General features: G+C 71.8%; 49 protein-coding genes (2 of these 49 only partly in view). 21 read left to right on the top strand and 28 right to left on the bottom strand.

Going from position 1 to position 57,233, the window contains the following annotated elements; genetic code table 11:
- On the bottom strand, positions 1-1,042 hold the 5' portion of the coding sequence (locus tag AB0877_RS12685; protein ID WP_366608736.1) for an ABC transporter ATP-binding protein. Its footprint begins 680 nt before the window's first position; 1,042 of the gene's 1,722 nt are visible here — the first part of the coding sequence; its start codon is at positions 1,040-1,042; its stop codon lies off the left edge, out of view.
- A 120-nt stretch (positions 1,043-1,162) separates the two neighbouring features.
- Here AB0877_RS12685 and AB0877_RS12680 point away from each other — a divergent pair, with 120 nt between their 5' ends.
- Together AB0877_RS12680 and AB0877_RS12675 are read left to right on the top strand one after the other, a co-directional pair.
- A complete protein-coding gene (locus tag AB0877_RS12680) occupies positions 1,163-2,872 on the top strand; it encodes a bifunctional 3'-5' exonuclease/DNA polymerase (RefSeq protein WP_366608735.1) in 1,710 nt (569 codons plus the stop codon).
- Positions 2,873-3,136: 264 nt separating this feature from the next.
- Positions 3,137-3,730: a nucleotidyltransferase family protein gene (locus tag AB0877_RS12675; protein ID WP_366608697.1), complete on the top strand. Its 594-nt coding sequence runs from the start codon at positions 3,137-3,139 to the stop codon at positions 3,728-3,730.
- On the opposite strand, the gene AB0877_RS12670 is transcribed toward AB0877_RS12675, so the two are convergent.
- The 14 genes from AB0877_RS12670 to AB0877_RS12605 form a co-directional block, all read right to left on the bottom strand.
- Positions 3,727-4,563: a helix-turn-helix domain-containing protein gene (locus tag AB0877_RS12670; protein ID WP_366608696.1), complete on the bottom strand. Its 837-nt coding sequence runs from the start codon at positions 4,561-4,563 to the stop codon at positions 3,727-3,729. The genes AB0877_RS12675 and AB0877_RS12670 overlap by 4 nt on opposite strands.
- Positions 4,564-4,572: 9 nt before the next feature.
- Positions 4,573-5,409: an alpha/beta hydrolase gene (locus tag AB0877_RS12665; protein WP_366608695.1), complete on the bottom strand. Its 837-nt coding sequence runs from the start codon at positions 5,407-5,409 to the stop codon at positions 4,573-4,575.
- Between the two features lie 137 nt (positions 5,410-5,546).
- Positions 5,547-6,956: a GH1 family beta-glucosidase gene (locus tag AB0877_RS12660; protein ID WP_366608694.1), complete on the bottom strand. Its 1,410-nt coding sequence runs from the start codon at positions 6,954-6,956 to the stop codon at positions 5,547-5,549.
- Entirely contained in the window at positions 6,953-9,184 is a 2,232-nt protein-coding gene (yicI, locus tag AB0877_RS12655; RefSeq protein WP_366608693.1) for an alpha-xylosidase, read from the bottom strand. The genes AB0877_RS12660 and yicI overlap by 4 nt, the downstream gene beginning before the upstream one ends.
- On the bottom strand, positions 9,181-10,068 hold the full coding sequence (locus AB0877_RS12650) for a carbohydrate ABC transporter permease (RefSeq protein WP_366608692.1): 888 nt from the start codon (positions 10,066-10,068) through the stop codon (positions 9,181-9,183). Before AB0877_RS12650 ends, yicI begins: the two co-directional genes overlap by 4 nt.
- 1 nt (position 10,069) lies before the next feature.
- Positions 10,070-11,038 carry a sugar ABC transporter permease gene (locus AB0877_RS12645; protein WP_357260446.1) on the bottom strand — a complete coding sequence of 323 codons (969 nt, stop codon included), beginning with the start codon at positions 11,036-11,038 and terminating at the stop codon, positions 10,070-10,072.
- Between the two features lie 69 nt (positions 11,039-11,107).
- The gene (locus AB0877_RS12640) at positions 11,108-12,412 is read right to left on the bottom strand and encodes an extracellular solute-binding protein (protein ID WP_366608691.1); all 1,305 of its coding nucleotides are present in this window, start codon (positions 12,410-12,412) and stop codon (positions 11,108-11,110) included.
- Positions 12,413-12,488: 76 nt separating this feature from the next.
- On the bottom strand, positions 12,489-13,520 hold the full coding sequence (locus tag AB0877_RS12635; RefSeq protein ID WP_366608734.1) for a LacI family DNA-binding transcriptional regulator: 1,032 nt from the start codon (positions 13,518-13,520) through the stop codon (positions 12,489-12,491).
- Between the two features lie 879 nt (positions 13,521-14,399).
- Positions 14,400-15,389, bottom strand: a complete 990-nt coding sequence (locus AB0877_RS12630; RefSeq protein ID WP_366608690.1) for an amidohydrolase family protein — start codon at positions 15,387-15,389, stop codon at positions 14,400-14,402.
- Positions 15,386-16,195, bottom strand: a complete 810-nt coding sequence (locus AB0877_RS12625; protein ID WP_366608689.1) for a metal-dependent hydrolase — start codon at positions 16,193-16,195, stop codon at positions 15,386-15,388. Before AB0877_RS12625 ends, AB0877_RS12630 begins: the two co-directional genes overlap by 4 nt.
- Positions 16,196-16,298: 103 nt before the next feature.
- Positions 16,299-17,951 carry a serine/threonine-protein kinase gene (locus AB0877_RS12620; RefSeq protein ID WP_366608688.1) on the bottom strand — a complete coding sequence of 551 codons (1,653 nt, stop codon included), beginning with the start codon at positions 17,949-17,951 and terminating at the stop codon, positions 16,299-16,301.
- Between the two features lie 119 nt (positions 17,952-18,070).
- Complete coding sequence (locus AB0877_RS12615) at positions 18,071-19,807, bottom strand: protein kinase (protein WP_366608687.1); 1,737 nt, start codon at positions 19,805-19,807, stop codon at positions 18,071-18,073.
- Positions 19,808-19,890: 83 nt separating this feature from the next.
- Complete coding sequence (locus AB0877_RS12610; protein ID WP_366608686.1) at positions 19,891-21,225, bottom strand: glycosyltransferase family 4 protein; 1,335 nt, start codon at positions 21,223-21,225, stop codon at positions 19,891-19,893.
- Positions 21,226-21,361: 136 nt separating this feature from the next.
- Positions 21,362-23,305: an amylo-alpha-1,6-glucosidase gene (locus AB0877_RS12605; RefSeq protein ID WP_366608685.1), complete on the bottom strand. Its 1,944-nt coding sequence runs from the start codon at positions 23,303-23,305 to the stop codon at positions 21,362-21,364.
- Between the two features lie 42 nt (positions 23,306-23,347).
- On the opposite strand from AB0877_RS12605, the gene AB0877_RS12600 reads away from it, so the two are divergent.
- Complete coding sequence (locus tag AB0877_RS12600; protein ID WP_366608684.1) at positions 23,348-26,053, top strand: glucosidase; 2,706 nt, start codon at positions 23,348-23,350, stop codon at positions 26,051-26,053.
- A gap of 740 nt (positions 26,054-26,793) precedes the next feature.
- Here the strand turns inward: AB0877_RS12600 and AB0877_RS12595 are convergent.
- Complete coding sequence (locus AB0877_RS12595) at positions 26,794-27,951, bottom strand: FAD-dependent oxidoreductase (protein ID WP_366608683.1); 1,158 nt, start codon at positions 27,949-27,951, stop codon at positions 26,794-26,796.
- Between the two features lie 99 nt (positions 27,952-28,050).
- Between AB0877_RS12595 and AB0877_RS12590 the strand changes: the two genes are divergently transcribed.
- Positions 28,051-28,650 carry a TetR/AcrR family transcriptional regulator gene (locus tag AB0877_RS12590; protein ID WP_366608682.1) on the top strand — a complete coding sequence of 200 codons (600 nt, stop codon included), beginning with the start codon at positions 28,051-28,053 and terminating at the stop codon, positions 28,648-28,650.
- 103 nt (positions 28,651-28,753) lie between these two features.
- Here AB0877_RS12590 and AB0877_RS12585 read toward each other — a convergent pair whose 3' ends face one another.
- A complete protein-coding gene (locus AB0877_RS12585; protein WP_366608681.1) occupies positions 28,754-29,137 on the bottom strand; it encodes a DoxX family protein in 384 nt (127 codons plus the stop codon).
- A 154-nt stretch (positions 29,138-29,291) separates the two neighbouring features.
- Here AB0877_RS12585 and AB0877_RS12580 point away from each other — a divergent pair, with 154 nt between their 5' ends.
- Entirely contained in the window at positions 29,292-30,206 is a 915-nt protein-coding gene (locus AB0877_RS12580) for an RNA polymerase sigma-70 factor (RefSeq protein WP_366608680.1), read from the top strand.
- Between the two features lie 6 nt (positions 30,207-30,212).
- On the opposite strand, the gene AB0877_RS12575 is transcribed toward AB0877_RS12580, so the two are convergent.
- A complete protein-coding gene (locus AB0877_RS12575; protein WP_366608679.1) occupies positions 30,213-31,412 on the bottom strand; it encodes a low temperature requirement protein A in 1,200 nt (399 codons plus the stop codon).
- 177 nt (positions 31,413-31,589) lie between these two features.
- Between AB0877_RS12575 and AB0877_RS12570 the strand changes: the two genes are divergently transcribed.
- The 3 genes from AB0877_RS12570 (at position 31,590) to AB0877_RS12560 (ending at position 34,193) form a co-directional block, all read left to right on the top strand.
- Positions 31,590-32,168, top strand: a complete 579-nt coding sequence (locus AB0877_RS12570; protein WP_366608678.1) for a TetR/AcrR family transcriptional regulator — start codon at positions 31,590-31,592, stop codon at positions 32,166-32,168.
- Between the two features lie 127 nt (positions 32,169-32,295).
- Positions 32,296-33,006 carry an HAD family hydrolase gene (locus tag AB0877_RS12565; protein ID WP_366608677.1) on the top strand — a complete coding sequence of 237 codons (711 nt, stop codon included), beginning with the start codon at positions 32,296-32,298 and terminating at the stop codon, positions 33,004-33,006.
- Positions 33,007-33,407: 401 nt separating this feature from the next.
- Positions 33,408-34,193 (top strand): L,D-transpeptidase family protein, encoded by a 786-nt coding sequence (locus AB0877_RS12560; protein WP_366608676.1) that lies wholly within the window; start codon positions 33,408-33,410, stop codon positions 34,191-34,193.
- A gap of 23 nt (positions 34,194-34,216) precedes the next feature.
- Here the strand turns inward: AB0877_RS12560 and AB0877_RS12555 are convergent, their stop codons facing one another.
- The 5 genes from AB0877_RS12555 to AB0877_RS12535 all read right to left on the bottom strand — a co-directional run bounded on the left by AB0877_RS12555 (position 34,217) and on the right by AB0877_RS12535 (position 37,053).
- Positions 34,217-34,492 carry a hypothetical protein gene (locus AB0877_RS12555; protein WP_357230032.1) on the bottom strand — a complete coding sequence of 92 codons (276 nt, stop codon included), beginning with the start codon at positions 34,490-34,492 and terminating at the stop codon, positions 34,217-34,219.
- A 47-nt stretch (positions 34,493-34,539) separates the two neighbouring features.
- Positions 34,540-34,971, bottom strand: coding sequence for a hypothetical protein (locus AB0877_RS12550; RefSeq protein ID WP_366608675.1), 432 nt, complete (start codon positions 34,969-34,971; stop codon positions 34,540-34,542).
- 185 nt (positions 34,972-35,156) lie between these two features.
- On the bottom strand, positions 35,157-35,858 hold the full coding sequence (locus AB0877_RS12545) for a VOC family protein (RefSeq protein ID WP_366608674.1): 702 nt from the start codon (positions 35,856-35,858) through the stop codon (positions 35,157-35,159).
- A 218-nt stretch (positions 35,859-36,076) separates the two neighbouring features.
- Positions 36,077-36,259 carry a DUF397 domain-containing protein gene (locus tag AB0877_RS12540; protein ID WP_366608733.1) on the bottom strand — a complete coding sequence of 61 codons (183 nt, stop codon included), beginning with the start codon at positions 36,257-36,259 and terminating at the stop codon, positions 36,077-36,079.
- Positions 36,253-37,053, bottom strand: a complete 801-nt coding sequence (locus tag AB0877_RS12535; RefSeq protein ID WP_366608673.1) for a helix-turn-helix transcriptional regulator — start codon at positions 37,051-37,053, stop codon at positions 36,253-36,255. Before AB0877_RS12535 ends, AB0877_RS12540 begins: the two co-directional genes overlap by 7 nt.
- 264 nt (positions 37,054-37,317) lie before the next feature.
- Here AB0877_RS12535 and AB0877_RS12530 point away from each other — a divergent pair, with 264 nt between their 5' ends.
- On the top strand, positions 37,318-37,575 hold the full coding sequence (locus AB0877_RS12530; protein WP_366608672.1) for a flavin reductase: 258 nt from the start codon (positions 37,318-37,320) through the stop codon (positions 37,573-37,575).
- Between the two features lie 171 nt (positions 37,576-37,746).
- Here AB0877_RS12530 and AB0877_RS12525 read toward each other — a convergent pair whose 3' ends face one another.
- Positions 37,747-38,442, bottom strand: a complete 696-nt coding sequence (locus AB0877_RS12525) for a hypothetical protein (protein WP_366608671.1) — start codon at positions 38,440-38,442, stop codon at positions 37,747-37,749.
- A 3-nt stretch (positions 38,443-38,445) separates the two neighbouring features.
- Positions 38,446-38,826 carry a PadR family transcriptional regulator gene (locus AB0877_RS12520; RefSeq protein ID WP_366608670.1) on the bottom strand — a complete coding sequence of 127 codons (381 nt, stop codon included), beginning with the start codon at positions 38,824-38,826 and terminating at the stop codon, positions 38,446-38,448.
- Between the two features lie 213 nt (positions 38,827-39,039).
- Here AB0877_RS12520 and AB0877_RS12515 point away from each other — a divergent pair, with 213 nt between their 5' ends.
- The 5 genes from AB0877_RS12515 to malQ all read left to right on the top strand — a co-directional run bounded on the left by AB0877_RS12515 (position 39,040) and on the right by malQ (position 45,703).
- Positions 39,040-40,326, top strand: a complete 1,287-nt coding sequence (locus tag AB0877_RS12515) for an ABC transporter substrate-binding protein (protein ID WP_366608669.1) — start codon at positions 39,040-39,042, stop codon at positions 40,324-40,326.
- Positions 40,323-41,306, top strand: a complete 984-nt coding sequence (locus AB0877_RS12510; RefSeq protein ID WP_366608668.1) for a sugar ABC transporter permease — start codon at positions 40,323-40,325, stop codon at positions 41,304-41,306. Before AB0877_RS12515 ends, AB0877_RS12510 begins: the two co-directional genes overlap by 4 nt.
- Before the next feature lies 1 nt (position 41,307).
- Entirely contained in the window at positions 41,308-42,144 is an 837-nt protein-coding gene (locus tag AB0877_RS12505) for a carbohydrate ABC transporter permease (RefSeq protein WP_366608667.1), read from the top strand.
- A gap of 10 nt (positions 42,145-42,154) precedes the next feature.
- Positions 42,155-43,363 carry a sn-glycerol-3-phosphate ABC transporter ATP-binding protein UgpC gene (ugpC, locus tag AB0877_RS12500; RefSeq protein WP_366608666.1) on the top strand — a complete coding sequence of 403 codons (1,209 nt, stop codon included), beginning with the start codon at positions 42,155-42,157 and terminating at the stop codon, positions 43,361-43,363.
- A gap of 285 nt (positions 43,364-43,648) precedes the next feature.
- Positions 43,649-45,703, top strand: coding sequence for a 4-alpha-glucanotransferase (gene malQ, locus AB0877_RS12495; protein WP_366608665.1), 2,055 nt, complete (start codon positions 43,649-43,651; stop codon positions 45,701-45,703).
- Between the two features lie 10 nt (positions 45,704-45,713).
- On the opposite strand, the gene AB0877_RS12490 is transcribed toward malQ, so the two are convergent.
- Positions 45,714-46,823 (bottom strand): winged helix DNA-binding domain-containing protein, encoded by a 1,110-nt coding sequence (locus tag AB0877_RS12490; protein WP_366608664.1) that lies wholly within the window; start codon positions 46,821-46,823, stop codon positions 45,714-45,716.
- A 138-nt stretch (positions 46,824-46,961) separates the two neighbouring features.
- Here AB0877_RS12490 and AB0877_RS12485 point away from each other — a divergent pair, with 138 nt between their 5' ends.
- The 4 genes from AB0877_RS12485 to wrbA all read left to right on the top strand — a co-directional run bounded on the left by AB0877_RS12485 (position 46,962) and on the right by wrbA (position 49,448).
- Positions 46,962-47,354, top strand: a complete 393-nt coding sequence (locus AB0877_RS12485) for a hypothetical protein (RefSeq protein WP_357201651.1) — start codon at positions 46,962-46,964, stop codon at positions 47,352-47,354.
- Positions 47,355-47,418: 64 nt separating this feature from the next.
- The gene (locus AB0877_RS12480) at positions 47,419-48,177 is read left to right on the top strand and encodes a HipA family kinase (RefSeq protein WP_366608663.1); all 759 of its coding nucleotides are present in this window, start codon (positions 47,419-47,421) and stop codon (positions 48,175-48,177) included.
- Positions 48,174-48,542, top strand: coding sequence for a DUF3037 domain-containing protein (locus AB0877_RS12475; RefSeq protein ID WP_366608662.1), 369 nt, complete (start codon positions 48,174-48,176; stop codon positions 48,540-48,542). The genes AB0877_RS12480 and AB0877_RS12475 overlap by 4 nt, the downstream gene beginning before the upstream one ends.
- A 288-nt stretch (positions 48,543-48,830) precedes the next feature.
- On the top strand, positions 48,831-49,448 hold the full coding sequence (wrbA, locus tag AB0877_RS12470) for an NAD(P)H:quinone oxidoreductase (protein ID WP_366608661.1): 618 nt from the start codon (positions 48,831-48,833) through the stop codon (positions 49,446-49,448).
- An 88-nt stretch (positions 49,449-49,536) separates the two neighbouring features.
- Here wrbA and AB0877_RS12465 read toward each other — a convergent pair whose 3' ends face one another.
- Positions 49,537-51,459, bottom strand: coding sequence for an anthranilate synthase family protein (locus AB0877_RS12465; RefSeq protein ID WP_366608660.1), 1,923 nt, complete (start codon positions 51,457-51,459; stop codon positions 49,537-49,539).
- A 204-nt stretch (positions 51,460-51,663) separates the two neighbouring features.
- Between AB0877_RS12465 and AB0877_RS12460 the strand changes: the two genes are divergently transcribed.
- The 3 genes from AB0877_RS12460 (at position 51,664) to AB0877_RS12450 (ending at position 56,129) form a co-directional block, all read left to right on the top strand.
- Complete coding sequence (locus AB0877_RS12460) at positions 51,664-53,076, top strand: FGGY family carbohydrate kinase (RefSeq protein WP_366608659.1); 1,413 nt, start codon at positions 51,664-51,666, stop codon at positions 53,074-53,076.
- Positions 53,077-53,175: 99 nt separating this feature from the next.
- Positions 53,176-55,710 (top strand): nitrate- and nitrite sensing domain-containing protein, encoded by a 2,535-nt coding sequence (locus AB0877_RS12455; RefSeq protein ID WP_366608658.1) that lies wholly within the window; start codon positions 53,176-53,178, stop codon positions 55,708-55,710.
- A gap of 5 nt (positions 55,711-55,715) precedes the next feature.
- On the top strand, positions 55,716-56,129 hold the full coding sequence (locus AB0877_RS12450) for a roadblock/LC7 domain-containing protein (protein WP_196925059.1): 414 nt from the start codon (positions 55,716-55,718) through the stop codon (positions 56,127-56,129).
- 79 nt (positions 56,130-56,208) lie between these two features.
- On the opposite strand, the gene AB0877_RS12445 is transcribed toward AB0877_RS12450, so the two are convergent.
- Positions 56,209-57,233 carry the 3' portion of a GH1 family beta-glucosidase gene (locus AB0877_RS12445; RefSeq protein WP_366608657.1) on the bottom strand. It continues 319 nt past the right edge of the window, so only the last 1,025 of its 1,344 coding nucleotides appear in the window; its start codon lies off the right edge, out of view; its stop codon occupies positions 56,209-56,211.

The following is a 57,233-nucleotide window of genomic DNA, read 5'->3' as shown; positions in this document are numbered from 1 at the left end:
GGTCGTGCAGGTCGGCCGGGTCGGCCGGCCCGGTCAGGTCGTCCGGCCGGCGTGCCTCGGGCACGGCGCCCGGCCACCGGCGGCCCGGGCCGCCGACGTCGTCCGGTGTCACGTTGAGCAGGTCGGCGATCCGTCGGGCGGCCACCCGGCCGCGAATGAGCTGGTGGCTGCCCTCCAGCAGAAACCAGACCGGCACGATCAGGGTCGCCACGTAGCCGTAGACGGCGACCAACTCGCCGATCGTGACGTCGCCGGTCACCGCCATCCGGGCCGTCAGCCACACCACCGCCGCCAGGAACAGCCCGGGGATGGCGACGGTCGCCGCGTCGATCCAGCTGTTGACCGCGCCGACCCGGTAGCCCTCGGCGCGCAGCTCCTGGGACCGGGCCGCGTACCGCCGGGCGAACAGGTCCCGGCCGCCCACCCCGGCGAGCACCCGCAGCCCGGCCACGATGTCACCGGATCGGGCGGTGAGCGCGCCCTGTTGCCGACGGTAGACCGATTCGACCTGTTCCAGGCGGCGCAACAGCGGCCCCACGATCAGACCGACCACCGGCACCCCCACCAGCACGCAGAGCGCGAGCATCGGGGAGACCGACCAGAGCACCACGGCGATCACCGCGTACGCGATGACAGCGCCGACGCCGGGCCCGGTCAGCGTCAGCACCTGTGCCGTCCAGTCGATGTCGGAGCCGCCGATGGTGGACACCTCACCCGCCCCGACCCGCCGGGGCAGCACCGCGCCGATGCGGGACAGGTGGCGCAGCAGAACCTCCGCCGAGCGGGCCTTGGCGTCCTCCCGGATGAAGGTCATCGTGCGGTGCCGCATGATGCCCAGGTAGGACAGGGCCACGCCCGCGACGACGATGGCCGCTACCCAGAGCGCCAGGGCCCGGGTGTCGCGTTCGCGCAGCCCGTCGTCGACGGCGCGGGCGATCAGATAGGGCCGGGCCGAGAGCCCGATCATCCAGGCCGTGCCGATCAGGCTGCCGCGCAGCACCCGCCAGGGTTGGCAGCGGACGAGCCACCACAGGTAGCGCATCGGACCGCGGGCGTCGGGGGTGCCGGGATCGGGATGCGGGATCTGGACAGGCACCCGATCACGCTACCGACCGGCCCCGACAGCCCACCGGCCCGACGACGGTGAGGTGCGCCTCCGTTCCTGTCGGACGGGAGAGGCAGAATCACGTTCGTGCTGGTGGCGGTGGTGTCCGACGAGCGGGGTGGGGGAGTGCTGTGCCCGCTGGACGCCACCGGCCGGCCGAGCGGCGCGCCCGAGGTCGTCACCGATCTGGTCGCCGCGATCGCCGCCCGCGAGGCCGCCGAGCACCCGCGCTGGGTCTGGTCGACCGCCACCGCGATCTACCCGACGCTGCTGCGCGCCGGCGTCCGGGTCGATCGGTGTCATGACGTGGAGTTGACCGAGGCGTTGCTGCTCGGGCACGTGGGCCGGTGGGGTGAGCCCCGCTCGCTGGCCGCCGCCTGGGCCCGGCTGACCGGCGCGGCGGTGCCGCCCGACCCGCCGCCGCGCGTCGCGGCGCCTCCCGGGCACGGGCAGGGCGCGCTCTTCGACACCCTGCCCGGTCCGCCGGGGCCGGGCATCGAGGCACTGATCCAGGTGTACGCCGACCAGCTCACCCGCGTCGCCGCGACCGAGCACCCCGGCCGGTTCCGGTTGCTGGTGGCCGCGGAGTCGGCCGGCGCGCTGGTCGCGGCGGAGATGGGTGTCGCCGGGCTGCCCTGGCGGGCCGACGTGCACAACGAGATCCTGCACGAGCTGCTCGGCGAGGCGTCCCCGGTCGGTGGTCCGCCCCGCCGACTCGCCGAGCTGGCCGCCCGGATCGCCGACGCGCTCGGCGTACGCGGTCTGCACGCCGACTCCCCGGCGGAGCTGCTGAAGGCGTTCGCCCGGGCCGGGGTGGAGCTGCCCAACACGCGGGCCTGGGTGCTGCGCGGGGTGGACCATCCGGCGGTGCCGCTGGTGCTGGAATACAAGGAGCTGTACCGGATCTGGACGGCGCACGGCTGGTCCTGGCTCGATCAGTGGGCACGGGGCGGCCGGTTCCAACCGGAGTACGTGCCGGCTGGTGTCGTCTCCGGCCGGTGGGCCACCCGGGGTGGTGGCGCGTTGCAGATTCCCAAGGTGATCCGACGGGCGGTGGTGGCCGATCCGGGCTGGCGGTTGGTGGTCGCCGACGCCGGCCAGTTGGAGCCCCGGGTGCTGGCCGCGGTCTCCGGCGACGAGCGGTTGGCGGCGGCGGGTGGTGCCGGCGACCTCTACGCGGCCCTGGCCCGGGATGCGTTCGGCGGTGACCGGGCCAAGGCAAAGGTGGCCCTGCTCGGCGCGATGTACGGGCAGACCGGCGGGGCCGCGGTGCCCGCGTTGGCGGTGCTGAAGCGCAGCTATCCGACGGCGTTCGGTTACGTCGAGGCGGCGGCGCGTACCGGTGAGACGGGTGGGTTGGTGCGGTCGTGGCTGGGGCGGACGTGCCCGCCCGGCTCGGTCGGGTTCGGTGATTCCGACGAGGAGCCCGCCGATCCGGAGGCGGCGGGTGATCCGCACAGTCCGCGGGCGCGTGCCGCCCGGTCCCGGGGGCGCTTCACCCGCAACTTCGTCATCCAGGCCACGGCGGCGGAGTGGGCCTCCACGTTGCTGGCCACGCTGCGCACGGAGCTGTCCGGCAGCGACGCCGAGCTGGTCTTCTTCCAGCACGACGAGGTGGTCGTGCACGCGCCGGCCGATCAGGCGGACGCGGTCGCCGAGGCCGTCAACCGGTCGGGTGAGCGCGCCTCCGCGTTGCTCTTCGGCGCGACGCCGGTCCGGTTCCCACTGGACCTGTCCATCGTCGACTGTTACGCCGACGCGGCCTGACCGCCACTCCCGCCATGATCCAGTGGCCGGAAGTAGGCTCCCGGAGCCCTCCCGACCTCTTTCTCATCTCTTGATCAACGGCTCGCCACGGGAGCGGAAGCGGGGCGGATCGGCTGCGGGTCCGGTGTATAACGGTTGTGCTATTTCTCCTTTTCGCCCCGCCACCCCTGGCTGGCGCTCCTCGTTGCAGTGTCCGTAGGAGGGGGCGGATCGGTCGCGGTCGCTCCCATGCTTGAGGGGGCGCAGCTGAACGGGATCGCAGGAATGATCATCGCCGCAGGCGGGGGACGACGGATCGGTGGTCCCGAGGCGCTGCTGCACCAGGGCGACAAGCCCCTGGTGAATCAGATGATCGACACGATGACCGAGGCGGGCTGCGAGCGGATCGTGGTCGTCCTGGGCGCTGCCGCCGAGCAGGTCCAGGAGACCGCCGACCTGGCCAAGGCGACCGTTGTGATCAACAAGGCGTGGGGCACCGGGGTCGGCTCGTCCATCCGGGCCGGCCTGGCCGCGATGGACGACGAGGGGATCGAGGCGGTGGTGGTGGTGCCGGTCGACATGCCGGGCCTGACCGCCGCGGCGGTCAGCCGGGTGGCCGCGCTGCCGTACCCGGACGTGCTGGTCTGCGCCACCTACGATGGGCTGCGCGGCTACCCGATGTTGTTCGGCCGCCGGCACTGGCCCGGCATCGCCACCCTGGCCAGCGCCGACGTCGGCGCCCGGCCGTACCTGTTGGCGCACAAGGACCAGATCGTCGACATCGCCTGCGACTCGGTGGCCGACGGCAGCCGGGTCGACACCCCGGAGCTGATGGAGATGTACGGGCTCACCGTCCCGCCGCAGCGCGTCGGGGTCTAGCGGGCGGGCCACGCCACGTCGTCGATGGCGAGCCACGGCGCGGCGGCCACCGCTGTGGGCGTCTGCCCGGCGAACTCCACCACGTCGCGGTGCAGGTGTGACTGGTCGACGAAGCCACTCTCGGTGGCGACCGTCGCGGCGCAGTGGCCGGCGGCCAGCAGGTGCACGGCGTGGTCGAACCGCACCAGGCGGGCGGCGCGTTTGGGTGTGATGCCCACCTGGGAGCGGAAGCGGGACAGCAGGCGTTTGCGGCTCCAGCCGACCTCGTCGGCCAGGCTGTCGACCCGTACCCGGCCCCGGCTGGTGCGGGTCCGCCGCCAGGCGTGGGTGACCTCCGGATCGGCCGGTCGGCGAGCGTCCAGCCGCCGGGCGAGGATCTCGGTGGCGATGGCGAACCGTTTGTCCCAGGACGCGGTGGCACGTAGCCGGGCCTCCGTGCGTTCGGCGTCGCGGCCCCAGACGTCGTCGAGGGAGACCACCGCCCCGCAGATCTCCCTGGACGCGCCGAGCACGGCGGCAGCGACGACCGGCTCCAACCGGATCTGGAGGCACTCGCCGAACCCCCGGCCGGTTGCCCGGAGGTCGCCGGGAAGCAGGCCGACGACGGCGCTGCCATGTCTGGGCTGGCCGTCCACGGCGTAGGTGAGGCCCGTCTCCTGACAGAGGTCGACGATCAGGGTGATCGACGGGTGCGCGACCATGGCGATGTCCACCGGTGCGCGGGCGCGGTGCCGGAACCCGGCCATGCGAACCCCCGGCAACCGGGTCGACGGGCGCGGGACCACCACGTCCACCAACGACCAGTCGAGCGGGGTCGTCCCCATCGGCCGCATCTGCCGAGTCTAGGCGGTCGGGGTCGTCGGTGGGGTGTCCGCGGGCGTTGCCGTGAAGCCCAGCAGCAGCCGGCCGGTCGCCTCGGGCTCTTCCAGCATGGGTACGTGTCCGACGCCGGGCAGCAGTTCGACCCGCGCCTTCGGCACCGTCTCGTACCGGTGCGCCGACGACGGCTCCCAGCGGGGGTCGGCGCCGCCGAAGACCACCAGCACCGGGACGTCGAGAGGGGCAAGGCGCTCGGGCACGCTGCGCTGCGCGATGTATGTGTCGTAGGCGCGCAGCACCGACCTCAGCGTGCGGTAGGTGAGGTGTCGCAGGTCGCCGACCAGCTCGTCCGGAACGTCGACCGGACGGGCGCAGGTGACGCTGATCCCCCTGCGGATCATGGCGTCCGTTCGCCGCGCCCAGAGCAGCGGTCCGAGCGGTGGAGCCAGCAGGGCCCGGAGCAGTGCCGGCTGTGGAAGCAGCGCGTCCGGACTCGGGCCGGTGCTGACCAGTGCGAGCGAGCGCACCAGGTCGGGGCGTCGTTCGGCGAGCGCGGTGGCGATGTAACCGCCGCTGGAGTGCCCGAGTGCGACGACGGGCCGGACGCCGAGGTCGTCGAGCACCGCGGCCACCCGGTCCGCCTGGTCGGGCACCGCGTACGACGGCGGGGCCGGCGACCGGCCGCAGCCCGGGAGGTCCACCCGGATGACGTGGTGGTGGCCGGCGAGCGCCGGCACCACCGGATTCCAGGAGGCGCCCGACATTCCCGATCCGTGGATCAGCAACAGCGGCGGCGCCCCCGGCGGACCGTCGTGAACCACGTGCATTGCCGGCGACCGCGCGACGTCGTACTCGCTCATGGCGACGACGATGCCCGGCCGTCGCTCGGATGTCTTGGACAAATGTCCGCGCGGAGTTCCGCCGGGCATGGCGCTGAAACGGCGTCGCCGCCCCCGGCCCTCGACGGGCGGGGACGGCGACGCGCCACCGGTCGGTGTCAGTCCTGCGCCTGGTCCAGCTCACCGGTGGCGGCGAGTCGCTGGTACCAGTGGGCGCTGTCCTTCCAGGTGCGTACCTGGGTGTCGTAGTCGACCCGGATGATGCCGAAGCGGCGGTCGTATCCGTAGCCCCACTCGAAGTTGTCCAGCAACGACCAGACGAAGTAGCCGCGCACGTCCGCACCCTGCGCACGGGCGTCGGCCATCGCGCCGATGTGCCGACGCAGGTAGTCGATGCGCCGGTCGTCGTGGATCCGGCCGTCGGCCGACACCACATCGTCGAACGCCGCGCCGTTCTCGGTGATCATCATGGGCTGGTTGGGGTATTCGCGCCGCAGCCGCAGCAGCAGCTCGGTCAGCGCCGGCGGGTCGATGTTCCACCCCATCGCCGTGTACGGGCCGGGCTGCGGCAGGAAGTCGACGTTCTCCGCGGCGACCCACGGCGTGGAGGTCGACGCGCCGTGCCCGTCGGCGTCGGAGCGGGCCGACGCCCCGTCCCACGCCCGGACCAGGGTGCTGGAGTAGTAGTTGACCCCGAGCACGTCCAGCGGCACCGCGATCAGCTTCTCGTCGCCCTCGCGGACGAACGACCAGTCGGTGACGGAGGCGGTGTCGGCCAGCAGGTCGGCCGGGTACTCCCCGTCCAGCATCGGACCGAGGAACGCCCGGTTCGCCAACGCGTCGATCCGCCGGACCGCGTCCTGGTCGGCGGCCGAGTCGGACGCGCCCCGGATGACGTGCAGGTTCAGCGTCACCGACAGCTCGGCGGACGGGGCCAGCTCCCGGACCACCCGACCGGCCAGACCGTGCGCGAGGTTGAGGTGGTGCACCGCGGCCAGCGCCGCCGCCGGTTCGGTCCGACCCGGCGCGTGCACACCGGAGGCGTAGCCCAGGTACGCGGAGCACCACGGCTCGTTGAGCGTCGTCCAGGTGTGCACCCGGTCGCCCAGCGCGCCGACGATGCCCGCCGCGTACTCCTGGAAGCGCAACGCGGTCTCCCGCGCCGCCCACCCGCCGGCGTCCTCCAACTCCTGCGGCAGGTCCCAGTGGTACATGGTGGCGACCGGGCGGACGCCCCGCTCCAGCAGCCCGTCCACCAGCCGGGAGTAGAAGTCGATGCCGGCCTGGTTGAAGGCGCCCGAGCCGCCCGGCTGCACCCGCGGCCAGGCGATGGAGAACCGGTACGCGTCCAGCCCGAGGTCGGCGATGTGCCCGAGGTCGTCGGCCCACCGGTGGTAGTGGTCGGCGGCCACGTCACCGGTGTCACCGTTGAGGGTCCGACCCGGTGTGTGGCTGTAGGTGTCCCAGATGGACGGTCCGCGCCCGTCCTCGGTCGCCGCGCCCTCGATCTGGTACGCGGCCGTCGCCGAGCCCCAGACGAAGCTCTCCGGGAAGTGGTGTTGCGTCATCGTTGCGTCCCCTGGATCTCGCAGATGTAGCCCGTCGAGGTGCCGGCCACCAGTTCGGCGCTCGCCGTCCCACCCTCGTAGCGCACGTCGAACTCGGCGCCCGGCCCGTTGCCGGGTGACGGTACCCGTGCCCGGGTCCGTTGCCCCTCGGCCGGTGCGTACACCCGCAGCCGCAGATCGTCGGCCCACTCGTAGTCCGGTCGGTCGGTGCGCGAGCCGAACGGGATGACCGCACCCGGCCGGGCCAGCACCGGCAGGCTGTCGAAGCAGTGCTTCTCGGTCAGCCAGGCCGGGCCGGTGACCTGAGCGCCGGTGACCAGGTGCGTCCAGGTGCCGGCGGGCACGTAGTAGGTGACGTCGCCGTCGGCGCTGAGCACCGGGGCGACCAGCACGTCCGGGCCGAGCATGTACTGCCGGTCCAGGTGCGCCGTGGCCGGGTCGTCCGGGAACTCCAGGAACATCGGGCGCATCACCGGCGTCCCGTCGCGGTGCGCCTCCTGGGCGGCGGCCGCCAGGTACGGCATCAGGCTGAGCTTGAGGTGGGTGAAGTGCCGCAGCACGTCCACGGCCTCCTCGTCGTACGCCCACGGCACCCGGTACGAGCCGGAGCCGTGCAGCCGCGAATGAGAGGAGAGCAGCCCGAAGGCGACCCAGCGTTTGAACACCGCCGGGTCGGGAGTGCCCTCGAAGCCGCCGATGTCGTGGCTCCAGTAGCCGAAGCCGGAGGCCGACAGGGACAACCCACCGCGCAGCGACTCGGCCATCGCGACGAACGTCGACTCGCAGTCGCCACCCCAGTGCACCGGGAACTGCTGCCCGCCGGCGGTGGCCGAGCGGGCGAACAGCACCGCCTCGCCCTCGCCGCGCTCGGTCTCCAGCAGCTCGAAGACCGCCTTGTTGTAGAGGTACGAGTAGTAGTTGTGCATCCGCTGCGGATCCGAGCCGTCGTGCCACACCACGTCGGTCGGGATGCGCTCACCGAAGTCGGTCTTGAAGCAGTCGACGCCCATGTCCAGCAGGGCCTTGAGTTTGCCGGTGAACCAGCGGACCGCGTCCGGGTTGGTGAAGTCGACGAGCGCCATGCCGGCCTGCCACTTGTCCCACTGCCAGACCGAACCGTCCGGGTTGCGGACCAGGTAACCGGCCGCGCGGCCCTCCTCGAAGAGGTACGAGCGCTGCGCGATGTACGGGTTGATCCAGACGCACACCTTCAGGTCGCGCTCGTGCAGCCGGCGCAGCATCCCCTCGGGATCGGGGAAGGTCGCCGGGTCCCAGATGAAGTCGACCCAGTGGAACTGGCGCATCCAGAAACAGTCGAAGTGGAACACCGACAGCGGCAGCCCCCGCTCGGCCATCCCGTCGACGAACTCGGTCACCGTCTTCTCGTCGTACGAGGTGGTGAACGAGGTGGACAACCAGAGCCCGTACGACCAGGCGGGGACCCGGGCCGGGCGGCCGGTGAGGGCGGTGTAGCGGCGCAGCACGTCCTTCGGAGTGGGCCCGTCGATGACGTAGTAGGTGAGCGACTGGCCCTCGACGCTGAACTGGGTCTGGGCCACGACCTCGGAGCCGACCTCGAACGACACGTGCTCCGGGTGGTCGACGAAGACCCCGTAGCCGGCGCTGCTCAGGTAGAACGGCACGTTCTTGTACGCCTGCTCGCTGGCGGTGCCGCCGTCGGCGTTCCAGATGTCGACGGTCTGCCCGTTCTTCACGAACGGGCCGAAGCGCTCGCCCAACCCGTACACCGTCTCGCCGACGCCGAGGGCGAGCCGTTCGTGTACGTGCCGGCGGCCATCGGCGTCGGTGACGACGCCGATGCTGCGGGCGGTCGACGCGGTGACCAGCCGGTCGCCGTGCAGGAAGTCGACCCGCCACCCGTCGATGAGCGCGACCCGCGCGGTCAGCTCGCCGGTGGTCAGCGTCGCGCTGAGCCCGGTGACGTCGACGGTGACCGGGTGCGTGTCGTCGGTGCTCAACCCGAAGTGCGGCTCGCGGGGCAGCCCGCCGGTGTGGTGGGCGATGGTCACGCCGATGACACCGGGGGCGGGGGAGAAGAACCGGACGGTGACCAGGGGGCGGTTCAGGGTGTCGCCGCGGCCGGTGATCTGACCGGTCGGTGCGAAGACGGTGAAGCCGCGCGCGTCCGGCTCGACCGACTCCACGGTGCCGGGGCGCAGGACGCTGACGCCGGGGCGCAGCTGCCAGTACCCGTCGGTGAACTTCACTTCTCGGCTCCTGCCGTGATGCCGCGCGCCAGAGTGCGCTGGAAGATGAGGAAGAAGAGGATGGCCGGCACCAGGCTGATCAGCGCGCCGGCGTTGGTGGTCGGAGCGTCCATCAGCCGGTCGCCCTGCAAGGACGCCAGCGCGACCGGAATGGTCTGCGTCTGGTTGTCGATCAGCATGACCAGCGGGATGAGGAACTCGTTCCACGTCCAGATGAAGAAGAAGATGAGCAGCACCGCGAGGGTGGGCCGCAGGTTCGGGAAGACCACCCGCCACAGCACCGTCCACTTGCCGGCGCCGTCGAGCGCGGCGGCCTCCAGCAGCGAACGCGGGAAGGTGCCCATCACCGAGGCCAGCAGGTACGTGCCGAACGCGCTCTGGATCACGGCGAAGATGATGATCACCGAGAGTTGGGTGTTGTAGAGGCCGACCTGCTTCGCCACGTAGTACAGCGGGTAGATCAGCGCCTCCTGCGGCAGCATGTTGGCCAGCAGGAAGAGACCCACGATCCACAGCCGGCCCCGGACCCGGCCGATGCCCAGCGCGTACGCGTTGAGCAGTGACACGGCGACGCCGAGCACCGCCACGGAGCCGGCGATGACCGCCGAGTTCCAGAACTTCAGCGGGAAGTTGACCTCGGTCCAGTACGTGCGCAGACCCTTGGTGTAGAACTCCGTCGGCCAGCTCAGCGGGCCGCCCGACGAGTAGTCGCCGGGCGACTTGAACGCGTTGAGCAGCATGAACGCGAACGGCACCAGCATGACGAGCGCGCCGAGGGTGACCAGGGCGAGCACCACCCAGCGGCTGACGCCACTGTGGTGTCGATCGCGTACGGGCCGGGCCGGTAGCACCGGCGCGGGGCTCGGTGTGAGCGTGACGGCCATGTCAGAACCCCCGGTCCCGGCGCTCGCTGCGGGCCTGCATCCAGATGAAGACCCCGGCCACCACCACGATGATCAGTGTCAGGACCGTGGAGATCGCGGAGCCGTAGCCGACCTGCAGCTTCTTGAAGAACGTGTAGTAGGCGAAGTAGCTCGGCACGTTCGTCGCGTTGTCCGGGCCACCCCGGGTCAGCGCGAAGATCGGCCCGAACACCTTCAACGCGGCGATGGTGCAGGTCAGGGCCACCACGAAGGTCTCCGGCCGGATCTGCGGAAGGGTGATCGCCCGGAACCGGTGCAGCCAGTTCGCGCCGTCGACCTCGGCCGCCTCGTACAACTCGGGGTCGACGCGCTGCAACGCCGCCATGAAGACGACCACCGGGTAGCCGATCTGCACCCAGATCATCACGGCCATCACGGCCGGCAGTGCGGTGCCCGGGTCGCCGAGCCAGTCATGGCGTAACGCGCCGAGACCGACCACGTCGAGAAGGCTGTTGAACGCGCCGTCGGGGCGCAGGATCCAGCCCCAGACGATGCCGGCCACCACGACCGGCAGCACCTGCGGGAGGTAGAACGCGGCCCGCAGCGCGGCGGCGGTGCGGGGCTTGAACCGGCGGCCGACGACGTCGAAGAGCACCGCGGCGAGCAGCAGCCCTAGCACCGTGGGCACCACCACCATCGCGACGAGCATCCAGACGGTGTTGCGGAACGACGCCCAGAACACGTCGTCCTGCAGCAACTGCCGGTAGTTGTCCAGGCCGACCCACCGGGGGTCGCCGATGCCGGACCACTTGGTCAGCGACAGGTAGAGGGTGCCGACCAGCGGCGCGCCGATGACCAGGAGAAAGAGCACCGCTCCGGGGAGCAGGTAGAGCCAGTACGCCGCGTTGCGGCCGCGGCGTCTGCGGCTGGGCGCGGGCGGGGTGGGGGTCGCGGCCGGCGGTGTGGCGGCGACCGTCTCGGAGACAGCCATGGAAGATCCTTCCCGGCGGGGCGGGCGGGCGCGCGCCGGTCGTGCCGGTCGCGCCCGCCGCTCGCCGTGTCACTTGCCGGTGATCTCCTTGACGCCATCGGCGTACGGCTTGGCGATCGTGTCCAGAACCTGGTCGGGCGACTTCGAGCCGTTGATCAGACCCTGGAAGCCGGAGACCAGCACGTCGTAGTAGCCGGGGACCGGCCAGTCCGGGTAGAAGGCGAGACCGTCGGACTTGCTGACCGTGTTGAAGTCCTCGATCAGCTTGCGGTCCTTCGGGTCGCTGATCTTCGATGCGTCAGCGGCGACCGGAACACCACCGTTGTTGCCGATCAGGTCCTGGATCTCCGGACGCAGGGTGATGTCGATGAAGTCGTACGCCAGGCTCTTGGCCTTGCTGTTCTCCGGGACGACCCAGAGGTTGCCGGAGGAGCCGGCCTGCAGGGTGTTGCCGGGGAACAGGAAGGTGTCCCAGTTGGCCTTCATCTCGGTCTTGAACCGGCCGTACCACCAGCTACCCGAGACGATCATCGGAACCTTGCCGCCGATGAAGGCGGTGCCCATGTCCTCGGCCTTGAGGCTGGCCGAGTTCTTCGCGACGTAGCCCTTCTGCACCCACTGGGCGAAGGTGTCCGCGCCGTACTTGAGCGGGTCGGCCTTGAAGTCGACCGGGTTCTTGTAGAGCTGGTAGTTGTCGACGAACTGCCGGTCGCCCTTGGAGAGGGCGAGTTGGTAGAAGAGCTGCCCGGCCGGGTACTCGGCACCGGCCATGCCCAGCGGGGTGATGCCCTTGCCGACGAAGGTGTCCATCGCGGCGGTCATCTCGGCCATCGAGGTCGGGACCGTGACGCCGTTGCTCTGGAACAGGTCCTTGTTGTAGTAGACGGTGACGTACTCGCCGTAGTTGGGCACACCGAACCACTTGCCGGAGCCCATCACGCCCTTGTCGCTGTACCGGGCGGTGGTCTGCAGGCTGGGGCTGAGCTTGCCGGCCCAGCCGCGCTTGTCGGCCTCGCTGCTCAGGTCGGCCAGCAGGCCCTGGGAGGAGAGCAGCCCGGCGGTCGCGTTGCCCTTGTTGTACTCCATGATGTCCGGGCCCTCGGACGAGTTGATGATCATGCCGGCGTTCTGCTGGATCTGCTCGAAAGCCTTGCGCTCGAAGCGCACCTCCACGCCCGGGTGCTCGGACTTGAAGATCTCGATCGCCCGGTCCCAGCCGACCCCCATGGCGCTGTTCTCGCTCTCGTAGTGCCAGAGCTTCAGGACCTTGGCGTCACTGTCGTCCCCGCTGTCACCACCGCCGCACGCGGCCACGGTGGTCGTCGCCATCGCCGCCAGGGCGATCGCGGCGACGAGCCGGTGGAATCGCTGCATTAGCATCCTCCTCGTTGAGTATCTAGCCGGTACTTCACGGGGCCCGTCGTCGCGTTGCAGCGCGGCGACGGGCCATTTACCGATCGGCCCCCATCAGCTGGTGGCTTCGGGGCACGGCGGTCGACCCACGGACCTCCAACGCGCACGGCAGCAGTTGCTGGTGACGAAGGTCAGCGGGGCCATCCAACTGGCGCGTCAGCGCCTCGATCGCCATCCGGCCGAGCGCCGAACCGGGTGACGTCATCGCCGTCAGCGCCGGGGTGGCCAGCTCGGCGACCTGCGGCGAGGTGACCATCGAGACGACGGAGACGTCGTCGGGCACGGACAACCCGCGGCCGGTCAGCTCGCCGAGGATGCCGAAGATCGCCGTCTCGTTCATCGCCAACACCGCAGTCAGCTCCGGGGCCTGCGCGAACGCGGCGGCCAGGGCCGCCCGCCCGCCGGCCGCGCTGTCCTCGGCCGCGATCATCACCGGCTCCAGGCCGTGCCCGGTCATCGCCGCGGTGAAGGCGTCACGGGTACGCAACGCCGGCCCGTAACCGCTGGCCAACGTGGCAGCCGAGTGGTTGACGTAGACGATGCGCCGATGCCCGAGGCCGACCAGGTGCGCGACAGCCTCCCGGACAGTCTGATCGAAGTCGATGTCGACGTAGGAGAGCTGGCTGGTGTCGCCGGTGCGACCGATCAGCACCAGCGGCACCCCCGCCTCCTGGAGCACCGTCACCCGCTCGTCGGCCAGCTGGACCTCCATCAGCACGACCCCGTCGAGCATCCGCTGACTGGCCAGCCGACGCAGGTCGTCGAGGTTGCCCCCGCCGACCGGCGAGAGCACCAGGTGATAGCCGGCGACGCTGGCCGCGGCGGCCGCACCGGTGACGAACGCGGTCTCGGTGGCACCGAGGCCACGCTCGTCCATCGGCATCAGCAGGCCGAGGATCCGGCTGCGGCGACTGGCCAGCCCACGGGCCATCGCGTTGGGCTGGTAGTCGAGCTGCGCCATCGCGGCGAGCACCTTGTTGCGGGTGGCCTGCGAGATCGGGCGGGTGCCCGTGAGCACGTACGACACGGTGCTGACCGAGACCTGTGCGAGGCGGGCGACGTCGTGCATGGTGGCCACCGCGCACCTCCTCCGGCCTGGGGTGGGATCGCTCCCGAACTTCGTCGAAGCGTTTCGACGAAGCGGTTCGACAGGACGCTAGGCCACCTGTTACGGCGACGTCAATAGCCGATGTCGAAAAGACTTCACCGGCGTGCGAGCCCCTGCGCCGGTCCCGCCCGAGCGCCCTGCGCGCGGCCAGGCTGGAAGGGTGCCGGGCCCCTCACCAGCCCACGCCGCGCGCTGCTCCTGGTCGGTCCGCGGTGCCGCTTCCGGTCGGTCCGCGCGGCCCCGCGCCGCGCGCTGCTCCCGCTCGGTCCGCGTCGTGCCGCGCTGCTCCCGGCCCGTGCCGCCCCGGTCGGTCAGTCGCGCAGGACGGTCACGGCCAAGATCTGCGCAAGGTCGGGGATGTTGCTGCCTCCCATTCGCCGGAGGCAGCAACTTCCGGGTAGTTGCGCGGATCTTGGCCGCGGGTCAAGGGGGGAGCGGGCCGGGCGGCGGCAAGATCGTGCTCGATCCTGGATGTAGTCCCTTGGATAGTCGTGGAGGCCACTACACCCAGGATCGAGCACGATCTTGGGTGCGGGGTGCGGGGTGCGGGGTGCGGGGTGCGGGGTGCGGGGTGCGGGGTGCGGTGCGGGGCGGCCGGGGCGGCGAGGGCGCGCAGCGGCGTGGTGGGGCGTGGCGTGGTGGGGCGCGGCGGGGCGTGCGGGGCGGGATGCGGCGCGGTCCGGTGGGGCGAGGGCGCGGGGGCGCGGTCCGGCGGGGCGAGGGCGTGAGGATGCGGCCCGGTAGAGCGAGGGCGAGGGCGAGGGGGAAGGCGCGTGACGGCGTGGTGGGGCGAGGGGCAAGGCGAGGGGGCGGGGCCCGTGGGGCGTGGCGGTCGAGGGGTCAGGTCAGGTTGAACAGGGTGGCGGCGCTGTTCCAGCAGACCGCGCGGAGCCAGTCGTCGCCCAGGTCCAGTCGGGTCAGCCCGGTGATCTGGTCGGCGTACGGGTACGGGATGTTCGGAAAGTCGCTTCCCAGCAGCACCTTGCCGGCCAGCCCCAGCTCGCGTAACCGGGGCAACTCCTCGGCGGGGTAGGGAACGAACTGGTCGAAGTAGGGCGTGAACACCATTGTGGTGTCCAGTCTGACCCGCTCGTACGTCTCGGCGAGGTCCAGGAATGCCTGGTAGTCCGGGGCTCCCATGTGCGCCACCACGGCGGTCAGTCGAGGGTGGCGGGCGAGGAGGGCGGCGAACGGTTCCGGGCCGGTGTGGGAGGTTCCCACCGGGGCGTGCCCGGCGTGCACCACCACCGGCACACCCGCGTCGGACAGCATCCCCCACACCGGGTCGAGCGCCGGATCGGTCGGCGCGAAGCCCCCGACCTGTAGGTGCAGCTTGAACACCTGGGCACCTTCGGCGAGGGCTGACTCGACGTAGCCGGGGGCGTCCGGCTCGGGGTAGAACGTGGCCGAGGCCAGGCACCCGGGGGTGTCGCGGGCGAAGTCCAGCGTCCAGCGGTTGAGTTCCGCCGCCATGTCGGGTCGGTGTGCGTACGCCAGGGCGCTGAACGCCCGCACCCCGAGCCGGCGCAGGTGCGCGACCCGGTCGGCGTCGCTCCAGCGGTAGCGGATCGGCCATTCGGTGCCGACCAGCGGCCCGGCGGCGTCGAAGTAGGCCCACACCCGACGCAGCAGGCGTGGTGGCAGGAAGTGCACGTGCACGTCGGCGAGGCCGGGCAGCCCCAGGGCGCGGCAGAACTCCGGTACGCGGTCGTCCGCCTCGGGTGGGACCGGCTGCTGGTCGCCGGCCGAGCCGCCCGGCACCGGGACCGGCTGCTGGTCGCCGGCCGAGCCGCCCGGCACCGGCACCGACACCGACACCGGATCGGTCATATGTCGATGTCGAATCGGCTCAGCACCGAGGGCGCGATCAGGCCGACGGTGGCGAGCGCGGAGACGACGGTCAGTGCGATGCGCATTCCGACCACTTCGGCCTTGCTGCCGACGCGCAGGGCGATCTTGTTCGGCAGGCCGATCATCATCCACATGCGGCGCTTGATGGGGATCGGCCAGAGGATCGGCACGCCGGCTCTGGTGATCATGTCGCCGAGGATGTGCACGAAGCAGCCCACGCCCAGTGCGGTGCCGATCAGGGGATAGCCGCGTCCGCCCGGCAGGTTGGCGAAGGTGAACCAGGCGGCCCCGGCCGATGCCAGCGTGATGATCACCCAGCCGGCCCGTTCGGCCCACTCGTCGAACAGCCCCCGCAGCGCCAGGCCGAACATGAAGAAGAGGATGGTGATGACCGCCCACTTGCCGTAAGCAGCGCAGAGGGCGGTGGTGCCCCAGCCGACCAGCACGGTGAACGGCAGCGTGTGGGTGAGGGTCCGGTGCCCGTTGTTGCGACGCGGGTCCTTGCTGAGCTTCGTGGCGTAGTAGACCCCGAGCGAGATCTTTTCCATCACCTCGGCGGCGAAGAGCGAGAAGACTCCGAAGGTCCGGGCCACGGTGGCCCCACCCTGGTTCTTGGTCACTTTGCCCGACATGTCGAGGTCGGGGAAGAGCGCGCCGCCGGCGCACACCGCGGTGCCCACCGCCAACGCGAGCGGCGACTGGTGGTAGTCGGCGAACTGCTGCAGTGCCCAGGAGCCAGCCAGCCACACCGCCGCGCCGGACAGCGCGTGTTGCGGTCCCATCATCTCGGCTCACCCTCCCCAGGGATCTTGAGCGCCCAAAACTACGCCACTGTAGTAAGCGTCGGCGCCGCAGGGGCATCACCCGGAAGGTCCACATCGGACCGGCTCACAGGGTGGGGGTGAAGCTCTGCCGGATCATCGGCAAGTATGCCGCGTTGACCTGCCAGTCGAATTCTTCTGTCAACCACGAGACGGTGTAGGAGCGGTCGGGCGAGGTGTTGGCCAGCAGGCGGAAGCTGTGCACCGGCACGCCGAGGGCGTTCTTCCAGCCGCACTCCCACACCGCGCCGCCCTCGAAGATGTCCATCGCGGAGATGTCCACCTTGCGATAGTCCGGTAGCGCCGCGCTGGCGGTCAGCCGCTCCTCCTCGGCCTCCCAGTGCGCCACCGGATCGGGGCGGACCGGCCCCGCCTCGACGCTGAGCACCCGGCTCCCGCTGGATCTCCGGAAGCAGGTCACCGAGCCCTCGGTCCAGCGCGCCCACCCCACCGGCGCGGCGATCCGAAACCCACTCGGGTCGTCGTACCAGGTCCAGCCCTCGCGTAGCCCGTACTTCACGCCGGGTGGCGGTGACACCGCCACCACCGGGGTCGCCGACGGTGGCGGGGGAGCCGTGCAGGCGAACGCGGCCGGTCGGGAGGTCGGCGCGCCACCGCCCGAGCCGGACGGAGGGGTCCGGTCGTCGTGCCGGTTGACCAGCGCGAGCGTGACGCCTCCCGCGACGAGCACAGCGGCAGCCGCGCCACCCAGGGCGATCAGGCGCCGTCGCCGGCCGGGTCGGCGCCGCGGGCCCGGGGTCGGAGTGGCCGGCTCGCCCGACGGGGCGACCGGTTCGACCGGTTGGCGCGCTCTGGCGCGTCCGGCGTCCCGGACCGCCCTGGCCTGCCCGGCGTCCCGGGCCGCCGCGACCGCCGTGGAGCGGGTCGACGTGGTGGGCTCGTCGTGGCTCGCCTGGGCGCTGCGCAGCAGCGGCTCCGCCTCGGCGGCGGTCAACCGCCGCCAGGGGTCGCGCTGCAACAGGCCGATGAGGACGGGACGCAACGGGCCGGCCCGACGCATCGGGTCCGGTGGTTCGGTGGCCAGCGCGCTGAGCGTCGCCATCGCGCTCGACCTGGCGTACGGTGACTGCCCTTCGACCGTGGCGTAGAGCGTCGCGCCCAGCGACCACAGGTCGGTGCGCACGTCGGACACCCCTTCGCGGGCCCGTTCGGGGGCGACGAACTGCGGCGATCCGAGCACGGTGCCGGGCCCGGTCATCACACCGTCACCGCCGTCGAAGGTGGCCAGCCCGAAGTCGGTGAGCACCACCCGCCCGTCGTCGGCGACCAGCACGTTGTGCGGCTTCACGTCGCGGTGCAGCACCCCGGCGGCGTGGGCGGCGCGCAACGCGGCGAGCACCGCCAGCCCGATCCGGGCCGTGCTCTGCGGGCTCAGCGGGCCCTCGGCGCTGATGATCTGCTGCACGGATCGCGACGGCACGTACTCCATCACGATCCAGGGGCTCTCCCGGTCGTGCACCACGTCGTAGAGGCGGACCACGTTGGGATGGTTGAGGCGGGCGGCGGTGCGTGCCTCGCGCAGGGTCCGTAGCCGCAACTCCTCGCGTTCGGTCTCGGCCAGCCAGGCCGGCGGCACGACCTCCTTCACCGCCACGTCGCGGTGCAACATCTCGTCGCGAGCAAGCCACACCCGGCCCATTCCGCCGGTGCCGACCAGGTCGAGCAGCCGGTACCGACCCGCGATCAGCAACTGATGCACGGTCGCTCCCCCTCGGTCACCCCGGGATCCACGATAGCCACCAATGGCTGCTTATTCATCCACTGAGCGGCCTCGATCCACGACGGACGGTGGTGCCGATCATGGCCATACGGTGCAGGTCAGCGGGGTGGTCGGAAACTCTCTCGTACCTTTTTCCAGTCGGCGGCGGCCCCGGTCCAGTCCTCGTCGTGGGTGATCCAGACCAGCGTCCAGCGGCCGGCGGCGACAGCCTGTTGCCGGGCGTGCAGCCACCGGCCGCCGTGGGGGGCCTGCCACCGGAGTTCCCACTCCGCCCCGTCGTCGCTGGCGGCGAGCCGGATCTCGTCGTACCCAGGCAAGGCCCCGGCCCCGGCGGCGGCGTCCCGGGCCGCGCGGAGCCGGACCAACGGGTCGGCGCTGTTGCCGGGTGCGACGCTGAAGGCCCGGCCGGTCGCCGGGTCCTGGAAGCAGGCCACCCCGTCGTCGCGGGAGTAGTACCAGGTGGCGGGCACGGAGACCCGGAAGCCTGTGGTGTCGGCGTGCCAGACCCAGCCCGGCGGTGGCCGGAACCTCTCGCCGGTGGCGGGGTCGCCGGCCAGCACCGGCGTGCCGGCGACATGCGGGCGGACACACGCGAACGGCGGCGGAGGGACGTCGCGTCCGTCGGGCGGCGGCCCCGGCCAGTCGGGGCCCGGTCCGCCTGGTCCGCCCGGTCCGCCCGGTCGGTTGTCGGGTGGACGGTTCGGTGGCTGCGGGGAGGACGAGGCGGCCGTGTCGCCGGGCTTGTCGCCGGCGAAGGTCAGCGCGGTGCCGACACCGGCCGCGATGGCCACCAGCAGCGTCACACCGATCAGCGCCAGCCGGCGGGTGGCCGGTCCCCGGGCCGCCCGGTCTGCGCCCGGTGCCCGGGACGCCCCTTCGGTGGCGGCCGGGGCAGGGTTCGGGTCGTCGGACGGTTCGGGCAACGGGAGGGTGGGGTCCTGGTCGTCGTCGACCGCGGCGGGGTGGGCGATCAGGCCCGGCACCGGCCCGTCGCCGGCGGGCCGGTCGGTCGTCGGCGGCAGGTCGGCGCGGCCGGTCGCGGCCATCGTGAGCAACCGACGGGCCGCGTCGTGGTCGAGGCGCTCGCGCGGGTCGCGGCGCAGCAACCCCGCCAGCAGCGGCGCGAGCGCCCCGGCGTGGGGGGCGGGGTCGGGCGGGCCGGCGGCCAGCGCGCTCAGGGTGGCCATCGCGGTGCTGCGGGCGTACGGGGACCGGCCCTCCACGGCGGCGTGCAGGGTCGCCCCGAGCGACCACAGATCGGCGGTCACCGTGGACACGCCCTCGGCGGCCCGCTCGGGGGCCACGTACTGCGGGGAGCCGAAGACCATTCCGGGGCGGGTCATCGCGCCGTCGCCACCGTCGAAGGTGGCCAGGCCGAAGTCGGTGAGCATCACCCGCCCGTCGTGCGCCACGAGCACGTTCTGCGGTTTGATGTCGCGGTGCAGCACTCCGGCGGTGTGCGCGGCCTGGAGCGCGTCGAGCACGGCCAGCCCGATCCGGGCCGCGCGGGCCGGATCGAGCGGCCCCTCGGCGTCCACGACGTCCTGAAGGGTGCGGGACGGGACGTACTCCATGATGATCCACGGGCTGCCGTCGACCGCGACGACGTCGTAGAGCCGGACCACCGTGGGGTGGTTGAGTCGGGCCGCGGCGCGCGCCTCCCGCATGGTGCGTGAGCGCACCTCGTCCCGTTCATGATCGGCCAACCAACTCGGTGGGACGATCTCCTTGACCGCCACCTCGCGGTGCAGCATCTCGTCGCGGGCACGCCACACCCGACCCATGCCCCCGCGACCCACCAGGTCGAGCAGCCGGTACCGACCGGCGATCAGCACCTGTGCACGCTCCTCCTCAGCCGCGGTCCGGGCTACACCCTAACCAGCGGATCGGAAGTCACCTATCGGTCGTCCGACTTGGCTCAGCAGACGGCGTGGTCGGCGGCGGTGAGCAGGTTCCCTTCCGGGATGGCGATGCGGGTCCGTCCGCCGCTCAGTCGGGCGGCGGCGCGGCGGGCCTGCACGGGGCCGTGTTCGCGGCGCGCGGTGGCGTAGCTGGCGGCGGTGCGGGCCGCGATGGTGGCCCAGCCGTACCGCTCGCCGACCATCGTGCGGGCCCGGCGGGCCAGCCGCCGGGCGAAGACCTCGTCGCCGAGCAGTTGGCCGACCGCGCCGGCGAGCGCGTCCGGGTCGCTGTGCGGGAACGTCACCCCGGTCACGCCGGGTTCGACGATCTCGGCGAGGCCGCCGGTACGGGCCACGGCGAGGGGTGCTCCGGCGGCCGCCGCCTCCAGCGCCACCATGCCGAACGGCTCGTAGAGGCTGGGGACCACCGTCGCGTCGGTGGCGCCGAGCATCGCCGGTAGTTGGGTGGAGTCGAGGAACCCGGTGAACCGGACCGTCGAGCTGAGCGCCAGTCGTCGGGCCTCCGCCTCCAGTTCGGTGCGGTACGGGCCGTCGCCGGCGATCACCACGCGCAGCCCCGGGTGTCGTTCGCGCAGCCGCGGGATGGCGTGCACCAGGTGCTGGACGCCCTTCTCGTAGACCAGCCGCCCGGCGTACCCGACCAGCGGACCGTCCCCGGCGAACCGTGCCCGGGCCGACGCGACCGCTCGGGGGCGGGCCCGCCAGGCCCGGTCGTCGACCCCGTTGGGCACCACGTCGACCTGGCCGGCGGGCACCTCGAACAGCGCGGTCACCTGGTCGCGCATGTAACCCGAGCAGGTGATGACGCGGATGGAGGAGTTGCTGAGCCAGTGTTCGACGCCGTGAATGGTGCGGTTCATCTCCTCGGGCAGCCAGCCCTGGTGCCGGCCCGCCTCGGTGGCGTGGATGGTGGTGACCAGGGGGAGGTCCAGGTGATCGGCGAGGGTGACGGCGGTGTGGGCGACGAGCCAGTCGTGGGCGTGGATGACGTCGTAGGCGCCGGCCTGGGTGGCGCGCAGGGCGGTGCGGGTGAGGGTGTGGTTGAAGGCCATGGTCCAGGCCAGGAGGGAGCTGGTGGCGAGGGGGAAGGTGACGGGGTCTTCGGGGGCGCGCAGGATGCGGACGCCGTCGGCGTACTCCTCCAGGGGTGCGCCGTCGCTGTGGCGGGTGACGACGGTGACCTCGTGGCCGGCGGCGGCGAGGGCGACGGAGAGGGCGTGCACGTGTCGGCCGAGGCCGCCGACGAGCACCGGCGGGTACTCCCAGGAGAGCATCAGCACCCGCAGCTGTCGGGCGGGGTTGATGTCGATCACGTGGGCATCGAGTGACATGCGGCCCCCTTTGAGTTGTCCCCGGGCGCGCGCCGACCGACACCGAATCGATGTCGCCGTCGCGTCTGGATCGAGGCCAATCCTGCCGGGATCGCGATAACCAGCGGCGACACCACCGTTGCGGTCGTGTAAAGCGCTACTGGCTCTTTCGTCGCACCCGCAGCAGTTCGGCCACCGACCATGCCTGGAACGGGCACCCGGTAGCGGTGTGCGGCGCGAGGCCATCTGCCGTCTCGCTAACTGAGCCTAACCCATACTCCATCAAATGCGCCTCAATGCCGACGAAAACGTCATCGACGGACATCTTCCCCCGGCGGGCGGCGTCCACGTACGGGCCGAGCAGCCACGGCCACACCGTGCCCTGGTGGTAGCCCCCGTCCCGCTCGGCCGGGCCGCCCCGGTGCCGGCCCGCGAACTCCGCGGCATCCGGGGCCAGACTGCGCGGCCCGAGGGGGGTGAGCAGACCGCCCCCGATCCGCCGCACCGTCGCCTCGTCCGGCTCCAGCGGCGCGTACGGCAGCGACCAGGCCAGCAGTTGGTTGGGACGCAACGCGTCGTCGTCGTGCAGGGCGGCACCACCCAACGGGTACGCCGGCGCGGGCGCGTCCAGCACGTCATGCAGCCAGCCGGTCGGGGCCGGGAACCGCTCCCGGAACGAGGCGGTGGCCTGCCGGTGGAGTCGCCACAGCTCGTCGGCGTCCTGCCCGGCCAGCTCGGCCAGCTCCGCGAGCCCGGCCAACCCGTTGATCCACAACGCGTTGACCTCGACCGGCTTACCGGTGCGCGGGGTGACCGGCACCCCGTACACCCGGGCGTCCATCCAGGTCAGCGCGGTGCCGGCGGCGCCCTGGGTGAGCAGCCCGTCGACCGGGTCGACCCGGATCCCGTACCGGGTGCCGGCGGTGTGGGCGTCCACCACCGTGCGCAGCGCCGGCAGCAGCTCGTCGCCGAGGTCGGTGTCGCCGGTGACGGTGACGTGCCGGCTCACCGCGTGCAGGAACCACAGCGTGCCGTCGACGGTGTTGTACTCCACCCGACCGGTGTCGGCCGTGTTGGCGAGCATCCCCTCGGACAGCGTCGCCGCGTACGCCCGCAGCAGCTCCCGACCCTCGTCGGCGCGACCCGTGCAGAGGAACAGCCCCTCGTACGAGATCATCGTGTCCCGCGACCACGCCCCGAACCACGGGTACCCGGCCACCACGTCGACCGCCGCCCGGTCGGTGCGCACCACGAACGCGTCGGCGGCCAGCGCCAGGGTGGCGTCCACGTCGTCGGCCGGCTTCGCCGTCGCCACCACCCGCCGGTTGCGCCGCCGGGCGGTCGCCACGATCTCCGTGGCCGGCGGCGGCTCCTCGTCGAGCCGACCGGCCCAGGCCCGCACCGACACCGTGTCGCCGGGGCGTTCCAGCTCACCGGAGAAGCGGCCCGCGTACCAGAGATCCTCGTCCGCGTTCAGGCCACGGTTGGCCTCCTCGCGGTGGTGCACGCCCAGCCACCACTGCCCCTCGGGCGTCCAGCCCGGGCCGGCGAGCCGGTACGCGCCCTCGACCACCGCGCCGTCGGCCACCGCCTCGACCTGCGGGACCGGGCCGTCGGCCCGCCGTTCGCCGTGCGCGTCCCGCCAGGTGCAGGCGGCCGACAACTCCAGTCGCACGGGACCACCGGCGACCAGTCGGTGCACCACCGCGACGCAGGAGCGGCCGGGAAGCATGGCCAGCTCCCGTTCGATGACCACCGCGCCGATCCGCCACCGCCACCGCGGTAGCCCGTCGACCAGGTCGAAGCGTTCCAACAGCTCGAAGCCGCGCGGGTCCACGTCGCCGGAGGCCCACTCGTGCGCGCCGAGGCGGACCCGTGCGCCGGACGGCAGGGTGACTGCCGGATCGAGGCTCACCAGTCCCACCTGACGGGACGCCGGCGTTTCGCCGGGAACCACCAACAGGCCGTGGTAGCGACGTGTCCGCAGCCCGCCGACGGTGCCCATCGCATAGCCGCCGAGGCCGTCGGGGACCAGCCACTCCCGGCTGGCCGCGCTGGTCAGATCGCCGCAGACCTGCGGGCCGAACCGAATGTCGATCAAGTTTCCTCCACCGGCGGCAACGTGTAACACGCCACGACGAGAATGGCCGCTGTGGTCAAGTCCCGCGGCGACGTCAAAGATGTGCACGTGATCACTGACCGATCGTCCTCCGACGCCTCGCCACCCGACGCTGAGCGGCTCCGGCTCGCCCAGGCCGACTCGGGGGAGCAGGACTGGCGTGCATGGGGTCCCTATCTGTCCGAGCGGGCGTGGGGGACGGTACGGGAGGACTACAGCGAGCACGGTACGGCCTGGGACTACTTCCCGCATGACCACGCGCGGTCCAGAGCCTACCGGTGGAGTGAAGACGGGATGGCCGGCGTCTGCGACGAACGACAGACCTTCGCGTTCGCCCTCGCCCTCTGGAACGGCAAGGACCCGATCCTCAAGGAGCGGATGTTCGGCCTCGGCGGCGACAGCGGCAACCACGGCGAGGACGCCAAGGAGTACTGGTGGTACGAGGACTCCACGCCCACCCACTCGTGGATGCGCTGGCGCTACCACTACCCGCAGGCCGCCTTCCCGTACGACGAACTCGTCGCGGTCAACGCGTTGCGCGGCCGTGACGACACCGAGTACGAGCTGGTCGACACGGGGATCTTCGACGACGACAGGTACTGGGCGGTGACGGTCGACTACGCCAAGGCGTCCCCGACCGACCTCTGCATGGTGGTGACCGTGGCCAACCGGGGCGACCGGGCGGCCACCCTGCACGTCCTGCCCACCCTGTGGTTCCGTAACACCTGGTCCTGGGGTCTGCCCGGCGGCGACCGGATCCCCCGGCTGACCGGCCAGGGCACCCGCCTCGTCGGCGAGCACCGGGTGTTCGGCCAACTGCTGTTGGAGGGCGACGGCGGCCCGGTGCCGCTGCTCTGCGACAACGACACCAACGCCGAACGGCTCTGGGGCCTGCCCGGCCGCTCCCCGTACCCGAAGGACGGCATCAACGACCACGTCGTCAACGGCGCGGCCACGGTCAACCCGGCGCGGGAGGGCACCAAGGGCGCGCTGCACTACGTGCTCGACGTGCCGGCCGGCGGGCAGCGTCAGATCCGGCTGCGACTGACCCGCACCGCGTCGCCGCCGGCCGCCGCCCCGCCACCCCCGGCCGACCTCAGCGACGGCTTCGAGGCCGTGGTGTGGGCGCGGCGGGCCGAGGCGAACCGGTTCTTCGCCGGCGTGATCCCGCCGGCCGCCACCCCCGACGAGGCGCTGGTCGCCCGGACGGCAATAGCCGGGCTGATGTGGGGCAAGCAGTTCTACCACTTCGACGTCAAACGCTGGCTCGACGGCGACCCGGGCTCGACCCCGCCGGCCGGGCGCCGGCACGGACGCAACAGCGCCTGGTGGCACATGACCAGCTTCGACGTCATCTCCATGCCGGACCCGTGGGAGTACCCCTGGTACGCGGCCTGGGACCTGGCCTTCCACTGCGTCAGCATCGCCCGGGTCGACCCGGGCTTCGCCAAGGAGCAGATCCTGCTCCTGCTGCGCGAGTGGTACCTGCACCCCAACGGGCAGATCCCGGCGTACGAGTGGGCGTTCGGTGACGTGAACCCGCCGGTGCACGCGTGGGCGGCGCTCAAGGTGTTCGAGATCGACGGCGGCCGGGACTACGAGTTCCTGGCCCGGGTGATGCACAAGCTGCTGCTCAACTTCACCTGGTGGGTCAACCGCAAGGACACCGGCGGCAACAACGTCTTCGAGGGCGGCTTCCTCGGGCTGGACAACGTCGGGCCGTTCGACCGCTCGGCGGCGCTGCCGGTCGCCGGCGTGCTGGAGCAGTCCGACGGCACCGGCTGGATGGGCATGTACGCGCTCAACCTGCTGGACATCGCGATCGTGCTCGCCGAACACGACCGGACCTGGGTGGACACCGCCACCAAGTTCTTCGAGCACTTCGCCTACATCGCCGCCGCCGCGTACGAGCAGGGGTTGTGGGACGACGAGGACGCCTTCTTCTACGACGTGCTGCGCCTCGCCGACGGCACGAAGGTGCCGCTGAAGGTCCGCTCCGTCGTCGGGCTCCTGCCGCTGGCCGCCACCACCCGGCTCACCGCCCGGACCCTGCACCACCTACCGGAACTGGGCGCCCGGCTGCGCTGGTTCCTCACCAACCGCCCGGAGTACGCGCAGGTGATCGGCACCCGCCGGCTGGGCCCCGACGGCCGGCAGCAGCGACTGCTGTCCATGGTCGGCCCGGAGCAGGTGGTCCGCCTGCTCGCCCGGATGCTCGACCCGGACGAGTTCCTCTCCGACTTCGGCCTCCGTACGCTGTCGCGCGCGCACCTGGACAAGCCGTTCTCGGTGAGCCTCGGCGGGCAGGAGTTCTCGGTCGGCTACGAGCCGGCCGAGTCGACCAGCGGACTGTTCGGTGGCAACTCGAACTGGCGCGGTCCGATCTGGATGCCGACGAACTTCCTGCTGATCAGCGCGTTGCGCGACTACGCGGCGTTCTTCGGCGACGACCTCCAGGTGGAGTATCCGACCCGCTCCGGGGTCAAGCACACCCTGGACGAGATCGCCGACGACCTCTCCGCCCGGCTGATCTCGCTCTTCACTCAGGACGACTGGGGTCGACGGCCGATCTACGGTGCCGCTCAGATGTTCCAGACCCACCCGGACTGGCGCAACCTGATCGCCTTCCCCGAGTACTTCCACGGCGACAACGGGGCTGGCCTGGGCGCGTGGCACCAGACCGGCTGGACCGCCCTGGTGGCCGACCTGATCCTCACCCTCCGCCGCTGACCCCCTGGCCCCGCCCCGCCGCCCCCGCCCGGTCCTGCCCGCGCTGCCCGTCCTGCCCGCGCTGCCCGCAAGATCGGCGCAACTTCCCTGATGTTGCTGTCTCGGGGGCGGTCCAAGGCAGCAACATCAGGGAAAGTGTGCGGATCTTGCGGGCACGACGGACCCCCGCCGCCCGGCCTCCCGCCGCCCGGCCTCCCGGCCCCGGCCTCCCGGCCCCGGCCTCGCGGCCCCGGCCTCGCCGCCCGGCCCCGGCCTCGCCGCCCGGCCCCGGCCTCGCCGCCCGGCCCCGGCCTCGCCGCCCGGCCCCGGCCTCGCCGCCCGGCCCCGGCCTCGCCTCGGCGAGATCGTGCTCGATCCATGTTGTAGTGGTGTCGCTCTCGACGGGAGGCCACTACAACATGGATCGAGCACGATCTTGCGGGTATGGCGACCGCTGGGCGTGGGCTGCGTCAGATGGTGATCACGCCGAGCTTGATGAGGTTGTCGGCGGTGTCGGTGGTTGCCACCAGGCGGGCCCGCCAGCCGAGGACGCTGGGGGCTTGTCGTCGCTGATCACCGGCACCTGATCCTGAAGGGCGGCGGCCTCGCGGGACGCCGGCTCGGTCTTCGCGGCTTCCCGAACCTTGTCGTCGCCCACTCCGGGCCGGCACCCGATCGGCCAGGGCTCGGCAGGTGCCGCGCGAGCATCGTCGCCAGGTCGAGGAGGCCGCCGTTGTTGCGGACGTGACGCGGGGCGCCGCTCAGCGGTTCGCCCGTTCGATGCCCCGCCGGACGAGGCCGCTGATGCCGGGCAGGGTGACCGCCCGGATGGTCAGGTCGCTCATCCAGACGTGGAATCGGCTGGGTGGCGCGTACTGGGCCATTCCCCGGCGGGCGAGCGCCTGTCGTTTGCCGACCTCGGGGCGGAGTCCGGCCTCCCACTCGACGAGTGCCGCCGGGAGGTCGTCGGCGTGCCGTCGCAGGGCGGTGCCGAGGTGGTCGGCGCCGGCGAGGGCGAGGGCCGCGCCGTGTCCGGCGAAGAGCGTCACGCACCAGGCCGCGTCTCCGAGCAGGACGACGCGGCCGGTGCTCCAGCGTGGCATGACCACCTGGCTGACGGCGTCGAAGTAGGCACTGGACGGGTCGTGGGCAAGATGGTCGATGGCGTCGGGCACGCCACCGGCCAGATCTCCGAACGCGGCCCGCAGCGCGTCGACCGGCCCGCGCCTCAGGTCGGCGGCGGGCTCCGCGCTGCGATAGGTGAAGAACGCCGACGACCGCTCCGGGCCCAGGTTGATCATCGCCGCGGTGCGCCCGGGACCGATGTGGGTGGTGGCGGACGACTCGGGCACGCCCGGCATCGGGTGGGGCAGCCCGAAGGCGGCCACGAGGTACGGGAGGTCCACCCGGAAGTCGGGGCCGAACAGGGCGGTACGGGTGGTGGAGTGCACTCCGTCGGCACCCACCAGCAGCTCGGCCCGCTCGCCGGTGCCGTCGCTCAACCGCACGCGCACATGGTCGGTGTCCTGGTCGACGGACGTGACTATGGTGCCGAAGCGGATGTCGACCCGGTCCCGCACCGCTTCGAAGAGGCTGGCTTCCAGGTCGCCGCGGAACACCGAGAGGGCCCGCTTGCCGAGTGCGGCCTCGGCGATGGCGGACGGCACGGTGAACTTGGGCCGACCGTCGGCGTGGACCAGCACGGTGGTGAACGGGCCCAGGTCGGCGGCGGACAGGGCGGGGAGCAGGCCGAGGCGTTCGGCGGCGTCGTAGCCCGGCCCGATCAGGTTCACCAGGTAGCCGCTGCTGCGTCGGGCCGGGGCCCGTTCGGCCACGAGGACCTGCCATCCGTCCTGGTGGAGTCGGAGGGCGGTGGCCAGCCCGGCTATCCCCGCACCCACGATCACCGCACGTCGCATCGCGCACCTCACCACTAGAATGAGCATCTGCTCAAACCAGTATGAGCGACTGTTCATACCGACGCAACCGGCGGCGGCGCAACCGCCTAGACTTCAGCCATGCCGCGCGGTGTCGCCATCCCAGCGCTCAGACAGCAGCTCTTCGCCGCCGTCGAGCGGTTGATCGTGGAAGAGGGGCCGAGCCGGCTCACCGGCCGGGCCGTCACGCGGGAGGCCGGCGTCGCGACCGGCCTGCTCTACGCGCACTTCGCGAACTTCGACGACTTCCTGACCGGGTTCGCGGTCGACCGCGTCTTCCACATCACCGGCGAGGTGGCCGGCCTACCGGAGCGCGCCGGGTCCGGCACGGTCGCCGAGAACCTGCGCCAGGCCGTCCTGGCGACACCGCTGGGCACGCTGACGGCGTTGACCCGGCTCACCGCGTTCCGGCCGGAGTTGACGGCGAACGTCGAGGCGGTCCTGGGCAGCGGGATGTCCGGGCTGCGGGGGGTCGAACGCGCGGTCGCCGACTACCTGGCCGCCGAGCAGACCCGCGGGCGCGTGCCGGCCGACGCGGACACCGAGGCACTGGCCCTGGCGGTGGTCGGCGTGCTGCACCACGTCGCGTCGACCGACCCCACCGACCCGACGGCGGCGCACCGGATCCAGCGGGTGATCGGCGCGGTCACCGACGGCTTCTCCGCCGCCGCGCACTCCTGAGCGCCGCCCTGCCCCGACAGGTCCGCGCCCGGTGCGCTCCGCGACCTCATCGTGCGAGGCCGGCGGGGCACCGTCGGCCAGCCGGGGCAGGAGCGGGCTCAGGTCAGCCGCTGAACGGCTCGGGTCCGAGGCGGCCCCAGGCCACGAAGGCGGCGATCGCGAGGTAGATCAGATTCAGCACGATGAACCTCGCCTCGCCGTAGCGCAGGTGGGTGATCATCGCGCCGATCATCAGCAGGATCCAGCAGATGGCGGTCACCGGCACCAGCACCGGTGCGATGTCGAGCACGCCGGGCAGGATCAGGCCGATCGCGGCCAGGAGTTCGAGGACCCCGAGGGTCTTGACGAAGCCCACGCTGGCGTCGCCGGTCCATCCGCCACCGTCGTGTGCGGCCAACTTCTGCTTGGGTACGAACGTCTTGGTGATGCCGCCGGCCAGGGCGACTGCGGCCAACAGTCCGGCCGCGATCCACAGTGCCAGGTTCATGAGTGTCCCTCCGTAGTCGCACAGGAGACACCGCCGGCCGGTGCGCTGTGACAGTTCGGCACGTGACGAGGAGCACGGACGCCCGGTGTCACAGAAGTCGCGGGGCCGGTGTCTGGTGGGCGACGCGGTCGAGTTCGGTCAGACTGGAGGGCGCATGGACGCGGGAGGCGCAACCACGAGCGCGGACGGCCGGGGGGACCGGGCCGTCGACGCGTTCGTCACGCACCGGAACCTGCTCTTCACCGTCGCGTACGAGATGCTCGGCTCGGCCGCGGACGCGGAGGACGTACTCCAGGAGACCTGGCTGCGGTGGGCGGACGCGGATCTGGCGGCGGTGCGCGACCAGCGCGCCTACCTGGTCCGGATCACCACCCGACTGTCGCTCAACCGGCTGCGGGCGGTCGGTCGGCGCAGAGAGTCCTATGTCGGCTCCTGGTTGCCGGAACCGCTGCTGACCGCACCCGACGTCGCCGACGACGTCGAACTCGCCGAGAGCGTCTCGATGGCCATGCTGCTGGTGCTGGAGACACTCGCGCCGACCGAACGGGCGGTGTTCGTCCTCCGGGAGGTCTTCGACCTCGGGTACGACGAGATCGCCGAGGCGGTCGACAAGAGTCCAGCGGCGGTCCGCCAGATCGCGCATCGGGCGCGGGCGCACGTGGCCGCGCGCCGACCCCGGGGGATGGTCTCGGCGGCGGACACGCGGCGGGCGTTGGACGCGTTCCGGCGAGCCGTCGAGACCGGCGACGTGCAGGGCCTGCTCGACGTCCTCGCACCGGATGTGGTGCTCCTCGGCGACGGCGGCGGGATCAAGCAGGCCGTGCTGCGGCCTGTCGCCGGGGCCGACAAGGTGGCCCGTCTGCTGTGCAGCACACACGCCAGGACCGCGACCATGTCGTTGCACCCCACCCAGGTCAACGGTCACCCGGCGCTGATTCTGCGGCTCGACGGCGCGGTCGACACGGTCCTCGCGCTGCGGATCGACGACGGTCTGATCAGCGGGGTCTACGCCGTGCGCAACCCGGAGAAGCTGTCGCACATGCGGCGGGCGACCACCCTGCGCCGATGAGAGCACCTAGTACGGGGGAGTGGGTGTCTCCGGTGGTTGTCGACGGGAACGTCGTGTGTCCGCTGCGACGATGCCGAGCAGCACCACGGCGGCAACCGCGCCGGCGGTGACCGGCCGGAGGTGCGGTGCCGCCGGGCTCAGGAGGCCGAGGGTCAGCAGGCCGGCGATCCGGCTTCGGGAGACCCGGCCGAATACCTGGTATTCGAGCGTCGATCGCCCGGCGAGGAAGAGCGCGGGGCCCCCGAGGATGGCGATGAGCCAGGTCGGCGGGAGGTGACCGCGCGGCTCGGTGATGAACAGTTCGAAGCCGACGCCGGTGAGCACGATCCCCGCGATCATGGTCAGGTGGGCGAACGCCATGTCGGTCGCGAGCCGGGCCGGGTTACGGGAACGGTCGACCGCAGTGCCCAGCATCCCCCCGGCCTCGTGGAAGTAGATCCGCCAGAGCAGGACGGTGCTCGCCAGCGCCAGGACGAAGCCACCCGTCTGGTCGGTGTGGAACTCGCTGCCGCTGAAGGCGAGGCCGATGACGAAGATCGCCTCGCCGAGAGCGATGAGGAGGAACTGCTGGTACCGCTCGGCCAGGTGCTCGGCCGCGATCGTCTGGACGCCGAGCCGTCGTGCGCCGAGTCGGGGGGTCGGCCAGCCGAGGAACAGTCCGGTGTAGTCGATCAGGACGGCGAGGGTCCAGAGCGCCCCGCGAGCCCTGCCGTCGCCGACCAGCCCGCCGACGACCCAGAACGGTGCGCTCACGCCGAACCAGAACAGGATCCGGATGGACTGTTGCGGGTCCGGCCGACCGTGCCCGACGACGCGGAAGAACACCACCCGGCCGATCTGGAGGGTCACCAGGGTGATGGCGAAGAGGGAGGCCCGTGCGCCGAAGCCGTCCGGCACGGCGACGGCCATCGTCATGGAACCACCGAGCGTCATGATGATGACGGTCTGGACGATCGGCGCGTCCGGGTCCAGCCAACTGGTCGACCACACCGTCACCGACCAGACCGCCCACAGCGCCAGGAACAGCAGCAGAGCCTGGCCGAGGCCCGCGTACACGCCGCGTTGACCGTCGGTGAAGTCGGTGATCAACCGCGCGGAGATCCTGGTCAGGGCGAAGACGAAGACCAGGTCGAGGAAGAGCTCCAGGAAGGTGGCCCGTTGCCGGGTGGTCTCGCTGCGCAGCAACCCGTCGGGGCTGTTCCTCATCGGTTCGCCGCGCGCCGATGTCGCCGAGCGATCACGTGCCCTCCCGTCGCGGTGATCTCCTCGCCTAACGAGTCAGGGGCGGCTGTGGCACGTGGAGCGAAGGCGCTGCCCCACCGCAACAGTCGCCAATCTGTCACCGGAGGGCTACGGGAGGTGTGCGCGCTTACGCTCGTGGGCGTGCCCGGACCTGCCGAGAAGGCCACTGAACAGGACCGGCGTGACCTCATCGTCACTGTCGCGCGAGAGTTGGCCGAGACGGAGGGCTGGGCGGGTGTGACCACCCGGCGGCTCGCCGAACGCACCGAGATCGACATGGGCGACATCTACCGGCACTTCGCCGATCTGGAGGCGCTGATCGCCGCGGTCGCGGTGTGCGCCTTCGCCGATCTGGCCGCCGACCTCGCCGAGGCGCACGCGGAGACCACCGGCAGCCCGGAGGGGGTATGGCCGGCGGTCGCGTCCGCGTACCTCGACTTCGCGTACACGAATCCCGAGGTCTATGACGCGATGCTCGCGCTGACCCCCGACCTGGCCCTCGGCGTGGACGGGGTGCCGGCCGCGCCGCGGGCGGTCTTCGCCGAACTGCGGGCGGCCCTGACCCCACTGGCCGAGGGGCGGGACCCGGACACCCTCGCCGAGGTGGGTTGGAGCCTGCTGCACGGCGTGGTGATGCTCACCCGGGGCGGCCGGCTGCGACCCGAGGGGCAGGAGGACCGCGAGGCGCTGATCGCGCAGCGGTTGCTGCGGTGGCCGTGACCACGGGGTGGCCGTCCCGGGTGCCGAATGCGCCGCGACGGTCCACGAGAATCCGGAAGATTCCACATCGATCTCCGGCCTATCCTGTCTCTCGGCCTGGCGGGCGATGGCACGGGGAGGGCATGGCATGACGGTCGGCGTGGCGGCGCGACGGCAGGCGCAGGTGTTGATCTTCGATGCGGACGACACGTTGTGGGAGAACAACGTCGTCTTCGAGCGGGTGATCGACGACTTCCTGGGCTGGCTGGACCATCCAACCCTGGACCGGGCCGCGCTGCGGGCCGTCCTCGACGACATCGAGCGGGCCAACGCGGTGGCGCACGGGTACGGCAGCAAGGTCTTCCTGCGCAGCCTGGCGGAATGCCTGGAGCGGCTGCGCGAGCGGCCGGCCACCGACTTCGAACGTCAGGAGATCGACCGGCTGGCGGTGGCGCTGGTCGAGCACCAGGTGGAGCTGATGCCCGGGGTGGCCGACGCGCTCGACGAGTTGGCCGGCCGGCACGAGTTGCTGCTGCTCACCAAGGGCGATCGCGAGGAGCAGCAGCGCAAGCTGGACGCCTGCGGTCTGCTGCACCACTTCGGGGCGGCGCACATCGTCGCCGAGAAGAACGTCGACACGTACCGGTGGCTGACTCGGGAGCACGGCTTCACGCCGGACGGCGCGTGGATGATCGGCAACTCCCCGAAGTCCGACATCCTGCCGGCGCGGGCCGCCGGGTTGAACGCGGTGTTCATCCCGAACGAGAACACCTGGGTGCTGGAGGACGACGAGCTGGACCCGACCGACGGCGGGGTGTTGCGGCTCGCCGCGTTCCGCGACCTGCTGCGCCACTTCTGACCGTCCCGAAGCCGAACAGCGTCGGCGATCATGGTCGCGTTACGCGAATCTGTCCGATTTTCAGCGTGGGATCAGTCCTGCCGCCGGTCGTCCGACACGGCTTGTCCGGCCGGTCGGGGCGCGCCTAACCTGGCCCGGCGCTCCCGGCCCTTCGGGGTGTGTCGGGGCGCGTCGGCGTTCGGCGGGTGAGCACCGTGGAGCTGAGTGCGAAGTGGCTGGCTCACCCCGTTCTGGCGCGTGGCGTCGTGCCACGCCCGCGCTGCGGGGTGCCGGAGCTGTCCGCTTTTCCCGCCGGACGGCCGAGGGTCAGGGCCGGGTAGTTGCGGACCCGGTCCTGACCCGGCCCGCGGATCGTTCGAACGGGGCACACCGCGTGCCGGTTCGACTGTCAGGATGGCGGCATGAAACGCAGATCTCTCTTTCTCGGCGCGGCGGCGGGTCTGGTCGCCCCGGCCGCGCTCGCCCCGGCCGCGCCCGCACTCGCGGCGAGCGGCCCGCTGCGGGCGGGCGCAGCCACGGCACCGCCGCGGCGACCCCCGCCGATGTGGCAGCCCCAGAACCGGGCCAGCGCGCTGACCACGTTGCCGGCGGAGACGAAGCAGGTGATCGTCGTCGGCGCCAGCAGCTACACCACCACCTACGCCACCCTGGAGGCGTTCGTGCGGGTGCGGAGCACCTGGCAGCCGGCCTCGGCGTCGTTGCCCGCCCGGATCGGCTCGAAGGGCTTCAGCGACAACCACGTGGAGGGTGTGCCGACCACGCCGACCGGCGTCTACTCGATCGGCCCCACCATGTACGGCATCGCCGCCGACCCGGGCGTGCGGTTCCCCTACCACCGACTGGTCAGCGGTGACTGGTGGAACGAGAACCCGTCGTCGGCGCTCTACAACACCTTCCAGCACAGTGCGACCAACCCGGGTGGGGCCAGCGAGGCACTGTGGCAGGAGGTCCCCGCGTACACGCACTTCGCGGTGATCACCTACAACATGCCGCCGAACGTGCCGAAGCCGGTGCCGAACGCGGGCAGCGGGATCTTCCTGCACCAGTTCAGCACCAGCGCCGGCAACGCCACCGCCGGTTGTGTCTCCCTCGCCCACGATCACCTGGTCGACGTGCTCAACTGGCTGGACCCGGCGCTGTCACCGAGGATCGTGCTCAGCCCGTACGCCCAGCTCAGCCGATACTGAGCCGCTGCGGGAGCCGTTGCGGCTCAGCCTTCCTCGCGTCGGACGATCGCCACCGCGACCCGGCAGAACTCGTCCATGTCCGGGTTGAAGCCGGCCGCGATGTCGGGATGCAACCCGGAGCGGGTCTCCTCCAACAGCCGCTGGCAGACCTGCTCGACCGGTTCGCCGGCGTAGCCGGAGCGGACCCGCTCGGTGGCTGCCTGAAGCGCCGAGGTCAGCTGCTCCTCCAGCGGGCCGCGCAGCTTCTGCTGCACAGGATCGAGCCCGCGGGGGTCGAGCGTGACATGTGGCTCCGACATCGGTGCTCCCTTCGTCGGCGTCCGCGATACCCCACCGCGGACGTCGGTCAAACCCCTGTCGGTACGGCGGCGACCCGCACCTGGTACGAGAACTCCTCAGCCGGCTCCTCGCGGTACGACAGCCGGCGGATCTGCCGGTCGTCGTCGTAGACGGCGACGTCCACCAGCACACCGAGGTGGGTGAGGCCGATGCTCGACACCCGCTTCTTGTCCTGCAACACCGCGCAGACGCCGCCGAGCAGGGTGCTGGCGTCGGACGTGCGGTGCCCGGGCGGGCAGCGCAACACCAGGTCCACCTCGATCGGCCCGGGCAACGGTGTCCAGCCGGTGCGCTGGGCCGCCGCGAGGGCGGCCTGGAGCAGGGTGCGGACCCTCGTCGCCTGCCGGTGCCCGGCGGCGAAGATGGACAACGCTTCGGTCTTGACCGGTGGCAGGCCGCTCACCTCGAACGTCAGGGCGAGAGCGCGGGTGTCCTGCACGACGGCACCTCCTCGTTGGGACGATCCTGCCGAAACGGGGGAGCGGCGGTGGGACGTTCCCGCGATTACCAACCGATCGGGCAGGCATGGGTCGGCCGGAGGCGTGTCGACGGCGGCGGCGAACGCGCCAGCTACGGCGCTAGGAAAACGCTAGCCGACGACGCCCGCGCTCGGTAGTCGGTCGTTCACCCGGTGGGGCGTGGTGCGAAGGCGCAGAACTCGTTGCCCTCGGGGTCGGCCAGCACCCACCACCAGTGCGCCTCGTCGAGCGGCTCGCGCAGCAGCGTCGCGCCCGCCGCGATCAGCGCCATCGGCTCCGGGTCGGCCAGCTCGACGTCCCAGTGCATACGGTTCTTGACCGTCTTGGGCTCATCCACCCCGTCGAAGATCCAGTGGTCCCACGGCAGGCCGGCGGACCCGAGCACCAACGCGTCGGTCGATCCGTGTTCGGCGGTGCCGCCGAGCACGCCGGCCCACCAGGTCGCCTGGGCGGCCGGGTCGAGCGCGTCCACCACCAGCTGAAACGGGCCCGGTCGACTGTCGGCGTCGGCCGCGAGCGCACAGAACTCGTTGCCGTCCGGGTCGGCCAGCACCCACCGGCCGTCGTCGTTCGGCTCGCGGACCAGCCGGGCACCGTCCGCCAGCAACGCCGCCGGGTCCGCACCGGGCAACCGCAGATCCAGGTGTACGCGGGTCCTGCCGACCCGGGGCTCCGGAACCTTGTTCACCCAGATCGACTCTGCGGGTGAGCGGGCCGAGCGGGGGTCCACCCGGGTGTCGTCGTCACCGGCGTCGGCCACGTCCCCGTCGAGCATCCGGGCCCAGAAGGCGCCCAGCGCCAGCGGGTCGTTGGCGTCCAGGCAGAGGTCCTTGAAGCGCGCGATCATCGTGCCAGCATGCCTGGTCCCGAGAGGTGCCCGCGCGCGTTGCGGTCTCAGCCGCGCCCGACGCCGGGCCGGGCTTGGGCCGGGCTGGGCCGCGATCTTGCACTTACTGTCGCGACTTAGGCGGCATTCCACGCTTTTCGACGACCGAAACTGCAAGATCGACGCGGTTGGCCGGGCCCCGGGGCCGGGGCGGGCAGGGGCGGGGTGGGGAAGGGGGGTTAGTGGTGTTTGGCGTACGTGATGAAGGCTTTCCAGGCTGTTGGGTCGACGTGCAGGGTGCCGCCGTCGCGGTCCTTGGTGTCGCGCACCAGCACCACGCTCGGCAGGTTGTCGGCGACCTCGACGCAGGAGCCGCCGTTGCCGCCGGACCGGGTCGACTTTCGCCACTGTGGAGTCAGCATGCCCATGACTTCGCCACTTCCTTGATCAGCTCGGTTGACTGCCGGCGGGGGAGCGCCTCGTTCCGCACGATCTCCCACGTCTTCGCCAGCTTAGCGACGTCGGTTGGCGCATCGACGAACTGCGCGGTGAGCTGGTTGTCGGCGTGGGCCACCCGCTCGCCGTCCGGCATCTCGGCGATGATGAACTGACCGGCCAGCCCCAGGTACATCCCAGCATCCATCGGGACGATGTGCACCTGGATATGCTCCGCCACCGCCAACTGGGCCAGGTGCTCGCACTGCTCGACCATGAGGCCCGGCTGGTCGAGCACCGGCCGGCGCAGCACCGCCTCGTCCAGCACGGCGATGAGCTGCGGCGGGCGCGGGCGTTGCAGGATCGCCTGGCGCTCCAGCCGGGAGGCGACGATCCGGTCCACGTCCTCGGGGTCGAACCGGCCACCGGCCAGTGTCGCGCGGGCGTACCGCTCGGTCTGGAGCAGGCCCGGCACGTACGCCAACTCGAACCAGCGCAGCGTGGTCGCCTCCCGCTCGAACTCGATCCACTCGCGAAGCCAGGCCGGCTCGGCGTCGAGCTGGGCCAACCCGTCCAGCATGCGGAGGAAGCGCCCGCCGGTCTGGTGGTGGGTGTCGAGCGCCCTCATGTACTCCTTCGTGGACGGTCGCCCGCCGGTCTCCACCGAGCTGACGTGTGAACCCGAATAGCCGATGCCTCTGCCGAAATCTTCCTGACTGAGCCCTGTTTCCGCCCGGAGCAGGCGCAACTCCTCCAGCCCGTAGTCGGTCACGGTCCCCATCGATTCCCCAACCTTCGCTCGGTGTGGCTCGGCGTGTCCCTCATGGGTGCTCACCTGGACCGCTGAGCTGCACGGATGGGGCGAGCACGTATCGACGGTAGTCGCCTCATCACCAGACTGTCACCAGTGGCGGGTCCGCTGGTGGCCGGAGTGGCGGCGGCAGGCTCTGCACCCGGGGTCGCTCCCGTCTCCCCCTTGCGGGAGCGGCCCCTTCACCCACCTTCAGGAGGACGATGTGCTGAGCCCATCGGTGCGGTGGCGGTGATGGTTGTGGTCCGGCCGCCCGTCCCGCACGTCGCCATGCGCCCGCTCTGGCGGTGCCGCAACTGCGGCCGGGAATGGCCCTGCCAGCCGGCCAAGCTCGCCCTGCTCACGGAGTACCGGGCCGACCGGACCGCGCTGCTGATCTATCTCGGCACTCTGATGTACGAGGCGACGAACCAGCTCACCCAACTCCATCCGGAACACCCGCCGGCCCGGATGACCGAGCGCTTCCTCTCCTGGGCGAGGGCCCGGGATTGACGGTCGGCCCGCGGTCGTTCAGCCCGGAAAGTGGATCAGCGGCACCCCGTCGGAGTATCCGGGGCCCTCACTGGTCAGCACCGCGGCGTCGTGGGTCAGGCCCGCCACGGCGGCTGCGGCCAGGTCGGGGCGGCGGGGTCCTGCGCTGCCGAGCTGGCGCTGCTCGTACCCTCAAGCGGGTTTGACTCTGGCGGCGTCAGGGTGCGGGCTGACGGCGGCGGTCCGGGCCTCGCGCAGTGACAAGCGGCGTGCCAGCGCCGCGGCGCCCGCGAGCGCGGCCAGGACCATGGCGATCTCCGCAACCACCACCGACGGTGCCGTGCTGTAGTCCGTGGCCCAGGCGAAGGCGACAGTGATCGGCGTCATGACGAGGCCCGCCACCGGCATGAGGACGCTCATCAACTGAGCCGTCCGCCGGATCATGGGCAGGTCGCCTAACCGGGTCCGCACCGCGATGACCGCTCCTGTGACGACCACGGCGGCCGGTATGCCGTAGTAGACGGCGACGGCGAGCTGGACCGGTACGTCGATCGAGCGGCGGATGTCGACCATGCGGACGAAGGCCGGGTAGGCCACCATCAGGAGGCCGTAGCCGAGCACGACACCGAGCACCGCGCCGATCAGCGCGGTGCCGAGGACGCGGCCGTAGTCGCCGCGCACCCGTTGGACGCCAGCCTCGTCGGCGAGCCGCCGGGCGAAGCCGGCCACGTCCCCGCCGATCAACTGCGCGGGATCGCCCCCGTCGGCAGCGGCGGCCCGCAGGTCGAGGCGCAGGTCGGCGGCGAGTGTCGCCCGGTCGGCCGAGCCGACCCCGTACCCCCGCCACGCCTGGTCGGCTTCGCCCAGAATGCTGTCGATGGTGTCCATGGGTCAACTCCTCGTGGGGTTGGGCTCGAGCGGGCGGAGAACGGCGTCGACGGTGTCGGTGAAGCGATCCCACTGTTTCTGCCAGGCATCGAGGTGGATCCGACCGGGCGCGGTCAGCGCGTAGACCTTTCGCGGCGGTCCGGTGGGGCTGACCTGCTGTTCGTGAGCGACAAGGCCGAGTCTGCGCATGCGCGTCAGCAGGGGATAGATGGTGCCGTAGCTGATGGCGCCGAAGCCGGCTGTCTCCATCCGCCGAACCAGCTCGTAGCCGTGCGCTGGCTCGCGTGCCAGCAGCGCTAGCAGGCACATGTCCAGTGCGCCCCGCAGGAGTTGGGTCTGCCGGTCGCCGTCCTCGATGGACTCGCCCTCCGCCGCCGCTATCATGCGGCACATACTACCGCGCTATTCGGCGTCACGATATACCGGCGTGAACATCCGCTGTGACAGCCAGGTTTCGCGGCTTCACGGGTGGGGCAGAGTACCCGCTACAGAGCGTCTGAGCCGGTGTTTCCGCAGCTTGCCGACTCGGAATCGGCTCGCCGTGCGCCGGGGCACGGATGCCCTCCCCGGTCTTTCGCCGAGGAGAGGGGGAGGGCGATGACGGACCCCGAAACGGCTCGACACCGACGCCGGCCGGTAGCACGGCTGGGCGCGGCGGCCGCCGCGCTGGCACTCGTGGCGCCGCTGGCCGCATGCGGCGCGGACGACGCTGGTGGCCCACCGACGATCAACCTGTACTACCCGCCCGAGCAGAACCTGCAGAAGGTCGTCGACGACTGCAACGCGCAGGCCCAGGGACGCTACGAGATCGCCTACCGGGTGCTGCCCCGGCAGGCCGACGACCAGCGGGTGCAGATGGTGCGCCGGCTGGCCGCCGAGGACAACGGGATGGATCTGCTCGGGCTGGACGTCACCTGGACCCAGGAGTTCGCCAGCGCCGACTGGATCCGCGAGTGGACCGGCCAGGACAAGGCCGACATCGAGCAGGGCACGCTCGCCGGGCCGTTGGACACCGCCCGCTACAAGGACAAGTTGTACGCGGCGCCGAAGAACACCAACGTCCAGCTGCTCTGGTACCGCAAGGACCTGGTGCCGCAGCCGCCGACCACCTGGGACCAGATGATCAGCGCGGCCCAGCAGCTCAAGGACCAGGGCAAGCCGTACCAGGTGCTCACCATGGGCGCGCAGTACGAGGGCCTGGTCGTCCTCTACAACACCCTCGCCGAAAGCGCCGGCGGGAAGATCCTCAACGACGACGGCACGAAGGCCGAGATGGACGAGGGCACGGTCCGGGCGTTGGAGCAGCTGAAGAAGTTCGCCACGTCGGGCGTGACGTCGCCGTCGTTCAGCAACGCCACCGAGGACCCCGTCCGGCTGGAGTTCCAGTCCGGCGCGGGCGCGTTCCAGGTGAACTGGCCGTTCGTCTACCCGGCTCTGCAGGAGGCGAACCCGGACCTGGCCAAGCAGGTCGGCTGGGCCCGGATCCCGGGCATCGACGAGGGCACCCCCAGCAAGGTCACCATCGGTGGGGTCAACCTGGCGGTCAGCTCCTACTCCACGCACCCGGAGCAGTCCTTCGAGGCGGCCCGGTGCATCCGCAGCGCCGAGCACCAGAAGTTCTCCGCCATCAACGACGGTGTGCCGCCGACCATCGAGGCGGTCTTCGACGACCCGGAGATGACCGAGGCGTACCCGATGAAGGACACCATCCTGGAGGAGCTGAAGGAACCGGCGACGCGTCCGCTGACCCCCGCCTACCAGAGCATCTCCACAGTGATGTCGGCGATCCTTTCGCCGCCGTCCGGCATCCGCCCGCAGCAGACCGCCGACGAGCTGCGTGACGCCATCGCCGACGCCCTCCAGTCCAAGGGGGTCCTGCCGTGAGTATCAACGCCAGCCCGTCCGCCGCCGAGGTCGCCGCCGAGGAAACCCAGCGGCCCGCCTCCGTACCGAAGCAACGCGGCAGCCGTGGCAAGCCGCCGTTGAGCGAGAACAAGAAGGCCGAACGCCGGCTCGGTCTGCTGCTCTGCGCGCCGGCCGCGCTGGTCATGATCGCGGTGACCGCGTACCCGATCATCTACTCGGTCTGGCTGTCGTTGCAGCGCTTCGACCTGCGCTTCCCCGACCAGCGTGAGTTCATCGGGCTGGAGAACTACGTCACCGTGCTCACCAACGAGTTCTGGTGGACGGCGTTCGGGGTGACCTCGCTGATCACGGTGGTCACCGTCGCCGTCGAGCTGGTGCTCGGCATGGGCCTGGCGATCATCATGCACCGCACCATCGTCGGGCGCGGCCTGGTCCGCACCTCGGCGCTGATCCCGTACGGGATCGTCACGGTGGTCGCCGCGTTCTCCTGGCGGTACGCCTGGACGCCCGGCACCGGCTACCTGGCCGACCTGTTCAGCGACGGCGCGCCGCTCACCGAGCGGGCCAGCTCCCTGGCGATCATCATGCTGGCGGAGATCTGGAAGACCACCCCGTTCATGGCGCTGCTGCTGATGGCCGGGCTGGCGCTCGTCCCGGAGGACCTGCTCAAGGCGGCCTCCACCGACGGCGCGACCGCCTGGCAGAAGTTCACCAAGGTGATGCTGCCGGTGATGAAGCCGGCGATCCTGGTCGCGTTGCTGTTCCGCACCCTGGACGCGTTCCGGGTCTTCGACAACATCTTCGTGTTGACCGCCGGAGGCAACGAGACCTCGTCGGTGTCGATGCTCGCCTACAACAACCTGATCCGGGGTCTCAACCTCGGCATCGGCTCGACGATGTCGGTGCTGATCTTCATCACCGTGGCGATCATCGCTTTCGTCTTCGTGAAGCTGTTCGGCACCGCTGCCCCGGGCAGCGACGACGGGGAGAGGCGCTGACATGGCTGTCGAAACCACGACCAGGGCAAAGCTGCGCTGGGGTCTGCTCGACGTCCTCGTGGTCGTCTTCGCGCTGGTCCCGGTGCTGTGGATCGCGTCGCTGTCGTTCAAGACGCCGGCGACCCTCACCGACGGGAACTTCATCCCCCGGGAGTGGACGCTGGACAACTACCGGACCATCTTCGACACCGACCAGTTCGTCCGGGCGCTGGTCAACTCGATCGGCATCGCGCTGATCGCCACGCTGATCGCGGTGGTGCTCGGCGCGATGGCCGCGTACGCGATCAGCCGGCTGGACTTCCCCGGTAAGAAGCTGCTGGTCGGTGTCTCCCTGCTGATCGCGATGTTCCCGCAGGTGTCACTGGTGTCGCCGCTGTTCGAGATCGAGCGACAGCTGGGGATCTTCGACACCTGGCCGGGGCTGATCCTGCCGTACATCACCTTCGCGCTGCCGCTGGCGATCTACACACTGTCGGCGTTCTTCAAGCAGATCCCGTGGGACCTGGAGAAGGCCGCGAAGATGGACGGCGCCACCCAGGGGCAGGCGTTCCGGCGGGTGATCGCGCCACTGGCCGCACCCGGGCTGTTCACCACGGCGATCCTGGTCTTCATCTTCTGCTGGAACGACTTCCTGTTCGCGATCTCGCTGACCTCGACCGAGCGGTCCCGCACGGTGCCGGCCGCGTTGTCGTTCTTCACCGGAGCGTCGCAGTTCGAGGACCCCACCGGGGCGATCTGCGCCGCCGCCGTGGTGATCACCGTTCCGATCATCCTGTTCGTTCTCTTCTTCCAGCGTCGCATCGTGTCCGGTCTGACCTCCGGCGCGGTCAAGGGATAGGTGGGTAGTCATGGCTGACATCGTGCTGGACAAGGTGAGCAAGAGCTTCCCGGACGGGACCGTCGCCGTGCAGGACGTCGACCTGGAGATCGCCGACGGCGAGTTCGTGATCCTGGTCGGGCCCTCGGGCTGCGGCAAGTCCACCACCCTCAACATGATCGCCGGGCTGGAGGACATCAGCTCCGGTGAGCTGCGCATCGCCGGGCAGCGGGTCAACGACAAGGCCCCCCGGGACCGGGACATCGCCATGGTGTTCCAGTCGTACGCGCTGTACCCCAACATGACGGTGCGGGAGAACATGGCGTTCCCGCTGCGCCTGGCGAAGCTCGACAAGGAGACCATCGACCGCAAGGTCGACGAGGCGGCGAAGGTGCTGGAGCTGACCTCGCTGCTGGACCGCAAGCCGGCCAATCTCTCCGGTGGCCAGCGTCAGCGGGTGGCGATGGGCCGGGCGATCGTCCGCCAACCGAAGGCGTTCCTGATGGACGAGCCGTTGTCCAACCTCGACGCCAAGCTGCGGGTGCAGATGCGTACCGTGGTGTCCCGCCTGCAGAAGCAGCTCGGCACCACCACCGTCTACGTCACCCACGACCAGACCGAGGCGATGACCCTCGGCGACCGCGTGGTGATCATGCGCGGGGGCGCGGTGCAGCAGGTCGGGCCGCCGCAGGAGCTGTACGACCACCCGAAGAACCTCTTCGTGGCCGGCTTCATCGGCTCGCCGTCGATGAACTTCCTGCACGCCGCCGTGCAGGACGGCGAGCTGCACACCGCCCTGGGTACCGTGCCGATCGGTGACCGGGTCCGCCGGGAGCTGGAGACGGCCGACGCGCCCCGCGAGCTGATCCTCGGCATTCGGCCCGAGCACTTCGAGGACGCCGAACTGGTCGACGACGACACCCGTCGGCGGGGAATGGAGTTCGAGGCGCCGGTGGACATCGTCGAGTCGATGGGCTCGGACAAGTACGTCTACTTCACCGTCGAGGGGGAGAAGGCCAGCGCCGCCGAGTTGGAGGAGTTGGCTGCCGACGCCGGCGCCGCCGACTTCGCCGGTGCCGGTGGCAACCTGGTGACCCGGTTGTCCGCCGAGTCCCCGGTGGCCGAGGGGCAGACGAGGCGGGTCTGGTTCAACCTGGAGAAGATCCACCTGTTCGACCCGGCCAACGGCCGCAACCTGACCCTGCAGGAGGGCCGAGCCGCCGGCGCCCTAGCCGCCTAACAACCCTCCCCGCGCCCCTCGCCCTTCCCCGCGCCCCCCGCGCTCCCCCCGCGCGCCGTTCTCCGCGCGCTCCTTCACGCGCCGATCTTGCACTTTCGGTTGTCGATACAGGTGGAATGCCCCTTGTGTCGGGACAGAAAGTGCAAGATCGGCGGGGCGGGGGCGGGGCGCGGGGGCGGGCGCGGGCGGGGGCGGGGGGCGCGCGGGGGCGTGGGGTGCGTGTTCTGCGGGGTGGGGGTGGGCGTGGGAAGGTGGTCTCGGGTCGCGTTGTGGAGCGGGGGGCACATGGACCGACGATTGGCCGCGCTGGCCAACGCGCACGGTGTTTCCACCTGGTACGAGGACTGGCGGCACCGCCGTGTCGAGGTCGCACCGCGGACAGTGGTGGGTGTGCTGGGGCTGCTCGGCGTGGACGCCACCAGCCCGTCGGCGATCGCCGACGCGCTCGCCGCCGCCCGTGCGGTCGACCGGAACGCCCTTCCGGACACGGTCGTGCTCACCCGTGGTCACGGCCGGGCGCTGCCCGGCCCGGGGATGGTGACCCTGGAGGACGGTAGCCGCCGTGCGGTCGACGGCGAGCTGCCGGCGGACCTGCCGCTGGGTTGGCACCGGCTGGCCTGCGCCGACCGCGAGGTCACACTGGTGGTGGTGCCGCGTCGGCTGCCGGTGCCGCCGTCCAGCTGGGGGTGGATGCTCCAGCTCTACGCGCTCACGTCGGAGCGTTCCTGGGGCATGGGAGACCTCGGTGATCTCGCCGAGTTCACCGGGTGGGCCGGTGCCAACGGGGCGGGGCTGGTGCTGCTCAACCCGCTGCACGCGGTCGGGCCGGCGCACCCCGTGGCCACCTCACCGTATTCGCCGGCCAGTCGACGCTTCGTCAATCCGCTCTACCTGCGGGTCAGCGACACCGCCGCGTACCGGGCGGCGGACGCGGCCACCCGGGCGGTGGTCGACGCGCTGCGCCCCGACCGCGGGCCCCTGATCGACTATGACGAGGTGTGGGCCGCCAAGCGGAGCGCGCTGGAGTTGCTGCACCCGTACGCCCAGCCGGTGGACCTTGCCGCGGACCCGGCGCTGACCAGCTTTGCCACCTGGTGCGCGCTCGCCGAGCGGCACGGCAACGACTGGCGGGCCTGGCCGGCGGAACTGCACCACCCGGACGCGCCGGCGGTCGCCGAGCAGCGTCGGCGTCTCGCCGACCGGGTCGCCTTTCACGCCTGGCTGCAACACCTCTGCGACGAGCAGCTCGACGCCGTCACGGCGGCGGCCCGCGAGGCGGGGATGCCGGTCGGTGTCGTGCACGATCTGGCTGTCGGCATCGACCCGGGCGGCGCGGACGGGTGGCAGCTCGCCGACGTGCTGGCCCAGGGCGTGCGGGTCGGCGCGCCACCGGACGACTTCAACCAGCTCGGCCAGGACTGGGGGCTCGCCGCGTGGCGCCCGGACCGCCTCGCCGCCACCGGGTACGCCGCGTACCGGGACATGTTGCGCCGCGTCCTGCGGCACGCGGGGGGCCTGCGGGTCGACCACGTCGCCGGTCTGTGGCGACTGTGGTGGGTGCCTCCGGGCGGCGGTGCGGCCGAGGGCACCTACGTGCGCTACGACGCCGAGGCGATGCTGGGCATCCTCGCGTTGGAGGCGCACCGGGCCGGCGCGGTGGTGGTCGGTGAGGATCTCGGTACGGTCCAACCGGCGGTGACCCGAGGGTTGCGGGGGCGCAACATGCTCGGCTCGACGGTGCTGTGGTTCGCGCGCGACGAGGCCGGGGACTTCGTTCCGCCGGCCCGGTGGCCGCGCAACGCCCTCGCCACCATCTCCACCCACGACCTGCCCACCGCGCCGGGCTTCCTGACCGGTGAGCACGTGCGGGTGCGCGACGAGCTGAAGCTGCTCGGCACCGACGTGGCGGTGGAGCGGGCCCGCGCCGCCGCCGACCGGGACCGGCTGCTGGGCATGTTGCGTGCCGAGAATCTGCTGCCCGAGCCGACCCCGCGGCCACCGGCCGTCCCTGTCGCCTCCGCGGGTGCAGAGCAAAGGACGGATTCCGGTTCGGCGCTGCCCGACGCGGGCGCGGCACCCGACGACGGCGAGGTGGTGGTGGCGATGCACGCGGCGCTCGCGGCCAGCCCGACCCGGCTGCTCGGCGTCTCCCTCTACGACGTGCTGGGCGAGGTGCGCCAACCCAACATGCCGGGCACCGTCGACGAGTATCCGAACTGGCGGCTGCCGCTGCCGGCCAGCGTGGCGCAGATCCGCGCGGACCCCCGGGTGGCCCGGATCGTCGACCTGCTCAGCGCCGCCCGCCCGCGACCGGCCGACCCGTCGCCGCCGCAGCGGTGACGCCGCCGGGTCAGGTCAGCCAGTCGAAGCGGGCCGGCAGCCCGAGAAATTCGGCGTAGCGCCCGAGTGCCTGCTCCACCCGGGCCCGCGCGGCGGGGTCGAGTGTGGTGAGCGGCTGGACCGTCACGGTGACCGCCGTGCGGCCGATCTTGCGTTTCCACACGCCCACCACCCGACCGGCGCGGACGACTGTGGCCTGGAAGATGCCGTTGTTGCCCGGCACGACGGCCGCCTGGTGAGCGGGGTCGAGCATCAACGTGCGGTCGCGGTAGCCGAGCAGGTACTCGTCGAAGCCGGGCAGCGCCAACACGTCGTCCGGCGCGGTGCGGGGCGCGTCGGCCAGGGCCGCGTCGGCGTACATCACGGTGCCGTCGACGCGTACCGTGCTCAGCGCGTCGTCGGCGGCGGCCAGGCCGCGCCGGGCGTCGGTCACTGTGAGGCCACTCCACCCGGCGAACTCGCGGTCGGTGACCGGGCCGTGCCCGCGGACGTAGCGGTGGGCGAGCAGGGCCAGCGCCTCGTCCCGCTCCAGCCGCTGGGACGTGGGCGCCCACTCGTCGAGCAGGGCGAAGGTCTGCTCGGTGCCGACGTTCGGCGCCACGCAGGTCACGCCGCGCACGCTCGCATACCACAGCAGGTGGTAGCCACGTTGCCCGTCCGTGCCCAGGCCGGCCGCCCGCAGAGCGGCGAGGCACTGCGCGCGGGTGAGTCGACCGCCGCCGGCCAACGCGGTGCCGAGGACGTCGACCGCCCGGTCCGCGTCGGCCTCGCTCAGCCCGAGCTGCGCCCGCCGGGTCGCCGCGCCGGCCAGGGAGCGTACGCCCGTCAGCTCCAGCATCCAGCGGGCATCGGCGGACGGAACGAGATGCACCGTGCCCCGCATCGGCCAGGTGCGCAGCGCCTCACGCCGCTCCAACGCCGCCTGCACGTCGGCCACGCCGCGACCGGGCAGCCGGGCGCCCAGCGACCACAGCCCGCTGGCCAGATCCTGTGCCTGCATCGCGCCGAACCACTCGACCACCTCGGCGACCGTGCCGGGGCGGATGCTCGGGTGCGGGCGCAGCAGCAGGCTGGTCATCCGCAGCGCCAGCGCGTCGGCCGCGCCGAGGTCGACAGGCATCCTGCGCTCCTTTTCGTGGCCGGGCGGCCAGCCTAGGCCCGCGCACCGACACTCCTGCTGGTGGGAGGCGTAACGGCGGTCGGCGGGGGAATGCGGCTCGCCGGAAGTACGCGCGCCGCGCGTACGGAAGGGAATCTCATGACTGCCGCAAGCGAGCCGGCGCGGGGCGCCGGCGTGACGGCCGGGTCCCGTGGCCATCGGGGGGACGCCCGCGCGAAGACGAGCGCCGCCGCGACCTTCGCACTGGTGTTCGGGGTGGCCGCTCTGTTCAGCGTGTTGACGGCGATCCTCGCCTGGCTGGGGTTGGTGCTCGGCATCATCGGGATCATCCTGGGCATCGTCGGCCTCAAGATGGCGCGTCGACCCGGGGTCACCGGTCGTGGCGTGTCGATCGGCGGCCTGGTGCTCAGCATCCTGGCCGTGCTGATCGGGCTCGGTCTGGCCGCGGGTATCACCACGTTCGTCAACAACGAGAACGCGGTGGACCGCCTGCAGACCCAGGTCGACAAGTTGCGCGACAAGCTCGACTGACCCGCGCGTGCCGGTCTGGGCCGGCCCGCCACCCGTCCCGGCCGGCCACAGTAGGGTGGGCGGCGTGCTCCGCCAGGTCACCGCGATCCGTTACGTCACCCCGCTGCGCGAGGGTGGGTCGCTGCCGGGCGTGGTGGAGGCCGACGACCTGGGCACCTACGTGGCGAAGTTCCGAGGCGCCGGGCAGGGGCCCAAGGCGCTGATCGCCGAGGTGATCTGCGGTGAGCTGGCGCGACGGCTGGGGTTACGGGTGCCGCCGCTGGTGGTCCTCGACGTCGACCCGGTGATCGGGCGGGCCGAGCCCGACCAGGAGGTGCAGGAGCTGCTGCGCAGCAGCGGCGGCGCCAACCTCGGGATGGACTTCCTCCCCGGTGCGCTGGGCTTCGACCCGGTGGCGCACCCGGTCGACCCGGCGCTGGCCTCCCGGGTGCTCTGGTTCGACGCGTACGTGGAGAACGTCGACCGGAGCTGGCGCAACCCGAACCTGCTCGTCTGGCACCGGGAGCTGTGGCTCATCGACCACGGGGCCTCGCTGTACTTCCACCACAACTGGCCGCGTGCCGAGGCCGCCGTGCACCGGGCCTACCGCGCGGAGGACCACGTGCTGGCGCCGTACGCGTCGAGGCTGGCCGAGGCGGACGCCGAGCTGGCCCCCCAGGTCACCCCGGAGCTGCTCACCGAGGTGCTGGCCCAGGTGCCGGGGGAGTGGTTGACCGCCACCGATTTCGAGACGGCGGCCGCGGCGCGCGGCGCGTACCTGGATCACCTGTCCCGCCGGGTCGCCCGCACGGCCGACTGGCTGCCATCGGGGAGCGGGGCATGAGGCAACCCTTCGAGTACGCGCTGATCCGGCTCGTGCCCCGCATCGAGCGCGGTGAGCAGATCAACGTCGGGGTGTTGCTCTACTGCCAGCAGCGCGACTTCCTGGCCGCGCGCACGCACCTGGATGCCGATCGGGTGCGCGCGCTGGCGCCCGACGTCGACCTGCCGGCGGTGGCCGCGGTGCTCGACTCCTGGGACCGGACCTGCTCCGGTGACGGGCCGGCGACCCGGATGCGCCTCGGTGAGCGGTTCCACTGGCTGGCCGCGCCGCGCAGCACGATGATCCAGACCGGGCCGGTGCACACCGGTCTCACCGCCGACCCGGCGGCCGAGCTGGACCGGTTGATGGCGACCCTGGTCCGTTGAGCCGGAGCGGGGGAGTGCTGATCGTCCCCTGATCGCGCTACGCCAGCGCCGTTGCTGGCGGAGCGCGATCCCCCGTTCAGGTGCCCGGTGCGGGGCGGCGGCTCGATCCCGCCGGCACCGATGGCACCAGGATCGTCGTCCGGGCGTGGCGGCGGGCCGGAACGACCGGGAAGTTGCGGAAAACTTGAGCCGGCGAACCGGTAGCCGGCGGCCCCGCTGGCTGTCGTTAGAGCGCGTCTGCAGCGGGTAGTCGCGGGAGCTGATCCGAGACGAGAAGGGGACACTCTGATGGCTGCCCAGACCAAGGTAGCGGTGATCTACTACAGCGCCACCGGCATCACATACCAGATGGCGCAGGCCGTGTGTGAGGCCGCCGGGGACGCCGGTGCCGAGGTACGCCTGCGCAAGGTGCGCGAGTTGGCGCCGGACGAGGCGATCCGCTCCAACTCCGGGTGGCAGGCGCACCACCTGGAGACGCAGGACGTGCCCGAGGCGATGATCGACGACCTGGCCTGGGCCGACGTGGTGATCCTCGGCGCGCCGACCCGGTACGGCATGATCGCCGCCCAGTTGAAGCAGTTCATCGACACCACCGGCCCGCTCTGGGCCCAGGGCGCGCTGGCCAACAAGGTCTACTCCGCCTTCACCTCGACGGCGACCTCGCACGGAGGGCAGGAGACCACGCTGACCTCGCTCTTCAACGTCTTCTACCACTGGGGCGGTGTGGTGGTGACCCCCGGTTACACCGACACCAGTCAGTTCATCGCCGGCAACCCGTACGGTCCCTCGCACACCAGCAACAACGGGGAGATCGCCCCGGACGCCGTGGCGCTCGGGGCCTGCGCGCTGACCGCCCGGCGTGCCGTGCTGCTGGGAACCGCGCTCAAGGCGGGCCTGTCCGGCTGACCGAACGAGGGTGACCGGTGGCGCGGGCGGGGGCTCTCGGCCCGTCCGCGCCACCGGTCCATCCAGCCCTACCCCCGGGCCGGGACGATCATGCGCCCTCGCGGGTCGCGGACAGCTCGTCCGGGTGTGGCGCGGGCAGCAGCTCGGTCAGCAACTCGCTCAACACGGCGAGCCCGTCGGGGCTGAGCACCGACTCGGCGTGGAACTGCACCCCGGCGAAGCCGCGGCCCCGCAGGGCGTGCACGGCGCCGTCGTCCGGGTCGCGGGCCAGCTCCACCGGCCCGTACGCGGTGGCCAGCCGGTCGGCGTCGGAGCGGGCGGTGAACGTCGAGTAGAACCCCACCCGGCGGGTGCGGCCGAACACCGTCACCTCCCGCTGCAACCCCTGGTAGGGCGCGTCCCGGCGGTGCAGTGTCAGCCCCAGCAACCCGGCCAGCACCTGGTGGCCGAGGCAGACCGCGAGGGTGGGACGGCCGGTGGTCAGCAGCCCGGTCAGCAGGTTGCGCAGCGCCAGCATCTTCGGCTCGTCCGCGCTGCCCGGGTCGCCCGGCCCGGGACCGGCGACCACCAGGTCGTAGTCGTCGACCGGGCCGCTGGCGTGCCAGGCGCGGGTGGTCACCGCGAGGCCCAACGCGCTCAGTTGGTGGGCCAGCATTGCGGTGAAGGTGTCCTCGGCGTCCACGATCAACGCTCGGCGGCCGACCAGCCCCGGCAGTCCGGGCGCGTCCGGTGACCGCTGGTCCAGCCAGAACCGTGCCAGCGGGGCGTTGCGCGCGGCCAGCGCGTCGCGTACCGCCGGGTCGTCGGCCAGCCGCGCGACCGGCCTGCGGTCGCCGACGGACGCCGCCGGCCCGAGGCCGAGCGCGGCCAGCACCCCGGCGGCCTTGGCGTGCGTCTCGGCCACCTCGCCGGCCGCCGTCGAGTGCCGGACCAGGGTCGCGCCGACCGGCACCCGCAGCCGGCCGGTCGGGGAGATCTCGGCGGTCCGGATCAGGATCGGGGCGTCGAGCGTCTGCCGGCCGGCCTCGTCGTGGCCGAGCAGCGCCAGCACGCCCCCGTAGTAGCCCCGGCCCCGGCGCTCGTGCCGGGCTATCACCCGGCAGGCGTTCTCGATCGGGCTGCCGGTGACGGTGGGGGCGAACATCGTCTCGCGCAGCACCTCCCGCACGTCGCGGGTGCCTCGCCCGGCCAGCAGGTACTCGGTGTGCGCCAGGTGCGACATCTCCTTGAGCTGCGGTCCGATGACCTGGCCACCCTGCTCGGCGACGGCGGCCATCATCTTCAGCTCCTCGTCGAGCACCATGTAGAGCTCTTCGATCTCCTTCGGGTCGGCGAGGAAACGCAGCAGCGCGGCGGTGTCCGCGACGCCACCGGGGCAGCGGAAGGTGCCGCTGATCGGGTTCATCATCACCAGCCCGTCGTCGACGCTGACGTGGCGCTCCGGGCTGGCGCCGACCAGCGTCCGGGTGCCGGTGTGCACCACGAACGTCCAGTACGCGCCGCGCTCGGCGATCAGCAGCCGGCGGAGCGCGGCCAGCGCGGCCCCCAACGGTGAGCCCTGCACGGTGGCGTGCAGGGCGCGGTGGATGACGAAGTTCGCGCCCTCGCCGCGGCCGATCTCCTCGGACAGCACTCGCTGCACGGTCCGCGCGTACTCGTCGTCGCTGACGTCGAAGCCTGCGTCGGTGGTGCGCACCGGCTCGCCGGGCAGCGCGGCGAGGGCGTCGGTCAGGGTGATCCGTCGGTGCTCACGGACCCGGAGGAACTCCAGCGGGGCGGCGTCGTCGACGCAGGCGAAGCCACGCTCGCTGATCTGCCGGTACGGCACCAGGGCCAGCGTCCGCGCCCCGGGCGGGCCCGCCGGCAGCGGGAGGTCGCTGAGCTGCTCGACGGTGTGGACCGGGCCGGTAAACAGGTCCAGCTCGTCCGCGCCCTCGCGGCGTAGCAGCGCGAAGGGGCCGGGGTCGACGCCGTGGGCGACGGCGGCGAGCAGGTCGGTCAGGTGGGTCATCGGAGTCTCCGTCGGGCCGGGTGCCGCCGTCGGGCGGCCCTTCGGCCGGGAGATCCGGCGACCGCCTCGATGGCGGCCGCGTGGATGGAGCTACGCGCGGGAGGTGGCCGCCGGGTCGGCGGGCCACCAAATGGTCAACTGCGCGAGCATGTGATCCACCCTACGCGCCCGTCGGCCGGCTGGCACGGGGTAACTTGACCGTCGATGAACATTCTCGCGCTCGATCTGGGCACCTCCTCGGTACGCGGGCTGGTGCTGGACGCGGACACCCAGCCGCTGCCCGGCGCTCTGGCCCGCCGCAAGATCGACCTCGCCATCGGCGACGACGGCACCGGCACGCTGTCCGGTCGGGACTATCTGGCCAGCCTGGTCGAGTGCCTGGACGAGTTGGCCGACTCGGGGCACCTGCACGACGTCGGCCTGGTGGCGGTCTCCGCCCAGTGGCACTCGGTGCTCCCGTTGGACCGCGACGGCACCCCGATGGGCCCGGTGGTCACCTGGCTGGACACCCGGCCCGCCCCGGTCGGGCGCACCCCCGGGCCGGCCGACCCGGATGGCTTCCACCAGCGCACCGGCTGCTGGTGGCACCGTTCGTACTGGTCGATGCGGTTGCCCTGGTTGCGTGAGCAGTCCGGCACCCCGATCGCCCGGTTCGTGGGTCTGCCCGAGTACGTGCTGGGCGAGTTGCTCGACTCGGCGCCGATGTCGATCTCCCAGGCATCCGGCACCGGTCTGCTGGATCTGCGCACCCTCAGCTGGGACGAGGAGGCGCTGACGCTGGCCGAGGCGCGGCCGGCGGAGCTGCCGCCGCTGGGTGAGCTGGCCTGGCACGGCCGGCTCCGGGTCGACCTGGCTCGTCGGTGGCCGCAGTTGGCGAAGGCCCGCTGGTCGCCGCCGGTGGGCGACGGCGGGGCGTCGAACGTCGGCTCGGGCTGCGTCGACCCGAGCCGGGTCGCTGTCACGGTGGGCACCTCCGCTGCCGTACGGCTGATGCAGCGGATCCCGGCGGGCGAGCCGATGCCGCGCCTGCCCGAACGGCTGTGGCGTTACCGGGTCGACCACGAGCACGTGGTGACCGGGGCCGCGTACGCCAACGGGGGCAACCTCTTCGCCTGGGCGAGCCGGGAGCTGCGGTTGCCGCAGGGCGCCGAGCTGGACGCGGCGTTGGCGCTGGTGCCGACCGGTGGTGGCCGGCCGGCGAACCCGCGCTTCGGTGGCGACCGGGCGCCGGGGCTGGCCCCGGCGGGCAGTGGTGAGCTGCGCGGTCTGAGTTTCAGCACCACCTCGGTCGACATCCTGGCTGGGCTGATGCAGGGGTTGTGTGAGCTGGTCGCCGAGGATCTCGGGGTGCTGGAGTCCACAATCGACAAGCCGGTGGGCGTGGTGTTGGGCGGTGGTGCGGTGGCGGCCTCGGTGTGGTGGCGGCAGGCCTTCGCGACCGCGCTCGCCCCGCGCCCGGTGTCGCATCAGCGCAACCCGGAGATCGGCGCCACCGGTGCCGCGTTGGTGGCGCTGGGGCGCTTCGGTGACGCGATCCAGCTCGCCGACATCGGCCGGACGGACGAGCTGGTTTTACCGACCACGGCAGGACGTTCCCACCCGCAGTATCCTTCCTGAACCTCGGCCTCGCCCGGGCCGTTGACAGCGGTACCGAGCCTGGTTGGATGGACTGCGCTCCCCCGACCGCGGTGGACGCGGTAGGACGGAGGAGGCAGGGTGGCGGCAGGTCCCGACCCGGCGAACGGCGCGGTGTCGAACCATCGCCGGCGTCGCTTCGATGTCCGAGTTGTTCCGCATCGACGGCGGTCGCCGTTCCGGCTGCGCGACTGGCGGATGAGCACGAAGCTCGCCACCGTGCTCGTGGTGCCGTCGATGGCGTTCCTCCTGCTCGCCGGGGTGCAGACCAGCACCCTGGTGGGGCGGACGACGGCGTTGAACGACTTCTCCAGTCAGGTCGGCATCGGCCGGCAGATCACCGCGGCGGTGCACCAGCTCCAGCAGGAGCGGGACCGCTCGGCGGGGGAGCTGGCCGAGCTGCGCAAAGGTGGTGACCGGCAGGCCACCGCGAACGACCTGAAGCCGTTGCAGGAGGCCACCGACAAGGCCATCGTGGACCTCAGCCGGGCCGCCGAGCCGTTGGCCGACGCGGACGCGTCCTGGCGGGTCGCCTTCTCCGAGGCGTTGGAGACGTACGACCAGGTGGTCGACATCCGCTCGGCGATCCCACCGGCGGTGCTCAGCAACGAGACCGTCCTGGGCAACTACAACCGGGCCGTCGCGGCGTTGCTCGACCTGCTGGCCGAGCCGACGCCGGGGCAGAACCAGCCGGCGTTGAACGACGCGGTGCTGCGCTACGTCCAGTTGGCCCGGGTCAAGGAGCTCTCCTCCCGGGTGGGGGCCCAGCTCTACGCCGCTGCCCGTGCCGGCGCGTACGGCACCGAGGACCGGGTGGTCCTCGCCGACCTGCGCGGTCAGCAACTCACCGCGCTCGGCGCGTTCCGGGTGGCCGCGACCAGTGAGCAGATCCGCCGCTACGACGAGACCTCGGTGTCGCCGATGTTCCTGGTCGCCACCGGGTTGGAGGAGCGCAGCCTGTCCTCCGGCGGCTCGTCGCCGCAGGTGCTGCCGTCGGAGCAGTGGTGGTCGGCCAGCCAGCAGCGTCAGGAGCTGCTGCGTCAGCTTGAGGCGGGGGTGCTCGACGACGCTGTCCGGCAGGCCGAGGAGGCCAGCGACGATCAGCTGCGCACGACCCTGCTGGTCGTCGGCGGGGTGGTCACGGTCCTGCTGGCGGCACTGCTGATCTCGTTGCTCATCGGTCGCTCGGTCGCCCGGTCGATGCGGCTGCTGCGCAGCCAGGCGTTGCGGATCGCCCAGGTCGAGTTGCCGGACGCTCTGGACCGACTGAAGACCGTCACCGGTGGGGTGCCGCGCATCGACGTCGCGCCGGCGGTGGTCCGGTCACTCGACGAGATCGGCGAGCTGGCCGAGGCGTTCGTGGCGGTGCACCGCAGCGCGGTCACGGTCGCCGTCGAGCAGGCGCTGATGCGGCGCAACGTCAACGCGATGTTCGTCAACCTGGCCCGCCGCAGCCAGGTGCTGGTGGAACGTCAGCTTGAGCTGTTGGACGACCTGGAGCGCGAGGAGAGCGACCCGGACCAGCTGGAGAACCTGTTCAAGCTCGATCACCTGGCCGCCCGGATGCGCCGTAACGACGAGAGTCTGCTGGTGCTCGCCGGCACCGACTCCACCCGCCGGTGGAACCGGCCGGTCGGGCTCGGTGCCGTGCTGCTGGCCGCCGCCGCGGAGATCGAGCAGTACCAGCGGGTCCGGATCGAGTCGGTCGCCGATGTGCACGTTGTCGGGCACGCCGTCGGCGAGTTGGTGCACCTGCTGGCCGAGCTGCTGGAGAACGCCACGGCCTTCTCCCGGCCGGACACCGTCGTGGTGGTGACCGCCCGGGTCGAGGGGGGCGGTGCGCTGATCGAGATCGTCGACCGGGGTCTGGGTATGAGCCCGACCGCGTTGGTGCAGGCGAACGAGGTGCTGGCCAGCCCTCCGGCCGCGGACGTCGCGGCGGTGGAGCGGATGGGGCTCTTCGTGGTCAGTCACCTCGCGGCCCGGTTGAGCGTCCGCGTGCGGTTGGCGGGCGGCGAGGACGGCCTGGTCGCTCGGCTCGCCCTGCCCGCGGAGTTGCTGGCGCCGGCGGGCAGCGTCGAGCTGGACGCGCCCCCGTCGGCGCGGATGCTGGCGGCGAGCGCGGCGCGAGGGGTGGTTCCGCAGCCCGGGGCCGCCCGACCGGCCGCTGCCCCGATGGTGAACGGCGCGGTGCGGGACCTGCCGGTGGCCGGCCGTCCGCCGGGCGTCGGCGTGCCGCGTCCGGGCCGCCCGGTGCCGGTGCGCGCCGAGGACGTGTTGACCCCCGCCGGCGCTCGCGGTTCCGGCGGGGGCTGGTATTCGCGGCAGGGCCCGGCACCGGCGGTGCCTGCCGCGGCGGCGCCACCGGCGATCCCGGTGACCGCCGGCACCAATGAGCGGGGATTGCCGGTACGGGTGCCCATGGCGCAGTTGAGCGCGGTCACCCGTTCGGCGCAACCGATGACGGCACCGACCCGCACCGACCCGGACCCGGAGGCGGTCGGCGGCATGCTCTCGCGGCTCTACAGCGGAGTACGGCGCGCCGAGGCTGAGGACACCACCGAGATACCTGTGCCACCGTCCGGGGGGCACGACGAAGGGGGACGACGACAGTGACGACGTTGAGCCAGGAGGCGCGTGACCTGAGCTGGCTGGTGAGCGCGTTCGCGGAGCGGGTGCCGGGTGTGGCGCACGCGGTGGTGGTCTCCTCCGACGGGCTGCTGGTGGCGATCTCCGATCACCTGCCGCGTGACAACGCGGACAAGCTCGCCGCGGTGACCTCCGGGCTGATGAGCATCACCGCGGGCGCGGCCTCGATGTTCGACGGCGATGTCGTCAAGCAGACGGTGGTCGAGATGGGCCGGGGCTACTTCCTGGTGATGCAGATCCGCGACGGTTCGATTCTGGCCACGCTGGCCGCCGGTGACGCGGACATCGGCGTGGTGGGCTACGAGATGGCCCGGTTGGCCAAGCAGGCGGGGGAGATGCTCACCCCGGCGTTGCGGGCGGAGTTGCAGCAGGCGCTGCCCCGCTGAGTGGGCCGGCCGAGGCCCGGACGGTCGCGGCTCACCCGAGCCGAGCCGTCCGGGCCCGGGCGTCCGGGTGGCGGCGCGCTCAGAAGCCGCCGTCGGCGATGACCGAGCGGTACCAGGTGGCGGAGTTCTTGAGCACCCGGCGCTGGGTGGCGTAGTCCACGTAGACCAGGCCCCAGCGCTGCTCGTAGCCCTGGTCCCACTCGAAGTTGTCGAGCAGTGACCAGACGTGGAAGCTCTCCAGCGGCACTCCCTCGGCGATGGCCCGGTGTGCGGCGGTGAGGTGGTCGCGCAGGAACCTGATCCGTCCGGTGTCCTGGACGGTGTCGTCCGCGCCCAGGGTGTCCGGTGTGGGCAGCCCGTTCTCGGTGATGGTGATCGGGATCGGCCCGTATTCGCGGGTGATCCGGGTCAGCAGGTCGTACATCCCCTCGGGGTAGATCTGCTGCCATTCGGCCTCGGAGGTTTCCCAGCGGTGCGTGGTGCCGCCGTCGCCGGTGACGTAGATCGGGGTGTAGTACTGCACGGCCAGCAGGTCGACCGGCGCGGAGATGGTTTCCAGGTCGCCGTCGCGGATGCCCTGGGCCATCCGGCTCTGCGGGCCCAGGTCGGCCAGCAGGTCCTCCGGGTAGCTGCCCTTGAGCAGGGAGTCGAGGTAGAGGCGGTTCTCGTAGGCGTCGTAGAGGCGGGCGGCGGCGGCAGCCTGCGGGGAGTCGTCGGCGGGGTAGCAGGGGTGCAGGTTGAGCGCGGGGCCGATGCGGCTGTCGCTGCCGGTGGCGCGTAGCGCGGCGACGGCGTACCCGTGGGCGAGTTGCAGGTGGTGGGCGACCAGGTAGGCGGCGTCGGGGTCCTGCCGCCCGGGGGCGTGGTGGCCGGTGAGGTAGCCGTTCTGCACCACGGTCTTGGGTTCGTTGATGGTGAGCCAGGCCGGCACCCGGTCGCCGAGGGCGCGGAAGAGCACGTCGGCGTAGTCGGCGAAGCGGTGGGCGGTGTCGCGTGACTCCCAGCCGCCGGCGTCCTGGAGCGCCTGCGGGAGGTCCCAGTGGAAGAGGGTGGCCATCGGGGTGATGCCGCGCTCGTGCAGGCCGTCGAGGAGACGGCGGTAGA

Origin of the sequence: Micromonospora sp. NPDC047644 (genome assembly GCF_040704315.1) — a bacterium.
Lineage (GTDB): Bacteria > Actinomycetota > Actinomycetes > Mycobacteriales > Micromonosporaceae > Micromonospora.
Note: the sequence above shows the minus strand (reverse complement) of the source record. Positions and strands in the feature narration are given on the sequence as shown.

Bases quoted from the DNA above. Each gene is read 5' to 3' on its own strand.
- AB0877_RS12505 (WP_366608667.1), top strand. From the start codon at position 41,308: ATGGCTGTCGAAACCACGACCAGGGCAAAGCTGCGCTGGGGTCTGCTC.
- AB0877_RS12555 (WP_357230032.1), bottom strand. From the start codon at position 34,492: ATGTCGGAGCCACATGTCACGCTCGACCCCCGCGGGCTCGATCCTGTG.
- AB0877_RS12465 (WP_366608660.1), bottom strand. From the start codon at position 51,459: ATGACCCACCTGACCGACCTGCTCGCCGCCGTCGCCCACGGCGTCGAC.
- AB0877_RS12535 (WP_366608673.1), bottom strand. From the start codon at position 37,053: ATGGGGACCGTGACCGACTACGGGCTGGAGGAGTTGCGCCTGCTCCGG.
- AB0877_RS12515 (WP_366608669.1), top strand. From the start codon at position 39,040: ATGACGGACCCCGAAACGGCTCGACACCGACGCCGGCCGGTAGCACGG.
- AB0877_RS12530 (WP_366608672.1), top strand. From the start codon at position 37,318: ATGGTTGTGGTCCGGCCGCCCGTCCCGCACGTCGCCATGCGCCCGCTC.
- AB0877_RS12640 (WP_366608691.1), bottom strand. From the start codon at position 12,412: ATGCAGCGATTCCACCGGCTCGTCGCCGCGATCGCCCTGGCGGCGATG.
- AB0877_RS12575 (WP_366608679.1), bottom strand. From the start codon at position 31,412: ATGAGGAACAGCCCCGACGGGTTGCTGCGCAGCGAGACCACCCGGCAA.
- AB0877_RS12540 (WP_366608733.1), bottom strand. From the start codon at position 36,259: ATGCTGACTCCACAGTGGCGAAAGTCGACCCGGTCCGGCGGCAACGGC.
- AB0877_RS12660 (WP_366608694.1), bottom strand. From the start codon at position 6,956: ATGACGCAACACCACTTCCCGGAGAGCTTCGTCTGGGGCTCGGCGACG.
- AB0877_RS12525 (WP_366608671.1), bottom strand. From the start codon at position 38,442: ATGGACACCATCGACAGCATTCTGGGCGAAGCCGACCAGGCGTGGCGG.
- AB0877_RS12490 (WP_366608664.1), bottom strand. From the start codon at position 46,823: ATGCCTGTCGACCTCGGCGCGGCCGACGCGCTGGCGCTGCGGATGACC.
- AB0877_RS12610 (WP_366608686.1), bottom strand. From the start codon at position 21,225: ATGTCACTCGATGCCCACGTGATCGACATCAACCCCGCCCGACAGCTG.
- AB0877_RS12585 (WP_366608681.1), bottom strand. From the start codon at position 29,137: ATGAACCTGGCACTGTGGATCGCGGCCGGACTGTTGGCCGCAGTCGCC.
- AB0877_RS12600 (WP_366608684.1), top strand. From the start codon at position 23,348: ATGGCCGCTGTGGTCAAGTCCCGCGGCGACGTCAAAGATGTGCACGTG.
- AB0877_RS12665 (WP_366608695.1), bottom strand. From the start codon at position 5,409: ATGAGCGAGTACGACGTCGCGCGGTCGCCGGCAATGCACGTGGTTCAC.
- ugpC (WP_366608666.1), top strand. From the start codon at position 42,155: ATGGCTGACATCGTGCTGGACAAGGTGAGCAAGAGCTTCCCGGACGGG.
- AB0877_RS12675 (WP_366608697.1), top strand. From the start codon at position 3,137: ATGATCATCGCCGCAGGCGGGGGACGACGGATCGGTGGTCCCGAGGCG.
- AB0877_RS12670 (WP_366608696.1), bottom strand. From the start codon at position 4,563: ATGCGGCCGATGGGGACGACCCCGCTCGACTGGTCGTTGGTGGACGTG.
- AB0877_RS12545 (WP_366608674.1), bottom strand. From the start codon at position 35,858: ATGATCGCGCGCTTCAAGGACCTCTGCCTGGACGCCAACGACCCGCTG.
- AB0877_RS12635 (WP_366608734.1), bottom strand. From the start codon at position 13,520: ATGCACGACGTCGCCCGCCTCGCACAGGTCTCGGTCAGCACCGTGTCG.
- AB0877_RS12565 (WP_366608677.1), top strand. From the start codon at position 32,296: ATGACGGTCGGCGTGGCGGCGCGACGGCAGGCGCAGGTGTTGATCTTC.
- malQ (WP_366608665.1), top strand. From the start codon at position 43,649: ATGGACCGACGATTGGCCGCGCTGGCCAACGCGCACGGTGTTTCCACC.
- AB0877_RS12560 (WP_366608676.1), top strand. From the start codon at position 33,408: ATGAAACGCAGATCTCTCTTTCTCGGCGCGGCGGCGGGTCTGGTCGCC.
- wrbA (WP_366608661.1), top strand. From the start codon at position 48,831: ATGGCTGCCCAGACCAAGGTAGCGGTGATCTACTACAGCGCCACCGGC.
- AB0877_RS12630 (WP_366608690.1), bottom strand. From the start codon at position 15,389: ATGACCGATCCGGTGTCGGTGTCGGTGCCGGTGCCGGGCGGCTCGGCC.
- AB0877_RS12520 (WP_366608670.1), bottom strand. From the start codon at position 38,826: ATGATAGCGGCGGCGGAGGGCGAGTCCATCGAGGACGGCGACCGGCAG.
- AB0877_RS12580 (WP_366608680.1), top strand. From the start codon at position 29,292: ATGGACGCGGGAGGCGCAACCACGAGCGCGGACGGCCGGGGGGACCGG.
- AB0877_RS12595 (WP_366608683.1), bottom strand. From the start codon at position 27,951: ATGCGACGTGCGGTGATCGTGGGTGCGGGGATAGCCGGGCTGGCCACC.
- AB0877_RS12625 (WP_366608689.1), bottom strand. From the start codon at position 16,195: ATGATGGGACCGCAACACGCGCTGTCCGGCGCGGCGGTGTGGCTGGCT.
- AB0877_RS12650 (WP_366608692.1), bottom strand. From the start codon at position 10,068: ATGGCCGTCACGCTCACACCGAGCCCCGCGCCGGTGCTACCGGCCCGG.
- AB0877_RS12645 (WP_357260446.1), bottom strand. From the start codon at position 11,038: ATGGCTGTCTCCGAGACGGTCGCCGCCACACCGCCGGCCGCGACCCCC.
- AB0877_RS12475 (WP_366608662.1), top strand. From the start codon at position 48,174: ATGAGGCAACCCTTCGAGTACGCGCTGATCCGGCTCGTGCCCCGCATC.
- AB0877_RS12590 (WP_366608682.1), top strand. From the start codon at position 28,051: ATGCCGCGCGGTGTCGCCATCCCAGCGCTCAGACAGCAGCTCTTCGCC.
- AB0877_RS12485 (WP_357201651.1), top strand. From the start codon at position 46,962: ATGACTGCCGCAAGCGAGCCGGCGCGGGGCGCCGGCGTGACGGCCGGG.
- AB0877_RS12460 (WP_366608659.1), top strand. From the start codon at position 51,664: ATGAACATTCTCGCGCTCGATCTGGGCACCTCCTCGGTACGCGGGCTG.